A 56,856-nucleotide genomic window follows, 5' to 3' on the forward strand; every position below is an offset into this window, starting at 1 on the left:
CCGACTCAAGAGCATGCAGTACAGGCCCACCCTCGCCCTAGCCTTCCTCACCACCAGCGGGTTGAGACCACCCTGACCCTGATTCCAGAAGGTCAGTAAAGCCGGTCGGCAGTACAAGGACCGGGTCTGGGCGGTCGAGGGCTGCAACGGTATCGGCCGGCACGTTGCCCAGAGGCTCGTCGCTGACGGTGAGATCGTGCTTGACGTGCCGGCAAAGCTGTCGGCTCGGGCGCGGTTGTTCGACACCGGCCAGGGCCGCAAGACCGACCCGGCCGACGCGCACTGCGTGGCGGTCGCCGCGCTACGCGCCAGCGGCCTGCGGCAGGTGACCGTCGAGGACACAACGGTTGCCCTGAAACTGCTCGTCGACCGCCGCGACGCGCTGGGGCACGCCCGGACCGACGCGGTGAGCCGGCTGCATCACTTGCTGCTCGAGCTCGTTCCCGGCGGGGCGAAGACGTCCCTGTCCGCGCCGCAGGCCCGCGCGTTGCTCAATACCGTCCGGCCACGTGACATCGTCGGGCGCACCCGCCGCCAGCTGGCCTCGGAGCTGATCACCGAGATCGCCGTCATCGACAAGAAGATCAAAGCTGCGAACGTCCAGCTGACCGAGCTGGTCGCATCGACCGGCAGCACACTGCAGCAACTCAACGGGATCGGACCGTCCGGCGCTGCCCGACTGTTGGGCGACATCGGGGACATCGACCGGTTCGCCAGCCGCGACCACTTGGCGTCCTGGAACGGCACCGCACCCATCGACGCGTCCTCCGGCGACCAGCACCGCCACCGGCTCTCGCGGGCCGGGAACCGGCGCATCAACCGGGTCCTGCACATCATGGCCATCGTCCAGCTGCGCAACGACACCGAAGGCCGCGCCTACTACCGCCGCAAACTCGCCGCGGGCAAAACCTCCATGGAAGCCATGCGCAGCCTCAAACGCCGACTGTCCAATGTGGTTTATCAACAGATGGTCAAGGACGCACGACGCATGCGGACGGGCCCGGGAGGGCAAGCGGGAGCGACTCTGCAATCCGGCGCGGCCGGCTCAATCCCGACAGCCAGCACTTCGGAGAAGCCACATCCCGGACCCGCCGCAACCCACTCTAGAACACCCCTCCTCGCCGCCTCTTGACACAGAGGGGTGCCATGAGCGGTCACCAAGATCGCGACGCTGGGGCGGGTATTGACCCGGATGTTGCGCATCTGGTGCAGTTGAACGGGGGCGTTGAGTCGCCAGTCAGGGAAAGCGGCTTACCTTCTAGCTCGACGCTGATGCACCGCCCGACCAACCGGATTTGGACCAATGACATCTATCAACCCAGATAGGGTGCAGTTTGCGCTGAACGAGCTGGCCGATCGACTGGTGGTGCCAGCTGACTTAATCTCTGTTCATCGGGACGACCCCGCGCGAAGCCGTAGCCGCCGCTATCAAAGCATCCGGTACGGAGCTTTTCTTCTTACCTACGGGCCGTTCGAGCGCTTCTTCAATCGACTGATCGAACTGCACGGCGGGCCAAGTCAAGGTTTGTCGCTTACCACCGACAAACTGCGATCGACCTTTGAGCAGCGACTCGCGGTGCCTAACTTGACCAACTCTTGGAAGGCGCGGGTTCGAGTCGCTCCGGGCACGCATAGTCGCGACATGCGTTGGCGCTGGATCTACCTCAACGGCTCAGCTCTACGAGATTACCTGCTCGACGCCCGTCGGCTCCGCAACCTCCTCGCCCACGGCGCCGACCCGAGCGATGCGGAGAACTCATCGATGACGCTTTATGTGCGCCGCGCAGGCGGCGGCCACTCAGTGACGCTCATGTGGGCGGAAGGCTTCTTGCAAGCGGCACAGGATCTGGCATCAATAACGGCACGCCGGCTAGCTGGCGATGACATTGCTCTGCCGGACTGGCCACAGCCAGTTCGGTCCGGTGTTAGTGCCCGGCTACCGGAAGCCCCCTATCAGTAGGACCGAAAATTCGATGTGCCGCCAGTACTGGCTGCTGTGCAGTCGCACTCGATCAGTGCGTTGAAGCAACCTCCGAAACCGTTCAAGCGATCACTATTCTTCGGTGCAAATATCGGATCAGCCCTGCTGGCCGCACTGACGACTTATTGGTCACGTCGCTCAGCGCCGCGCCCTTGCGTTCATCGGATACATTGGCGGAGGGTGAAGCCGAGGAGCGCCTATGGACGTTACACCATTGATCGCCACCGCACTTGGTGGATTCTTTGTTCTCGTGGGCGATCTCACGTCACGCGTATCGTCCAGGCGACAGTCGGACCGGATGCGTGCGATCGCGCTCGAAGACGCCGAGCGTGCGCAGTTGCGCCAGATCGAACGTGACCGACAGCTAGAAATGCGACAGCGGGGTCAGCGAGCCGCAGATGCGATATTCCGACATCTGATCGAGCGAAATGTCGCATTGAGTGACGTTACTGATGAACAGGCGCGCCTATTCGCACTCGAATTCCAGCGGGTTCTCATGTTTGAGTCCGTCTACATCCTCGACGCCAATGTCCGTCGCTACCTCCAATTGAGCGGCGAAATTCTCGACATGGCTGTGGCAGGCGAATTGCATGCGAAGAGTGCGGTCTTTGCGGTCCGCTTCAATTGCTACAGATGGCTCGGAGTCGCAGTCAGGGGCGAGCATGAGATCCCTGAACCTACAGACGCATGGAAAGTGCAGATGGAGAGACTACCCGCTGCGGGTGAACGATTCCGGTCAAGGGTGCGAACAGGCGGCTTCGAACTGGAGGACACGCTCGGGCATTTCTCCGACATGCCGCCAAACTCGTGATCGCCGGTGCCGTGATCGTCACCGCGTACCTGTTCGGTGCTCGCTCATTGCCATGAGTGCGCGGCGGCCTGCTGATGACAACGACTACGCAACGTGTCTGAAGCGAGGCCTGTCCGGTCGCGCGGAGGCCCCGGCCTTGCGCCAAGCGCAGATCTCTGCCCCGGCGTTGAACGGCAGGCCACCTGGCGATCGGTCCGCGGCTGGACAGCAGGACGTACGTATCGCGCAAGCCGCCACGCTCCGACTACCGGCATACCCGGCAAAGCATTACCGGTCGCGCTGCCGCTCTTCACGTCTCCGATCGTCAGCGGGCAACGACAAGGCAAGCGCCTTGCAGGCTCGTGGGCGTTTGGTGCGGCGCCAAGGACCCGCGGACGCCGTCCTGCCGGCCCGCTCATGACGACGGCGGCCCGACCCTGTTCGGGTCGGGCCGCCGTTGGGCGTGCGGGATCAGCCGTTGAAGCGCTGCGGGCGGGTCGCGGTCGTGCCCGGGATGCGGCCCGGCTTGGTGGCGCCGGTGCCGCGCGGCTTCGCGTCGGCGGAGGCCGCGAGGGACTTCGGCTTCGTCGTCGGGACCGTGAAGGTCTCGGTGTACTGCTCGTACTTGTGCGTGCCCGGCAGCGACACCGCGTTGCCCACCGGGTTGATCAGGTTGTCCGACAGGGCCAGGTACCCGCCCAGCAGCACCCCGTACTTGATGGACGACGAGTTGTTCGACAGGTACGCGCGCGTCTGCGGGCTGAGCGAGCCGGGGGTCGACAGCAGCAGCGGGCCGCTGTTCGCGCCGATCATCGAGCCGCCGGTGAGGGCGTCGAACCAGGTGGTGGCGGTCGCGACCGCGGCGTAGCGGGGGCCGGCGAAGAAGAAGTCGGCCACGGCGATCGCCGTCTCGAACTCGGTGGCGCCGTACACCGGGTAGTAGTACCAGTCCTTGTCGTTCCAGGCCGGCAGCTGGTTGCGCTGGGCCGCGTTGATCAGCGCCCGCACGCCGGGGCCGCCGACGCCGATCATGTCGACGCTGAGCGGGTCGAGCTGGTTGAGGTAGTTCGCGGTCGCGGCCGGCATGTTGTCGCCGTTGGTGAGCACGATGACGGTGCCGGGGTTGGCGCCGGCGGCGGCGCCCGCGGCGAGGGCGTCGTAGTACTTCAGCGACGTGGCGAGGATGACCGCGGACGGGTTCGGGTCGATCGCGTTCGCCACGGCGATCGCGGTGTCGTACTCGGTCGCGCCCCACAGCCGCACCGTGGTGTAGCCGAGGGTCTTGAGCCGGTTCTCCACGTTCGCCGAGAGCGCGACGGTGCCGCCGAGCAGGTACACGGTGCCGGTGTTGCCCAGGACCCGCTTGATCTCGGCCTCGGCGGCGGCGTGCAGGCCGCTCGGCGGGGTGATGAGCAGCGGCCCCTCCTTGACGACGGCGAGCGCCGAGCCGCCGAGCGCGTCGAAGTACTGGTCGTCGCGGGACAGCACGACGGCCTTCGCGGGGGAGCGGACCCCGTCCACGACGCCCTTGTCGGCCCAGTTCCAGCGGGAGGTGGCGACCGCGGTCAGCAGCGCGTCCTGGCCCCAGACGCGGTGCACGTACTGGCCGTTGACCGGCTGGCAGGCCGGCTCGCTGCCGTTCTCGACGAGCGTCACGACCTCCTGGGTCTGCACGTCGATGCGCCGCACCGCCGAGGTCCACCCGGTGTACTGGGAGAACAGGACGGCGTCGCCCTCGGGCGTCCAGGCCGGGTCGTAGTTGTAGGTGCTGCCGCTGTTCTCGACGGTGGTCAGCTGCCACTCGTTGGCGCCGTCGCTGTCGGCGATCCAGATCTGGCTGGCGTCACCGGCGGTCCGCACGAACGCGATGCGGCCGCCGTCCGGCGAGTAGTCCGGCGCCCAGCCGTTCTCCACGATGGTGAACGGGTTGCCCTGCGAGTCCAGCCGGTTGATCTGGGCGTTCTCCCGCTGCCCGTTCGCCGAGTGCTGGTAGATGGTGTCGTTGCCCCAGGTGGTGACGTTCGTGTCGAACAGCCCGTCGTCGGGGGCGCTGAACAGCTCGGCGCCGCCGTCCCAGTTGCCGCCGGCGGCGGTGATCGCCAGCTTCGAGTACGAGGTGTAGACGACGTAGCGGCCGCCGTACGCGTACACCGGCAGCTGCACCCCGCTGTTCTGGGTGCTGAACAGCACGAGCTGGTCGGTGCCGTCGGGCCGGACCGAGATCGGGCTGGTGCCGTTGGAATACAGGTAGCGGCTGCCGTCCGGCGCCCAGTCACCCGGCCCGGGCGCGGCCGACGCGACGAGGCGGCGCTGGCCGGTGCCGTCGGCGTTGGCGACCCACACCTCGTTCCCGCGCCGGAACGAGATCAGCCCGGTCTGCCCCGGCTGGCTGGCGCGCGCCGCCTGCCCGGTGGCGAACACGGCGGTGGGCGCCGCGGCCACCGCGGTGGCGGCGACAGCACCCTTGATGGCGGCACGGCGCGAGAGCGCGAACGACACGATGGTCTTCCTCCCCGAAGAGATCACCCGAACGGTGATCACGGGCAGTGTAGGGGCGCGGCCAGGGCCGCCGCAGTCCCGGTCCGGTACGGCGCCCCGGGCGGCCCTGAATATGCGTGCTTATCGGGCGCGGTGCCGGTAGTGGTGCATGACGAGCACAACGGTGCAGGTCAGGGTGATCAGCCCGAATCCGACGCCGACCAGGGCGTTGCCGCCGGTGGTGTTCACCGTCGCGTTCGCCGCGGCGCTGACGACGAGCAGCGCCCACAGCACGGGGCGGAGCAGCCCGCCATGGTCGTCGCGGTCCGGCGTGCTGCTGCGGGTCTCGGACGGAGTGATGCGGTACCTGTCGGTCATGCCGGCAACGCTATGCATCCGCCCGGTCTCCGGCGATCCAGCCAGCGAGCCGACCCTGGTACAGCAGGCTGTACCTTTCCGCCCGCAACGGGCCGCGACCGGCTGGTTTCGCCTATCGTCACTGCCGGGGAGGTGGGCATGCCGGGCAGCGAGACAGTGGGGGACACCGGTCGGGGCCGGCGGTACCTGCGGCACCGCACCCGGCTGACCGTCGACGCCCTCGAGCACCTGGTCGGTGGCCTCGGCACCGCCGTCCTCGCCCTGGGCGCGGCGCTGCTGCTGGTCGTGGTCGCGGCCGCCTGCCTCGCCGGCATCGGGCTGCTGATGGTGCCGTCGGCGCTGCGGCTGGTGCGCGCGGCCGCCGACCGGGAGCGGGCCCGGCTGTCCCGGTGGGAGACCGCCCTGCCGCTGCCGCCGCCAATCCCCGCCGGCCTGCGCGACGCGCTGCGCGAGCCGTGGGTGCGCCGCGACACCGCGTTCGTCGCCGTGCACGGCACCGCCGGGTTCTGCGTCGGCCTGCTCGGCGTGTCGCTGCCGCTCAGCGCCGTGCAGTATCTGCTGTTCCCGCTGTACTGGTGGCTGCTGCCGCCGGACGCGGGCGGCCCCGGCCTCGTGTACTGGCGCATCGACGGGCTGCTCGGCGCGTTCGCGGTCTTCCTCATCGGCGTCGGCTGGCTCGCCGTGTCCGTCGCGCTCGTGCCCAGGCTGGCCCGCCTGCAGGCGGCGCCGGGCCGGCGGCTGCTGGCGCCGCCGCGGGACGTCGACGTGTCGCTGCGCATCGCCGAGCTCACCGCCACCCGCGCCGCCGCGCTGGACGCGCACGCCGTGGAGCTGCGCCGCATCGAACGGTCCCTGCACGACGGGGCGCAGAACCGGCTCGTCGCGGTCACCGTGCTGCTCGGCGCCGCCCGGCGCGCCCTGGCCCGGGACCCGGCCGTGGCGGGGGAGATCCTGGACCGGGCGCACGACGCCGCCGAGCTCGCCCTCGCCGAGCTGCGCACCGTCGTGCGTGGGATCCTGCCGCCGGTGCTGGACGACCGGGGTCTCGCGGGCGCCCTCGACGGTCTCGCCGCCGGCTGCGGCGTGCCGTGCACGGTCGAGGTCGACGTGCCGGGCCGGTGTGCGGCGTCGGTCGAGGCGACGGCGTACTTCGTCGTCGCGGAGGCGCTCACGAACGTGGCCCGGCACAGTGGCGCCGCCACCGCCGCCGTCACCGTGCGCCGCGACGGCGACCGGTTGCACGTGCGCGTCGCCGACGACGGCCGCGGCGGCGCCGACGAGGGCCAGGGTTCCGGCATCGGCGGCATCCGCCGGCGGGTCGAGGCCCACGACGGCCGGTTCACCCTGACCAGCCCACCCGGTGGGCCGACGACGATACTCGTGGAGCTGCCGTGCGGATCGTGATCGCCGAGGACGACGCCCTGCTGCGGGAGGGCCTTGCGCTGCTGCTGCGTGCCGAGTCGCTCGACGTGGTGGCCACCACCGACGCGCCGGCGCCGTTCCTGGCCGCCGTGGACGAGCACCGCCCGGACGTCGCGATCGTCGACGTGCGCATGCCGCCGACGCACACCGACGAGGGCATCGTCGCCGCCGTCGAGGCCCGCCGCCGCCACCCGGACCTCGCGGTGCTGGTGCTGTCGGCGTACGTGGAGCAGGCGTTCGCCACCGACCTGCTGGCCGGCGGCGCGCAGGGCCTCGGCTACCTGCTGAAGGAGCGGGTCGGGCGGGTCGAGGAGTTCCTGGCCGCGCTGCACCGCGTCGCGGACGGCGGCACGGCCGTCGACCCGGAGGTGGTCGGCCAGCTGCTGGCCCGCAGCCGCCCCGACAGCACGCTGAGCCGGCTCAGCCCCCGCGAGCGTGACGTGCTCGCCCTCATGGCCGAAGGGCTCGGCAACACGGCGGTCGCGGAGCGGCTGTTCGTCACCGAGGGCGCCGTGCACAAGCACATCCGCAGCATCTTCGCCAAGCTCGACCTGGCGCCGGACGACCGCGCCGACCGGCGGGTGACAGCGGTCCTGCGCTACCTGGAGGATACTCAGCGCCGCAGGTAGCGGTTTCGCCCCCGGAGCTCTGGAGCAGCGATGCGGTTCGTCGAAGGTGTGGTGTTCCTGTTGGTGCAGGCGGTCGGCGGTGCCCTGTTCGGCTACGCCGTGGCGGCGGTCGGGATGCGGCGCCGGCCGACGCCGCAACGGATCTGGGGCACGCTCGGCGCGCTGCCGAGGGCCCAGTTCGCGGCGTACTTCGGGGTGCTCGGCCTCGCCTGGCTCACCGCGGTGTGGCTGATCTGGTTCTTGCGGGGCGAGCGGTACACGGTGCCGGTCGCCGGCGCGCTCGGCGTGGTCGTGGTCGTGCTCGTCGCCGGCTGGATCGCCGCGGTGCTGCGCGACCGGAGCCGGCGCCGGGCGATCTGACCCAGGGCTGGTACAGCCTGCTGTACCACGGTCGGCCCGTACGCTGCATCGACCGTGCCCCGCCGCCGCCATAGCGTTCTCCGTGTCAGGGAAACCCTGCTCAGACACGGAAACGAGGTTCTTCCCATGCCCGTCCATGTTGGACAGTCCGCCGAGGCGGCGGTCCGCGTCGAACGGCTCACCCGCACGTACGGCACCGGGCCGCAGGCGGTGACCGCGCTCGCCGGCGTCGACGTGACGTTCCACGCCGGCACGTTCACGGCGGTGATGGGGCCGTCCGGCTCGGGCAAGAGCACGCTGCTGCAGACCGCCGCGGGCCTGGACCGTGCCACGTCCGGGCGGGTGTGGGTCGGCGGCACCGAGCTGACCGGGCTGTCGGAGACGAGGCTGACGAAGCTGCGCCGCGACAGGATCGGCTTCGTCTTCCAGGCGTTCAACCTCGTCGCCGCGCTCACCGTGGAGGACAACATCGTGCTGCCGTCGCGGCTGTCCGGCGGGCGGCCCGACCACGCGTGGCTGCACCACGTCATCGAACGGGTCGGGCTGCGGGAACGCCTGCACCACCGGCCGTCCGCGCTGTCCGGCGGGCAGCAGCAACGGGTCGCGATCGCCCGGGCCCTCGCCACCCGCCCGGACGTCATCTTCTGCGACGAGCCGACCGGCGCGCTGGACACCGAGACCGCGGCGGACGTGCTGACCCTGCTGCGTGCCGCGGTCGACGAGCACCGGCAGACGGTCGTCATGGTGACGCACGACCCGGTCGCCGCCTCGTACGCCGACCGGGTCCTGGTGCTCGCCGACGGGCGGATCGTGCGGGACCTGCCGCAGCCCGGCGCGGACCGCATCGCCGAGCAGCTCGCCTCGCTGGGCCGCCGCCGGGCGGAGGTGGCGGCATGACCGGCCCGCAGCGGAGCGAGGAGCTGGTCATCATGGGCGCAGTTTCGAGGTCAGGGCGGCGCCGGAGCGCAGCGGAGGTGACGGCATGACCGGCCCGCAGCGGAGCGAGGAGCTGGTCATCATGGGCGCAGTGGTTGGGTCAGGCCGGCGCCGGAGCGCAGCGGAGGTGACGGCATGACCGGCTTTGCGCTGCGGATGCTGCGGCACCGGCCCGGGTCGGCGCTCGCCACGTTCCTCGCCCTCGCCGCCGGTGTCATGATCCTCGTGGCGATGGGCGGACTCGTCGAGTCGGGGCTGCGGCACCGGCAGGCACCGGTCCGGTACGCCGCCGCCGACGTCGTGGTCGCGCACCGGGACATCACCGTCAGCGTCAAGGAGTTCGACGGTGAGGTCACCCGGTCGTCGGTACGGCTGCCCGAAGGCGGCACCGTCCCGGCCGGGCTGGCCGACCGGATCCGCGCGCTGCCCGGCGTCGCGACCGTCGCCGCCGACGACCCGGTGCCGGTCGTGCTGCCCGCCACGTCGGCGGCGGTCACCGGCCACGGCTGGTCCAGCGCCGCCCTGGCGCCGTACCGGACCGTCGCGGGTGCCGCGCCCGCCGGTGACCTGGAGGTCGCCGTGGACCGGCGGCTCGGGCTCACCCCAGGCCAGGACGTGCGGCTGCTCGTCGCCGGCACTGCCCGCACGTACCGGGTGAGCGGCGTCGTGGACGGGCCGGCGGCCGCGGTGTTCTTCACCGACGCGCACGCCGCGACCCTGTCGGCGCACCCGGGCCGGGTCGCCGCCGTCGGGGTCGTCGCGGCCCCCGGCACCGACGTCGCCGCCCTCGCCGCCACGGTCCGCGCCGCGGCCGGCGACGCCGACGTGTACACCGGCGCGGACCGTGGCCTGGTCGAGGAGTCCGACGAGCTGGGCGCGCGGGACCTGCTGGTCCAGGCCGGCGCCGCGTTCGGCGGCTACGTGGTGCTGCTGATCGGGTTCGTCGTCGCGGCCACCGTCGGGCTGTCCGTGCGGCACCGCCGCCGCGATTTGGCGCTGCTGCGCGCCGTCGCCGCGACCCCCGCCCAGGTCCGCCGCATGATCATGGCGGAGGCGCTGCTGGTGAGCCTCGCCGCGGCCGCCGCCGGCGTCCCCGCCGGGATCCTCGCCACCCGGTGGGTGCGCGACCAGCTCGTCGGCCGCGGGTTCGTGCCCGCCGGGTTCCCGATCTCGCCGGGCCTGGTCGCGCCGGTCGCGGCCGTCGCGGTCACCACGCTCGTGGCGGTGCTGTCGGCGCTCGTCGCCGCGCGGCGGGTCACCGCGATCCGTCCCGTCGAGGCGCTCGGCGAGGTCGCCGTCGAGCCGCCGCGCAGCGGTAGGGTCCGCCTCGTCAGCGGCCTCGTCGCCGCCGCCGGCGCCGTGTCGTCCGGCACGGTCACGGCCGGCGCCGGCGGGCAGGCCGCGCTGGCCGGGGCGGTCGGCATGCTGTACCTGTTCGTGACCGCGGTCGGCCTGCTCGCGCCGTGGATCAACCGGACCGCCGCGACCGTGCTCGCGCCGGTGCTGCGCACCGTGTGGGGTGTCAGCGGCTACCTGGCGACCGCGAACCTGCGGGCGAACGCCCGCGGCATGGCCGCCGTGCTCACCGCGCTGGTGCTGTCCGTCGGCCTCGGCGGATCCGTGTGGTTCCTGCAGGACAACCTGGAGCGGCAGACCGTGGCGCAGCACCGCGACGGCCTCCTCGCCCAGCACGCCCTGGTCTCCCCGGCCGGGCTGCCGCCCGGCGCGGTCGAGGACGCCCGCCGGACCCCGGGCGTGCGGACCGCCACCGCGGTGCGGCGAACCGCCGTCGTCGTGCGGTCCCTCGACGGCGCCGAGACCGTCGGCGCGCAGGCGGTCGACACCACCGACCTGGGGTCCACGATGGACCTGCGGGTCCGCGACGGCGACCTGGCGGACCTGGCGGCCGGCACCCTCGCCGCGTCGTCGGTGCGGGCGTCCACGCACGGCTGGCACGTCGGTGACCCGGTCGAGTGCTGGCTCGGCGACGGTACCCCGGTGCGCCTGACCCTCGTCGCGATCTACGACCGGGGCCTCGGCTTCGGCGACATCACCCTGACCCGGGACACGGTCGCCGGCCACACCGCCCGGGACCTCGACGACGAGATCCTCATCCGCGCGGACGCCACCGCGGACCTGCCGGCGCTCGCCGCCCGGCACCCCGGCAGCGCGGTCGTCGCCACCGGCGGCCTCACCCGCGGCCTCGCCGCCGACCTCGCCGTCAGCGCCTGGCTCAACCGGCTGCTCGTCGGCGTGATGGTGGGCTACGCCGCGCTCGCCGCCGCCAACACGATGGTCATCGCGGCCCTCGCCCGGCGCCGGGAGCTGGCCGTCCTGCGCCTCGCCGGTGTCACCCGCCGCCAGGCCAGGCGCATGGTCCACGCCGAACAGGCCGGCCTGCTCGGCGTCGCGGTCCTGCTGGGCGCCGCGGTCGCGCTGGTGACCCTGGCGATGGTGGTCAGGTCGGTGACCGGCGAGCCGGTGCCGTACGTGCCGCCGCTGGGCGGCGCCGCCGTCCTGGGCGGGGCGGCGCTGCTTGCCCTGCTCACCACGGTGCTGCCGATCGGCCGGCTGCTGCGCGTGCCGCCGGTCGAACACATCGGGGTCAAGGAGTAGGCCGCTGCCGACCCGGCACCGGCGCCACCGGGGTGCCCCGGACCTGGGTCCGGGGCACCCCGCTCATGCGTCGACGGCGAACATGCCCTCGGGGATGCCGGCGATGTGCATCTCGCGCCAGATGGAGCGCCACGCCGGCAGCTCGTGGTAGCGGCGCAGGGCGGCGGCGCCGCTGAGCCAGCCGGCCCAGCCCGGGTACGGCGGGTGCTCGGGGTCGAAGCCGCTGTGCATCACGGTGAGCCGGGTCTTGCCCTCGGTGCCTTCCAGCTCCCAGCGTTCGGTCATGCCGTCGGCGAACTCGATCGTCGCCGTGCGGCCCGGCTCGAACTCGACGAACTTGGCGCCGCCGGGGTTCAGGTCGAAGCCGCCCATCGCGAAGCGGCCGCCCGCGTACGGCTCGATGTCGATGTTGACGCCGGACCAGCGGCGGAAGTGCTCCGCGTGGGTCATCGAGTCGAACACCGCGTCGGGTGCCGCGTCGATGACGATCGACGCGCGCAGCTCCCGCGACGTGTAGTCGCACCGCGGGGTCAGCGGGCGGCCGGCGAGGAAGTCGGCGAGGTTGGCGATCGACAGCGTCCAGAACGTCTGCAGCTCGCCGCGGGCGCCGGCCCGGTCGGACAGGATCTCCTCGAAGGTCGGCAGGTCGGTCTGGCTCAGCGTGACGAGCGTGCCGTCCTCGTCCTCGTCCAGCTCGAACTGGGTCGTGGTGTCCACGCCGTCGACGGTCCAGGCGAGCCGGATGGTGCGCTCGTCGGCGTGCAGCACCCGCTGGTGCGGCTCGGCGCCGTCCGGCGTGTAGCGGCCCCAGAACTGGTACGTGCCGGGCAGGTCGACCTCGGCGTGCTCGGCCAGCCAGACGCGCAGCGCGGCGGGGTCGGTGAGCGCCTCGTACGTGACCTTCAACGGCGCCGGGACAACCGCGCGCAGGCGCAGGTCAAACTCGGTCATCGGGATCTCCCTTCGGGTAGCAGGCGACGGTCAGGCGGAAGGCGTCGCCTTCGGCGCCGCCGTACCGGGTGAACAGCTCCTGCAGCGTCTGCTGCAGCTCGTCGAGAAACGCCTTGCGCTGGTCCGGATGGACCCGGATGTCGCCGGACACACCGATCGACGGCAGGTCGGGCCGGGTGAGGTCGAGCGCGGCGATGTCCGCCTGCACGTCCTCCATCAGGTCGACCAGGTGGCCGAGGCTGAGCCGGTCGCGGGCCTGCCGCAGGCCGATCCGACCCACCAGGCTCGGCGAGAGCCAGTACGACCGGCCCTCCGCCTGGTAGATCCCCTCGTGGATGCCGCGCACCCGGCGCTCGGCGACCTGCCGCACCAGGCCGGCCTCCAGCATGCGTTTCACGTGGTAGTAGACCCGCTGCGGGGTCTGGTCGAGCTCGACCGCCACCTCGGTGCATGACCGGGGCTCGGCGAGCTGCCGCAGCACTTCGATGCGCTGCGGCTTGAGCAGGGCCTCAGCCTGCTCGATCTGGTCGAGGTAGACGACGTCTCTCATGGCGAAAACCAGTCTTTACGTAAAACAAATTTTTGTCAATCGCTCCACCGGGGCCGGTCCGGCGGGGCCCGCCCGCCTCGACCCGGGCCGGCAGGCGCTGCTCGCCCTGGCTCACCTCCGCAACGGCGACGGGCGAAACTCCGCTGTTGCCCACGCCGAGCCACCACGATCGCGCAGCGATCCTCGCGCCGCACCACGGGGAGACCGGGCCCTACCCACGATGAAATGGCTCGATGATCCGGATAGGGCGGACACCGCACAAACCGCCAGACGCGCGCCAGCCGCCGCCCACACGACCTCGTCGACGCAGCGGCCAGGGATTGCCCGACTCTGCGATGACCTTGTCCGCGGCCTCGCGCGTTGCGGCTACACACTTGAGTAATCGCCCTCCATCATCCAGCAACGCATTTTCGCCGATCAATCAATTGATTGAATAGATTAGATCCCTATTCGTCATTCACGGGGAGGCGAGATGGCGTTGCTCCGGGCTGCCCAGAAGGCGGCAACGGCAAGGAATCTCCTGACGGCCAGCATGGCAGTACTGACGCTACTCGGGGGTTCACTGGCGGCACCCGCTGCGGCGGCCGCGGCAGTCGGCAGGTCGCCGGCGCAGGCACCGAGCGCACCGGCGCCGGGTGAGGCGACCATGAAGCTGGTCGGCTTTGACGAAGCGGCCGCCAAGGCCAACGGCCTGGAGATCGTGACGCTGCCGGACGGGGCTCAGGCAGCGGTGCCGGCCGCGAAGGCCGCCGCGGCCCGGGCGGGCACCTACCGGCCCACGAAGGGCGTGTTGCCGGCGAAGTCGGCGAGCACCGACTACGCCGAGATCACCGGCGACTGCGGCACGTCGTGGGTCGATCTCACCCCGACCGGCTACGCCTGGGCGGTCCTGACGTCGGGTGTTCGACTGCATCCGGAGGCAGGCTCGCCGTGGGACGTCCATTGGACCATCGAGATCAAGGACAGGGGCGGTCGCTCGGCGCCCTACTTCGATGAGTACGACGGCTTCACCGGCTCGTTCTCGTGGACGATGTACGGCGTCGACGTGCACCTGACGGTCGGGCCCGCTACAGCGCAGGTCACGTACGGCAGCTTCATCATCACCTCCGATGCCTGGGTCTGCTATTCCTACGGACCCAAAACGTCAACGAACATCTATTGATGTGGAGCGCGATCCGGGCACCGCTGGACGTCGGTGCCCGGATCGCGCCGCGATGGCAGAATGAACCAGGCACGTAGGGAGGCGCGGGCGATGCGTTTTGACGAGTTCCGCAACGCGAGTGACCTGCACGCAGCCCAGACCGAACGGATCAGGCAGGCGCTCGAAGGCAGCGACCTGGGGGTCGTCGCGGTGTCCGAGGCGACCCGCCCCGCTGAGCCGCAGTTCGGTGGCCTGCATCGAGGCAATGGAGCGGTGCTGGGCGTGGAGATCGTCCACGACGCTGACAACGTCCGGGTCGTGGTGGACACCGCGCGGCAGTTCGGGAACCGGCCGCTGCGGTGGATGGTGGAGCATCAGTTGCGCCGGGCCGGTGAGCGGTTCTCCACCCAGGACTGGAGCGAGGGTGACGCCACGGTGATCGTCGACGGTGCGCCGGTCGCGGGCCGGATCGTTCGGGCCGGGCAGCGGTGGTGGGCCGCCCGTTGTCGACTGGGTGACCTGGAGATCAGTGTCGGCGCCCAGGACTGGCACCCCGACGTCATCGCCGTGGAGACCGTCGCCGACGTGGTGGCGATGCTGGCCCGACTCCAGCCACCGGCTCCCCGCGGCAGCGCGGGGGCGCCCAGGCCGGCGGGCGAACCCGGGACGGCCGGCGAGCCCGTCCCGGATCAGCTGCGCCGAGAACCGCACCGGGCGCTCGTGGACATGGTTCTCGCGGCCACGGCGGAGCACGCCGCGTGGCTCGCCGACGGTGGCGTGCTGCCCGACCTGCCGCGGCACTGGGGGACCCTGTGGCACGCCGCAGTGCGCCGCCACATCGAACTGACCGACGAGCCGGAGCCGGCCGCCGAGGAGTCGGTGCGTCGCATCGTGGACGAGCTGGCCAACCTGCACCGCAACGCGGTCTGGTTCCGGGAGAGCCCGGCACTGCGCGAGCGGGCGATCGACGAGACCCTGCTGCACGGCACGGGCCTGAGCCACGCCGTGCCCAGCCGACCCGCTCACCTCGCCTGGCGACAGCTGCGCAACAGCGCCGAGCAGGACCCGCAGGCCTACCACACCGTCCACGAAGGTTGGCTCGCTGCGTGGGCCGACTGGGCAGGAGGTCAGGAGGCGCGGCCGCACACCGGCCACTGATCGTTCCGCTTCACCAGCGGGAACGTGTGCCGCTCGGTGAAGGCCGCTGTCAACGTCAGCACGAGGACGCCATCGGCGATTGCCGACCCACGGCGTCAGGGCAGGGCCGGCGTCGCGGCATTCCCAGCGGATGCGGAGCCGTCTCATGCCGTGGTACCAGGCGATGGTCCGGCATTCCGCCTGGGTCGGCATCACCTCAGCCGAGTTCGGCTGGGCGTCCGCCGGCGACCACTGTTCCGGCTTGCAGAACCCGACCCGCAGCGGCGTCTCGGGGCAGCACCGGCGCGCCGACCAGCGGCGTACTGCCGGCGGTCTTTCCGGAAGCCCGCGCCGCCCGCCCAACGGCTGTGGGTCGCCGGGACGGCCGCGGCACTGTCCGCCGGCAGAGGGAAGCCGCCACGGCCAACGCCACCGCTGCACGCTGACAGAGGTGCCGGCTCGTTTCAAGGGCGTCGCGGTTCCGCTCGGCGATTGCCGCATGACTGAGCCGCGATCGTGGGTTCACATCGCCGGTATGTCCACCCACCCGGGTCACGTAACCACCGCGAGGCGGGCTGAGACCGTTCCGGAACGTTGGCGGCCGCTGAACCGCGAGGCGGCACGGACATCCGCACTGTGGCCGATCTACCCGGTCCAGGTCCGACTGGTTGGCCGCACCTGACTTCATGCGGTCCGCCAAGAGGGCAGTGGCCCCGGCGGGGCGGGTGGAGACGTCGCCGTTACGGAGGTGCGCGAGAGCGAGCAGCGCCTGCCGGGCCGGGTCGAGGTGCCGCCATCGGATCAATGCCCGGTCGACCGCTGTCCTACCTGCAGCCTCGCCCTCATCGATCCCCGCGCCTGGCACACCCGCCCCGAGCTGCCAGACCAGCTTGAACATGGCTCATTCTTTCGAAACCCGGAATGTGTTATCCCGAGCCGTTCGATTTGGTCGTGGAAATACGGAAGCGAAACATTTCCGAAAAGTCTTGCTCGGGTCGGACATGCGGGAGAGTATCGGCGCTCACAAATGGGTTCATCGATGATCGGAAGGGGGAGACGAAGGTGCCCGCAGAACCTTCGACCCGCCGCGGCGGGACCCGGCGGAGCAGATCGTCCCTCGTCACAGCGTTGACCGCGGGTGTGGTCGGGGTGGTGGCGGTCGCGGTGGCGGCGGTGATGATGCCGTCGGCGGACGCGGCGAGCACCCTGGCCGACAACCCGTACCAGCGAGGACCGGACCCCACCGTGGCCAGCGTCGCCGCCGCGTACGGCACGTTCGCCACCGCGCAGCTGACCGTCCCGCCCGGCAACGGCTTCAACGGCGGTTCCATCTACTACCCGACCGACACCAGCCAGACCTACGGCGCGGTCGCGATCGTGCCCGGGTACACGGCGCGGTTCGCCGACGAGGAGGCGTGGATGGGGCCGCGGCTGGCCTCGTTCGGGTTCGTCGTGATCGGCGTGGAGACCAACAGCCGCAACGACTTCGACACCGCCCGCGGCACCCAGCTGCTCGCCGCGCTGGACTACCTCACCAACTCCAGCGCGGTGCGTGACCGGGTCGACCGCAACCGCCTCGCGGTCATCGGCCACTCGATGGGCGGCGGTGGCGCGCTCGTCGCGGCCGACCAGCGCCCGTCGCTGAAGGCCGCGATCGGGCTCGCGCCGTACAAGCCGTCGGGCAACCTCGCCAACAACCGGGTGCCGACGCTGATCCTGAGCGGGCAGAACGACACCGTGGTCACCCCGTCCTACCTCGACGGGCTGTACCCGACGCTGCCGGCGGCGACGCCGGGCGCCTACATCCTGCTGTCCGGCGCCGACCACCTGTTCTTCACCCGGCCGAACGACATCGAGATGCGCAGCCAGATCCCGTGGCTGAAGACGTTCGTGGACAACGACACCCGTTACAGCCAGTTCCTGTGCCCGACGCTGAAGGACACCACCAGCGTCGCCCGGTCCACGGCGAAATGCTCGCTCATCCCGTCCGGCGGCAACCCGTCCACCCCGCCCTCGTCGTCATCGCCGTCGCCGTCGTCGCCTGCCTCCTCCTCGCCCCCGCCGTCCGGCGCGAAGCACATCGTCGGCGCGCAGTCGGGTCGGTGCGTCGACGTGCCGAACTCCTCGCGCACCAACGGCACCCGCGTGCAGCTGTACGACTGTCACAGCGGGACGAACCAGCAGTGGACGTACACGTCGAGCCGGCAGCTGACCGTGTACGGCAGCATGTGCCTGGACGCCGCCGGCTCCGGCAACGGCGCGGCGGTGCAGATCTACAGCTGCAACGGCCAGCCAGCGCCGCCTGGTCGTCGCCGGCCCACGCGACGTGCCCGTCGGGCCGCAGCAGCACCGCCGGCGCGGCGACCTGCGCACCCGCGCGGGTGCTGTCGACCCGGCCGGCCCAGCCGCCCACCGACAGCCGCCCGGTCCCGTCCAGCAGCAACCCCCGGCCGGTGCGCAGCAGCTCGTACAGCCGACCCTGCGGCAGCGGCAGGTCACGCAGCCGCCGCCCGACCAGCGGATGGCCGTCGCCGAGGTCGTACCGGACGCCGATCGCGGTGATCTTCTCCACGAGGTACCGGTTGACGTCGTCGAACGCGATCAGCTGCGCCAGCAACCGCCGCACCGCCTGCGGCCCGGGGTCGGTGCTCGTCAGCTGCATCTGCGCCCGCGTGTTGCTCAGCACGTCGGCGGCGACCGGATGCCGCTCCGTCTCGTAGCTGTCCAGCAGGCCGTCCGGTGCCCACCCGCCGACCGCCGCCGCCAGCTTCCAGCCCAGGTTGAACGCGTCCTGCAGGCCGAGGTTCAGCCCCTGCCCGCCCATCGGCGGATGGACGTGCGCGGCGTCCCCGGCCAGCAGCACCCGGCCGACCCGGTAGCGCTCAGCCTGGCGGGTCGCGTCGCCGAACCGGGACAGCCAGCGCGGCGAGTGCGCGCCGAAGTCCGTGCCGGCGAACCTGCGCAGCTGCCGCCGGAACTCCTCGAACGTGGGCGGCGCCGACCGGTCCTCGGCCACGCCGTCGGCGGGGACGACCGCCCGGAACACGCCAGGCTTGTCCGACGGCCCGATCCCGAACCGCTTCTCGGTCTCGCGCACCCGCGCCGTCACCGCGGCGACGACCTCGGGGGCCGCGGTCACCTCCAGCTCGGCCAGCAGCGTGTCCACTGTCGACGGTTCCCCCGGGAACCCGACGCCGAGCAGCTTGCGCACCGTGCTGCGGCCGCCGTCGCAGCCGACGACGTAGCGGGCCCGTACCGTGTCATCTGCGATGTGGACGGTCACGCCGTCGCCGTCCTGCGCCAGCCCCACCACCGCACACCCGCGCCGGACCTCGGCACCGGCGCCGGCCGCGTGCTCGGCGAGCAGCCGGTCGGTGAGCGTCTGCGGGATGCCGAGCACGTACCCGTGCGCCGTGTCCAGCCCGGCCGGCGCCGGCGCGTCGATACCGGCGAAGAACCCCCGGATCGGATGCTGCCGGCCGTGCTGCAGGAACCGCTCCAGCAGCCCCCGCTGGTCGAGGATCTCGATGCTGCGCACGTGCAGCCCGAGCGACCGCACGAACGGCGGCGGCGCGGCGTCCTTCTCCACCACCAGCACGCCGACACCGCGCAGCCGCAGCTCCGCGGCGAGCATCATGCCGGTCGGCCCACCACCGACGATGATCACGTCGAACATGCGTCCCCCTTTTCGCGTCCGGCCGACGATTGTGCGCCACGACCGGTGTCTTGCCGCAAGAGCGGGGGTGCGGTATACGTTAAGAGTGGCAAGGAGTGCTTCTCCTTGCCGTTCGTGTTTTCGGGGCCGGAGCTACTCCTCGCCACTCCGGCTGGCCGGGCCGGTGTGCAGCGCCCGGATCCGCGCGGCACGGTCGGCGTCCGCTCGGGCCTCGCGGTGGTTGCCGAGCCTGTCGAGCAGCCCGGCCCGCACGTCGAGCGCCAGCGCGAGCGGCGACGAGGGCACCCCGTCGTTGACGGCCCGCTCCTGCCACCCGTCGACCACCTCGTCGACGAGCCGCAGCGCGCGGGCCGGCTGCCGGGCCCGTTGCCACCCGCGGGCCTCGGCGAGCACGGTGTCGAGCAGGGCCGGCGTCGGCGCGGCCGCCGAGTTCTTGACCGAGCGTGAGGTCGAGGGCGGCGGAGTTCGAGCGGGCGCACGCGGGGTAGCAAGGAAAGCGCGGCTCCTCGCCGGCCAGTAACGGTCGAGACAGCGGGCGCCCTCCGCGTTCCAAGTGTGCAGAGTGTTTCCGTAGGGGCCAGAAAAGTTGCTGGGCGCCACCCGGAAGGCGGCCAGCCCGATCGACCGCCACGCCGGGACAACCTGGTCCCGGTCGTCAGCGGCGGGAGCGGCCCGCCCCTCGGTTTCAGGCGGGGGTGACCGCCACCGGGAGCTTCGTCGGGGCCAGCATCACCCACGGGTTGCGGAACACCGCCGCACCGGTGTCGACGGTGATCGTGCGGTACCGGCGCAGCAGCAGCTCCATCGCGATCCGCGCCTCCAGGCGGGCCAGCGGCGCGCCGATGCAGAAGTGGATGCCGTGCCCGAACGTCAGGTGCGGGTTCGGGCTGCGCCCGATGTCGAAGCGGGCCGGGTCGGCGAAGACCCGGGGGTCGCGGTTGGCGGCGGCGAGCCAGGCGACGACGACGTCACCGGCCGGCACGGTCATCCCGCCGACGGTGGTGTCGGTGGTGGCCCGCCGCGCCAGGCGCGGGAACGGGGTGCGCAGGCGCAGCACCTCCTCGATCGCGTCCGGCAGCAGGCCCGGGTCGGCCCGCAGCCGCGCGGCGGCGTCGGGGTGCCGGTCGAGGGTGGCGACCGTGTTGCCCAGGGTCGCCGTCGTGGTGATGTGCCCGGCGAGCAGCAGCAGCCCGACGAAGCCGATGATCTCCTCGTCGTCGAGGCGTTCGCCGTCGGCCTCCGCGTGGACCAGGCCGCTGGTGAGGTCGTCGCCGGGGGCCGCGCGCCGCGCCCGGACGTGCCGCAGCAGGTACTCGTTCATCTCCCGCAGCACCGGTGCGATCGTGCGGACCGCGTCGTCGTCCATCATCCGCGCGAGGGGCTCGTCCGGGCCCGCCTGCGGCCGCTCGAACAGCGCGTCGGCCCAGCGGCGGAACACCGTCCGGTCCGCGGCCGGGATGCCGAGCAGCTCGGCGATGACGATCACGGGCAGCGGGTAGGCCAGGTCGTCGATCAGGTCGAACCGCCCCGCGTCGGCGACCTCGTCGAGCAGCTCCCCGGTGACCGTGGTGATCCGCGGGGCCAGGCCGGCCACGACCCGCGGGGTGAACGCCCGGCTCACCAGCCTGCGCAGCGTGTCGTGCCGGGGCGGGTCCAGCTGGACGAAGTTGCCGCGCCGGAACAGCTCCAGATCGTCCTGGCGGGGCAGCAGGTCACCCAGGTCGGAGGAGAACCGTTGCGGGTCGCCGAGGACCGCGGTGACCTCGGGGTGGCCGAGCACCAGCCAGGCGCGTTGCCGCTCGTCGTAGTGCACGACGCCGGTGCGGCGCGCGTCCTCCAGCCAGGTGAACAGGTCCGGCAGGGTGCGGGTCGTCATCGCCGATCACTCCCTCAGGGGTCGCCGGCGGCGGGCTACCCGCCGGGCGGGTTCCCAAACGATCGCCGTGTCACCGCGCCGGCATCGGGTAGTCGCTGCCGGGCCGACGACTGACAGGACGGTGTGACGATGGTGCTGCACAAGGTTCTCCCACCTCGGCGGCGGCAGGGCGCGGACGGCAACCCGTTCGCGACGGTCGCCAACCCGGCGCTGGACCAGCGGGTGACCGCGCCCCGCGACGCCCTGGCCGAGGACCCTGTACCGGCGGACGCCGCCTACCAGCTCGTGCACGACGAGCTGATGCTCGACGGCAACGCCCGGCTGAACCTCGCCACGTTCGTGACGACCTGGATGGAGCCGCAGGCGACCCGCCTCATGGCCGAATGCGTCGACAAGAACATGATCGACAAGGACGAGTACCCGCAGACCGCCGAGTTCGAGCGGCGCTGCGTCAGCATCCTCGCCGACCTGTGGCACGCCCCGGACCCGGCCGACGTCATCGGCTGCTCGACCACCGGCTCCAGCGAGGCGTGCATGCTCGCCGGGCTGGCCCTGAAGCGGCGCTGGTCGGCCCGGCGGCCCGGCGCCGGCCGGCCGAACCTGGTGATGGGCATCAACGTGCAGGTCTGCTGGGACAAGTTCTGCAACTACTGGGAGGTCGAGCCGCGCCTGGTGCCGATGGACGGCGACCGGCTGCACCTCACCGCGCAGGAGGCGGTCGCCCACTGCGACGAGAACACCATCGGCGTCGTCGCGGTCCTCGGCTCCACGTTCGACGGCAGCTACGAACCGGTCGCCGAGATCGCCGCCGCGCTCGACGACCTGCAGCGGCGCACCGGCTGGGACATCCCGGTGCACGTCGACGGCGCCTCCGGGGCGATGATCGCGCCGTTCCTGGACCCGGACCTGCAGTGGGACTTCCGCCTGGACCGGGTCGCGTCGATCAACACCTCCGGCCACAAGTACGGCCTGGTGTACCCGGGCGTCGGCTGGGTGCTGTGGCGGCACCGCGACGCCCTGCCGGAGGACCTCGTCTTCAACGTCAACTATCTCGGCGGGAGCATGCCGACGTTCGCGCTGAACTTCTCCCGCCCCGGCGCCGAGGTCGTCGCCCAGTACTACACGTTCTTCCGCCTCGGCCGCGCCGGCTTCCGCGCCGTGCAGCAGGCGTCCCGCGACGTGGCGCTGCACCTGTCGGCGGGCATCGCGGCCACCGGCCTGTTCCGGCTGCTGAGCCGCGGCGACCAGCTGCCGGTGTTCGCGTTCACCACGGCCCCCGACGTCGAGGCGTTCAACGTGTTCGACGTGTCCCGGCGGCTGCGCGAGCGCGGCTGGCTGGTGCCCGCGTACACCTTCCCGGCCAACCGCACCGACCTGGCCGTGCTGCGCGTCGTGGTCCGCAACGGCTTCACCCGCGACCTGGCCGACCTGCTCCTGGCCGACCTGCACCGGCTGCTGCCGGAGCTGCAGGCCCAGCCCGGCCCGCTGCACACCGCCTGCGACGCCACCGGTTTCCACCACTGAGCGGGACGGGGACCGTCGGCCCGGCCGGGCATGACATCGCGCTGGCGATCCTGCTGGTCGAGCTCGTCTGGTCGAGGTCGTCGCGTTCGGGGTGCCCGTGTCCACGGTGCTGTGGCGTACGCCGGCGGGTGGCGCACCCCGACGGTGCTGCCCGCCGGGATGCGGCTCAGCGGCGCCGGCCGGTCGATGCGGGAGGCGGTCTTGACCGGCGCTCGGGGCGCCCAACCGCGCTGCACCCAGTAGGCGTCGAACGCCTCGAACGTGGTGACCTCGAGCATGGTGAGCCATTTTGCGAGCGCCGGCATAGCCGTAGACGCCAGGGGTGAGCATCCGCACCGGGAAGCCATGTTCGGGTTGATTGCGGCGTGCTCGTTGCCGGCCTCGTCCTGCCGGGCTGGGCGATGCGGGCGGCCGTCACGCGCCGGCTGGGGGACTGGCCGCATACTCTCGTCCCGCCGGCGCTGCTGGTGATGCTGCCGGTCGGAATCGCCGCCGGTGGGCACTGGCAGAATCCATGGGAGACGTCATCGTGCCGGGCTCTGGTGGCCGTCGTCGCGCACCTGACTGTCGCGCTGCTGATCCGCCCAGGCCGAGCAGGGCCGATGGCTGACGAAATCGCTCGAGGAGAGCAGGATCCCGCTCGTCGCACCGGTGACGGCGGGCTACATCCCGTCGGCGGTCGGGCTCGGCGACTACACGCTTGTGATACGGATGACGGGCGTGTCCGGCGGTTCCGCCGCGGGTAGGACCTTCACCGTCGCCATCCACGCGGCGTGGTCCACGGCCGGCTGCACCAGCACGAGACTGTGCTGGCCCGGCGCCTCCGGCCCGTATCGAACACGGTGCGGACCCCGGCGACACCGTGCTGCACCCGATCGGAGCACGGGAGTTGGCCCGGCTTCCCCGCATCAGCATCCACGGCGTCGAGCCCGACTGAGTGAAGCCGCGTCCCCTGCCCGGGTGAGACGCGGAGTGGTCCGCGATGCCACAGCCCGTCCGGCACGATCCCCGACGACGCGATGACCGCGCTCAAGCCCGCCTGAGCGGCCCTCCCGGCACAGGCGTTGCGGTGGAGTCGTCGGCCCCGGCCCGCATGTCGGCCCGCATGCCGGCCCGCATGTCGGCCCGCATGCCGGCCCGCATGTCGGCCCGCATGCCGGCCCGCACGTCGGCCCGTGCGCCGGTCCGTGCGTCGGTCCAGGACGCGAGCAGGTCGAGAGCGTGCGCGGTCGCTGAGGCAGGTTCCGCGGCGTACAAGGTGAGGGAGAGACCGGGTTCGGAGACCAGGTCGACGCTTTCGTAGGCGAGTTCGAGGTCGCCGACGTCGCGGTGATGGAAGCGTTTCGTGCCGGCACCGTGGGCGCGGACGTTGTGCGCGCTCCAGCGGCGCCGGAACGCGTCGCTGCGCGTGCTGAGCTCACCGACGAGGTCGTGCAGGTCCTTGTCGTGCGGGTCGCGGCCCGCCTCGGTGTGCAGGATCGCCACGCAGGTGTCGGCGGCGGTGTCCCAGTCAGGGTAGAAATCGCGAGCGTCGTCGAGGTACAGGAACGTGAACCGGGCGAAGTTCGGGCAGCCGTCGGGCGCGGTGGCGGAGACGGCCGCGTGCATGGCACGGCCGAGGTGGTTCGCCGCGAGCAGGTCCATCCGGCCGTTGCGGATGATGGCCGGCGCGGTGAACCGGTCCAGGACCCACTGCAGGCTCGGCCGCGGCGTCCACCGCTTGGAGGGCCTGCGGCGAGGGCGCATGCCGGCGCTGGTGCCGTCGGCGGCATGCGCGAGGTGGAAGAGGTGCGCACGTTCCGCGTCGTCGAGCTGCAGCGCCCGGGCGATCGCGTCAAGCACCGACGCGGACACGCCCGCGATCGCGCCGCGCTCCAGCTTCGAGTAGTACTCGACGCTCACCCCGGCCAGGGTCGCCACCTCGCCGCGGCGCAGCCCCGGGACCCGGCGGTTGCCGGCGTCGGGCAGCCCCGCCTGCCTGGGGGTGATGTTCGCCCGGCGGGAGATGAGGAAGTCGCGGACCTCGGCGTGGTTGGCCATGCCTTCGACGGTACGACCTGGCACGGTCCTGCTGGGGTGCCCTGTCAGTACACGTTTCACTGGTGACTCCCCGCGGCGCGCCGGACGCGGTTAGCTCGTGACGAGGTCATCCATGGCAGGTCCGCGAGTCCGGGAGGCGTCACGATCGACCCCACCGACGACTTCACCGGCAGGTCGCGTTGGCCACCGGTGCGAGTCGCGGCACCGTCGAGTCCGGTCTGGACCAGCTTGACCGTCTCGCCCCGGCGCCACCGTCGAGAAGCTCTGAGCACCGCCAGCGAAAGGAACCTTCATGCAAGGCACCATGTTGTACGCGCCCGGCGACGTCCGCGTCGAGCAGCGCGAGGAGCCGCGGATCGTCGAGTCGACCGACGCGATCATCCGCCTCTCCGCCTCCTGCGTCTGCGGCTCCGACCTGTGGCCGTACCGCGGCATCGAACAGCTCAACGGCCCGTCCCCGATGGGCCACGAGTACGTCGGCATCGTCGAGGAGGTCGGCGCCGACGTCCGCACCGTCAAGCCTGGGCAGTTTGTCGTCGGCTCGTTCTTCGCCTCCGACAACACCTGCGAGATCTGCCGCGCCGGCTACCAGTCCTCCTGTGTGCGCCGCCAGCCGATCGGTGCCAACGGTGCGCAGGCGCAGTATCTGCGGGTGCCGCTCGCCGACGGCACCCTCGTCGCCACCCCCGAGCTGCCCTCCGCCGACCTGATCCCGGGCCTGCTCGCCGCCTCCGACGTGCTCGGCACCGGCTGGTTCGCCGCCGTCGCCGCCGAGGTCGGCCCGGGCAAGACCGTCGCCGTCGTCGGTGACGGCGCCGTCGGCCTGCTCGGCGTCCTGGCGGCCCGGCAGCTCGGCGCGGAGCGGGTCATTGTCATGAGCCGGCACGCCGACCGGCGGAAACTCGCCATCGAGTACGGCGCGACCGACATCGTCACCGAACGCGGCGACGAAGGCGTCGCCCGGATCATGGACCTCACCGACGGGCTCGGCGCGCATTCGACCATTGAGGCGGTCGGCACCCAGGAGTCGATGCTGCAGGCCATCCACTCGACGCGGCCCGGCGGCCACCTCGGCTACGTCGGCGTCACCCACGACGTGGCCCTGCCCGGCCTGGACCTGTTCTTCTCCCATGTCCACCTGCACGGCGGCCCCGCACCGGTACGCCGCTTCCTGCCCGAACTCATCGACCTGATCCTCACCCGCCAGATCGACCCGGGCAAGGTGTTCGACCTGACCCTGCCGTTGGAGCAGGCCGCCGACGGGTACCAGGCGATGGACGAACGCCGCGCGATCAAGGTACTGCTGCAGCCGTAAGGAGCCGAACGATGATTACTCGAAGTGGAACGCTACCGTCGAGTCGGGGCCCCGCTGAATCATTCACTGGCGAGGTACACATCCAGCCGCTCTTCGACGCCGAGGATGCCGCGCCGTACACCGGGGCGGCCGTCACCTTCACCGCCGGCGCCCGCACCGCGTGGCACACGCACCCGGGCGGGCAGCGGCTCGTGGTCACCGAAGGGGTCGGCCGCACCCAGCAGGCCGGCGGACCGGTCGAGGAGTTCGGCCCCGGCGACGTGATCTGGTGCCCGCCCGGCGTGAAGCACTGGCACGGCGCGGGCCCGGACGGGCCCATGACCCACCTCGCGCTGACCAACGTCCGCGACGGACAGGTCGTGCAATGGCTCGAACACGTCACCGACGCGGAGTACCACGCCCGCTGAGCCCCGGTCACGAGCGACCACGGGCGTCGGCAAGTGGAGGTGATCGTCGGCGGGGTGACGGGCACGTTGTCGCGGCCGGAGGTGTTGCTGGGCCGCGACGACGGGCACGTGTTCACCACCAATAGTTGTCCTGTGGCCGGTACGACGTCTCCAGGGCGCTGATTTCGTCGTCGGTGAGGTCGAGCTCGAGGGCGGCGACGGCGTCCTGCAGGTGGTTCGCCTTGGTGGCTCCCACGATCGGGCAGGAAACCACCGCCTTGGAGAGCAGCCAGGCCAGCGCAACCTGGGCCATCGCGACGCCGCGGTCCTCGGCGACCCGCTGGATGGCGTTCACCACCGGCTCGTCGACGTCGCGGTCGAACGCCTTGGCGACGTTGTCCGACGACGACCGGGCCGTCTGCTGACCCCATGGTCGCGCGGCCCGGCCTTTGGCCAGCGGCGAGTATGGAGTCAGCCCGACACCCTGATCGAGACACATCGGGATCATGTCGCGTTCTTCTTCGCGCTTGAGCACGTTGTACTGGTCCTGCATCGCCGTGAACGTCGTCCACCCGTTCAGCACGGCGGCATGTTGCGCCTTGGCGAACTGCCACGCCCACATCGACGACGCACCGAGATACCGGACCTTGCCGACCCGGACCAGATCGTCGAGGGCCTGCATGGTCTCCTCGACCGGCGTCTCCGGGTCGAACCGGTGGATGTAGTAGACGTCGATGTAGTCGGTGCCCAGCCGCCGCAGCGACGCGTCCGCCTGCTCAAGGATGGCCTTGCGGGACAAGCCGCTGCCGCCTGGCCCGTCGTGCATCTTTCCGCTGACCTTGGTGGCCAGCACGATGTCCTCGCGGCGGGAAAATCGGCTGATCGCCCGGCCGACGAACTCCTCCGAGGTGCCGCCCTGGTAAACGTTCGCGGTGTCCCAGAAGGTCACACCCAGCTCGACGGCCTGCCGGAAGAACAGCGCCGCGGCCTCCTCGTCCAGCGTCCACTGATGCATGCCGGCCTGGGGTTGGCCGTAGCTCATGCACCCCAGCCCGATACGGCTCACCCTCAGCCCGCTGCGACCCAGCCGTGTGAACTCCACCGCAGTATCTCCCAACCCCGGCCAGCGCAGGCCCTGCGGCTCGGCCGCAAGTGCGCCTGCACTGCCGTACCGTCCAGCCTCGCCCGCGAACCCAGACAGTACCCGGCATGGTCAGCGCCGCACGCCTCCGACACCTGAGCGGTTCAGACAAGCCCGGTCTTGTGCGCGTAGATGACGGCGTGGATGCGGTCGCGAAGTTCGAGCTTGGCGAGGATGCGGCTGACGTGTGTCTTGACGGTGCCCTCGGTGACGAGCAGCCGGTGCGCGATCTCCTGGTTGGACATGCCTGGCCTTGTTCGTGAGTTCCGGCACCAGATGTCGCTGAGCTTTGCCCCCACCGAGATCTCAATTGTCTCGATGTTCGCGAGTTTGGACGCCACTCTTCAGCGGGGACGGCTCATGTGTCGTCGGCGTATGCGCACCGCTCACGCGCGGTGATGGATGAGGAGGCAGGGCGCGCACTTGTCCGCGGCAGATCCGGGCGTCTGATCTTGCTGTATGCATGGTGATCCACTTGCGGGATTTGCTGTACCGCTCGCCGGTGCGAGGCCGGATCAAGCCATGGGGATGAGATATCTTGCGAACAAGTTGCTATAGGCCGTAGCTTTAGCTACATGGCGGTAGGGAGTCGGCGAGAGCTTCGGCGCAACCAGACGATCGACGAGATCCTGACGATCGCGGTCGACGTCATGGCCGAGGTGGGCGTGGCCGGACTCTCGCTGTCCGAGGTGGCTCGGCGGCTGGGCATCCGGCCGCCGTCGCTGTACAAGTACTTCCCGTCCCGGCTGGCACTCTTCGACCGGTTGTTCCAGCTCGGTCACCAGCAGCACCTCAACGACTTCCGGGCCGGCGCCGAGGCGGCCGAGCCGGGGCTGCCCGCGCTGCTCAGTGCCTTGCAGGCCAGCGGGCGCTGGGCGATGGCCAACCAGCCGTTGGCCCAGCTGCTCTTCTGGCGTCCGGTGCCCGGGTTCGAGCCGTCAGCAGAGGCGTTCGCGCCGAGCCAGGCGATGGTCGAGGACGTGCGACGCATGCTCGGTGACGCGGTGGAACGCGGCCAGCTCGCGCCGGGCGCGGCCACCGAGGAAGGCGTGGCTGTCCTGTCGGTGCTCGTCACCGGGATGTTGTCACAGCAGCTGGCCAACGCTCCGCGGGAGTCGTTCGACCAGGGGCGGTTCACCCGCCTCGGACCGCAGATCTTCGCCATGTTCCGGGATCGCTACCCACCGACGGAGGACCCCCATGGAGACAGTTGAGCGCATTGCACCGCTCAGCCGGCGGCGCGCCGCCGTGGTCGCTGACGCCGAGCTGACCGCGTTCCAGGACGTGGTGTCCGCCTTGGACGGACCGGACTGGGACCGGGCGACCGACAGCGCCGGGTGGTCGGTGCGGGACATCGTCGCCCACGTCGCCGGGCAATACGAGGAGTTGGCCCGACTAGGCACGTTCCTGCGCCGGCTCCGGATCGCCAAGCGGCGGTACCCGGACCGGATCGCCCTCGACGGGCACAACCAGGTACAGATCGACGAGCTGGCCGGTCGGTCACCCGCGGAGCTGACCGCCCACCTGGCCCGCTTCGGCCCCAAAGGGCTGGCCGCGATTCGCCGCACGCCGGGGTTCGTGCGGCGACTACCCAGCACCATGTTCTTCCCCGAACCGGCACTGCCCGACCGACGGATGAGCTACCTGTTCGATGTGCTGACCCCCCGCGACACCTGGATGCACCGCTTGGAGCTGGTCCGGGCCACCGAGCGGGAGTGGCGTCCGCACCCCCACGACGCCGACATCGTGGCGCAGGTGGTGCGTGACCTCGACCAGGGTTGGCGAGGCAAGCCGATGGAGTTGACGCTGACCGGTCCGGCCGGCGGCACCTGGACGGTCGGAGCCGGACCGGCAGCCGACCGAGTAAACGCCGACGTGATCGCCGCCATGCTGCATCTGTCCGGACGTGGCGGCCTCGATCTGCCACCGGGCAGCCCACTGGCCGACGCCTACGTCGTGTTTTAGCCCGCCGATTCGGCTTCATGATCGCTTACACGCAGCGTTGACGGGCTCGGGAGGGGCCGCCGACACCACCGCGTGGTCAAGATCCGCGAGCGGTGCCAGCGCTCACGGACATTGCGGCGCGCGGTGCCGACTGTCAACGGCGGATTAGAACTGGATCTGGATCTGACCCACTTTTCGTGATGGGAGACTGACCCGGATCACTGTCGGTCCACTGTGTATGGTCGGCCGCCGTGCGAGTTTCCGATCTTGCGCGGAACTGCCGCACGGCGAACGCTGTCGACACCGGGCCACCGGCCGGCATCGGGGTGGACACCGCCGTACGGGCGAGCGACACCCCGACGGCCCTGACGTTATCGACGCGCTGGAGGGGCGCCGCCCGCAAACGTCACTGCACGTTGCTCACCAGGACATTGATGATCGGCATGATCTGATCGGGCTGGATCGGCAGCTCGGGCTGGGGCAGTGGATCCGAGGACGGACCGGTCTGGTTGGTGACGAAGATCGACACAGCCCGGCCGCCGCCCGGCTTCGTGCAGCGCACCTCCCAGCCGGGGTGGGTCAGCCCGAGCGCCGGCCGGACCGCGCCGTCGGCCCGGCCACACACCGGGTCGGCCTTGGCCATCCCTTCGCACATCTGCTGCAACCGCCCCTCGTACCGCGCGCAGGCGGCCGGATCCGACCTGGGCAGCTCCGTGCAGTGCTCGAGGCCCTGGCAGATGGACGCGTCGTGCCGGCCGCGGGGCCAGACGGTGACCACCACCGTGCCGTTGCGGCCGCCGGTCTGGATGCCGGCCCGGGTCTGGGTGACGTCGCCGCCGTCCGGTGGCACCACGATGTGCGGCGGCGCGCCGATCCACTGCGCCTGCTGCGGCAGCCAGTTGCGCATCGAGTCGTCGATGAAGTGGTCCAGGTCGTCCGACACGGGTTCGCGGAGCGACGGCTCGACGCTCGCGGCGGCGCTGGGCGGGGAAACGGAGACGGAGGGTGCCCGGTCACCGCGCGGCAGCAAGAGCAGCGGCGAGAAGGCGGCGAGGACGAGCACCACCACGGCGCCGGGCACGGCCACCCGCAGCAGCCGCCGCCGGCCCGTCGTGCGGCGCATGATCGCGTCGACGTCCACCGCGGACGGCGGCGGCGTGCCGATCATGTCGTCGAACAGCTGGTGTGTCATCGCTGATCCCCCGATGCGGCGAGTTGGCGCAGCGCCTCCAGGGCCCGCGCGGATTGGCTCTTGACCGTGCCGACGGAGATGCCGAGCAGGTCGGCGGTCTCCTCGACGGAGTGGTTCAGGTAGAACCGCAACACCAGCACGGCGCGCTGGCGCGGCCCGAGCGAGCCGAGCAGCTCGTCGAGCTGGGCCCGGTCGTCGACGCGGGCCTGCGGGCTGTGCGAAGATCCCAAAGAAGCCCAGGAACCCGAGGGTTCCGGCAGGCGGGCGCTGGCCCGCTCCCGCGACCAGGGCCGGCGGCGCTCGTCGAGCCAGGTGCGGGTGAGCACCCGCTGCGCGAACGCCTCCGGGTTGCCGGCCCGGCTGACCTTGGCCCAGTGCCAGTACAGCTTGCCGACCATGATCGATACCAGGTCGTCGGCGGCGTGCCAGTCCCTGCTGAGCAGGAACGCGGTGCGCCGCCACCGGTCCATCCGCACCGTTACGAATTCGCGGAACTCATCGTCCTGCGACATCGGCATCCCCCATTCTTCGCGCTACGACGGCACGAACGCGGGAAAGGTTGCATGGCGCCAGGAGAGATCTGATCTCGTAGGCCGGTCACAGTACGTCGCGCGCTGCCGGTCGTCGTCCCGCCCGTGCCAGCAGCTCCGCGGTGGCCTCCCACAGGCGCCGCTCCCGGTCGGGGTCGACGGCGACCGGCCGCACCGCCGTCGGTCTCGACTTCACCACGAACGCGCCGTCGCGCAGGTGCGCCCACCGCTCGTCGGCGGCGACCGCGGCGAGCAGCGGTCCCGAGCGTCGCGGGGTGGACACTCCCGGGACGCGGCCCAGCGCGCGGCCGATCGCCTGGACCGCCGGGGGAGCGCCGCGGCCCAGGGCGGTGCCCGGCATCCAGCCCGGCTCGAACACCGACACGTTGACGCGGGCGCCGGCGTGGCGTTGCAGCTCGTGTGCGTAGTACAGGAGGGCCAGCTTCGCGGTGGAGTAGGCGATCCCGGCCTCGGTCATGCCGGGGTGCGTGTCGCCGGCGGCGGGACGGGCGAGCTCGACCGGGTCGGCCCAGCGGGCCTCCGGCACGTGCAGCATCCGGCGCCACACGTTGGCGTGGTAGGTGTTCGAGCCGACCAGCACCACCCGGGCCGCGGCGGCGAAGGAGTCGAGCAGGTCGCCGATGAGCTGCGCGTGCGCCAGGTAGTTGACGGCAAAGGTCAGCTCGTAGCCGTCGGCCGAGGCCAGCCGGGTGTCGGCCGACACGACGCCGGCGTTGGCGACCAGCGCGCGCAGCGGGTGTACGGCGCCGCCGGCGAGCAGGCGGCGCACGGTGGCCGCGGCGGCGCGGACGTCGGCCAGGCGCGACAGGTCGCAGCCGATCTCGTGGACGCGGGCGCCGCGGGCGCGGGCCTCGGCGGCGACCGCGGTCAGGTCGGGTCCGGGGCGCCCGACCAGCAGCAGGTCGGCGCCGCGCTCGGCGAGGGCGAGTGTCGTGTGGCGGCCGAGGTTGCGGGTCGGGCCGGTGATCAGGACGGTACCCGGTTCGGTGGAAGTCATGGCTGTACCGTGCGCGCCCGGGGCGGCGTCAGGCAGTCGTGCGGTTTTCGTAGCGAGCTGGACGCTGGTGCTGGCCAACGCCCCCTACGAGGCGCTGATGGGCGACACGTCGGCCTGGCACGGCCTGGCACGCAACGCCGTCTGGCGCAACGTCGCCCGCCTGCCGACCCGGGTCGTGCACACCCCGGTCGAGCAGGCCGACCACGAGGCGCGGCTCGTCGCCGACCTGCGCCTGACCGCCTCGCGCTACCCCGGCGACCACGCGCTGCGCCGGCTCATCGCCGAACTGGCCGCCAACAGTCCCCGCTTCACCGAACTGTGGGACGCCCAGGCGCCGCCGCCGGCCGACCCGTCGAAACACAAGGTCGTCGACCACCCGGCGGTCGGACGCATCACCCTGGACTGCGACACGCTCGTCGTCGCCCTCGACGACCTTCGCATCACCGTCTACACCGCCGAGCCGGGCACCGAGGACGCCGACCGCCTCGCCCTCGCCGTCGTCCTGGGCACCCAGACGCTCGTCGGCCAGGATCACCGCCACCAGGCGGGGTGAAGCGGCACACTCACCGCTCGGCGTCGATGTGGAACACCAGGAGTGCGACGTCGTCGATCGGTTCGGCGCCGCCGAGGGCGGCGTCGATGAGGGCGTCGGGGGCGCCGGGGTGCCGCGGGTCCATCCGGCTGACGGCGTCGGCGAGCCGCTGGACGCCGAAGTCGAGTCCTTCGCCGGCGACCTCGACGAGCCCGTCGGTGTACAGCACGAGCGTCGAGCCCGGCGCGGTGACCTCGAGCTCGGCGTGGTTGTGCAGGCCGATGCCGATGATCGGTCCGGGCTTGTCGGCGAGGCGCTGCACCGACCCGTCCGCATGGCGCAGCAGGGGTGGCGGGTGGCCGGCCGAGGCGTAGCGGATGACCGCGGTCCGGGTGTCGACGACGGCGCAGAACACGGACACCAGCACCGTGTCCGGGTCGCCGGCGTAGTGCCGGCTGAGCAGTCGCAGCAGGTCGGCGGGGCCGGCCGCCCGTTCGGCCAGCACCTCCACCGCGGTGCGCACGCGCCCCATGTGCAGGGCCGCGTTGACGTCGTGGCCCGCGACGTCGCCGATGACCAGCAGCGTCTCGTGCGGGCTCAGGGCGCGGGCGTCGTACCAGTCGCCACCCATCGCGATGGGGCGCGACGCCGGCAGGTACCGTGCCTGCGCGCCGGGGGCGAGGGTGCGGGGCAGCAGCGACTGTTGGACCTTCAACGCCAGGTCGTGATCGGCGTCGGTCCGTTGCCGCCGTACAGCGTCCGCACGGTCCAGGTGGTGGCCGAGCCAGCTGCTGCCGAGCAGGACCGCCAGCAGCAGGCCGGCGGCCTCGATGAGTTGCCGGCGGGTGCTCGAGGTCGTCGCCCGGAACGTCACGTCGGCCGGCCGTTGCAGGATCACCACCTCGTTGAACGGCTCGAACCGGGCGAACGCGACGACCTGCCGGCGGTGGCCGTCGATGCCGGTCGGCGCGACGTAGGCGTACTGGCCGAACCGTTCGCCGTGCGCGGTGACGGCCTTGTCGACGGCTGGCGGCACCACCGTGGTCGTGGTGATGCCGGGCCCCGCGACCAGGCGGCCGTCGCGGTCGAGCAGATACAGCTTCGTCTGGGAGCCGTACAGGTCGTCGCCCAGGCCGGCGTTGCGGGCGGCGGTCACCGCGCGGACGAAGTCGAGGGACCAGCCCGCGGCAAGGACGCCGTTCACCACGCCGTACGCGTCGACGGTGGGCACCGCGAAGATCATCACCTCGCCGGCGAACGACGCCGACCGCGTCGCGCCGGTGACCGTCCACCCCACGCCGTCGCCGGCGGGCCGCTGCCATTGGCTCTCCGCGGCCTGGCCGGTCGGGCCGTTCGTCGCCACCCGCACGGTCCCGGTCGCGTCCGCCCAGGCGAAGCCGCCGGTCAGGCCGGTGGTGTCGGCGTCGATGCCGCCGAGCCTGGCGCGGATCGCCTCGACGGAACCGGACCGGAACGCGGTGTCGGTCGCGAGTGCCTGCAAGGTGCGCACGATCCCGAGCCGGTAGCCGAACACCTCGATCGCCGCCACGCGCGCCCGGTCCGCCGTGTCGTCGAGCGCCGCGGCGCGGCCGTCTTCGGCCTGCCGGTAGATGGCCAGGCCGAACACCGTCGCCACCACCAGTGACAGCGCGACCGCCGAGAGCAGCAGGCGGTGTCCGGGGCGCATGGCCTCGCGCGGCGGGTCACCCCCGGCCGCGCGGCGGCCGTCCGGGCGGCGCGGTCGACGAGCGGGCCGCCCCCGGTGACGCTCGAGCACCGTCCCCCCTGTCTCATCAGGCAAATCGACGCATGCATCGACGCATCTATTCGAACGTAGCACGGCCGCCGTACCGCTGCATGTCGGACATTCATCCGTCGAGGTTGGGCATCATCGACAGTCGCGGCGGCCCGCCGCATCCACGGTGCGGACCACCGCGGAATACTTCGTATGAGACGTCGCGAGCAACGATCACCTTCCGGGTATGACAGCGGGAGGTGGCTGCTCCTGGGCACCGCGCTGCTGCAGGCGTCCGCACCGGCGCTCGTCGGCTTCGGCGGCGACGGCGCCGACCCGCCGATCGTGCCACCAGCGTCGTTCTTCGCGGTCTGGGGCGTGGTGGTCCTCGGCTGCGTGCTCGCCGCCCTGTGGGGCCTGCCCCGGCGGCGCGCCGGCACCGCCCCGTACCGCAGCATCCAGCTGCCGCTCTCGGCGGTGCAGCTCGGGTTCGTCGCCTGGCTGGTCGCCGCCCGATCCCCGACGGCCTGGCTCACCCTGCCGATCTTCGCCGCCATGCTGGCCGGCCTGGTGCTGAGCCTGCGCCGGGTCCTGGCGAACCGCAGCGCCAGCGAGGCCGACCGCATCAGCCGGGCGCTGCTGGGCGGCGTGCTCGGCGTCTACGCCGGCTGGTCCACCGCGGCGGTGTGGATCAACGCCGCGACGCTGCTGCCGGACAGCGCGCTGAACGGCGACGCGGGCCTCATCCTGCAGTGCGCCTTCGCCCTCGCCGCGGCCGCCGCGGCCACCACCGGCACCTACGTGCTGCGCGGGCAGGCCGCCTACACCCTCACCGCCGGGTGGGCACTCACCGGTGTCACCGTCAGCGCCCTCACGGCCGGCGCCACCCCGCTCGCCGTGACCGCGGTCGCGGGGCTGCTGGTCGTCGGCGGGGTCGCGCTGCTCCGCCGGCGTCGGGCGGGACCGGACCGAAAACCAGTCCGCGGCCCATGCCGAGGGTGATGACGCATCGGGCCGACCCGCGGGTATCTCGGTGCGTCCAAATCGGGGTGCCGCCGCGAATACGTAGACGAGACATCGTCGTGAGCCGTCGTGTCGCTCAACGTGGACCGTCCACCTATGGGGGTAAGTGATGGCGCGAAGCGCCGCCGCGTGGATCACCGGCCGGGCCGGTGTGGTCGTCGTGCTGCTGGTCACGGCTGTGCTGGCCGTGCTCACCTTCGCCTTCTCACCCGACCAGCCGGCCGCCGAGGCGACCGATGGCCTGCCGGCCGGCGCGCAGTCCACCCGGGTCACCGCGATCGCCGACAGGTTCGCCAGCGGCCGGGCGCAGACGGCGATCGTCGTGTTCGAACGGCAGGACGCACCGCTCACCGACGCCGACCGGGCAGCCATCGCGGCGGCCGAACCTCGTCTGGCCGCGGTCCCTGGCGTCACCCAGGGCCCACCGCCGGCGGTATCCGACGACCGGCAGGCCGCGTTGCTCGTCGTGCCGCTGCGCGACGGCCTCGACGACCAGGCCGTCTACGCCGCCGTCGACGCACTCCGCGGCGTGCTGCGCGACGCCGGGCTCCCGAACGGGCTGACCGGACAGGTCACCGGTGGCGCGGCGTTCGGCCGCGACATCGACGCCGCCTTCGACGGCGCCGACGTGACGCTGCTGCTGGCCACCGTCATCGTCGTCGCGGTGCTGCTGCTGGTGACGTACCGCAGCCCGATCCTGTGGATCGTCCCGCTCGTCGTCATCGGCCTGGCCGATCAGGTCGTCGCGCAGCTCCTGCCGTGGGTGGCCCGGCTGGTCGGTGAGCGTACCGACGCGGCGGTGTCCGGCATCGTCTCGGTGCTCGTCTTCGGTGCCGGGACCGACTATGCCCTGCTGTTCATCGCCCGCTACCGCGAGCAGTTGCGGCACGACGCGTCACGGCGCGAGGCGATGACCGCGGCGCTGCGCGGTGCCGGACCCGCGATCGTGGCCAGTGCCGGCACGGTCGTGCTCGCGCTGCTCACCCTGCTCGCGGCCACCCTGACCGGCAACCGGACCCTCGGCGTGTCCGCCGCCCTCGGCGTCCTCGTCGCGCTCGGGTTCAGTCTGGTCGTCCTGCCCGCCGCGCTCGTCGGGCTGCCCCGCGCCGTGTTCTGGCCCCGGGTCCCGCGACCCGGCACCCCGGACCCGACCGACACCGGACTGTGGTCACGCATCGCCGCGGCCGTCGGCCGGCGACCCGGCGTCGTCCTTGCCGTGGCCGTCGTGCTGCTCGCCGGGCTCGCCACCGGTCTGGCCAGGCTGGACATCGGGCTGGCACAGACCGAGCAGTTCCGCACGCAAGCGCAGAGCGTCACCGCGCAGCAGGCCCTCGCCCGGCATTTCCCGGCGGGTGCGTCGCAACCCGCGGTCGTCGTCGCCAAGGCCACGGCCGAGCAGCAGACCATGGCGGTCGCCCGCAACGCGCCCGGGGTCGCCGGCACCGGCGCGCCGGAGCGCTCCGACGACGGGACGCTGGTGCAGTTCACGGTCGAACTGACCAGCACCTCAGGGTCACCGGAGGCGGACTGGACCGTGCAGCGGCTCCGCACGGCGCTGGCCGGGGTGCCCGACGCGGCGGCGTTGGTCGGCGGGCAGCCCGCCACCGACCTGGACCGGCGCGAGGCGAACCTGCGCGACGACCGGGTGGTCGTGCCGCTCATCCTCGCCGTCGTCCTGCTGGTGCTGATCGCGCTGCTCCGCTCGCTGCTGGCACCGGTGCTGCTGCTGGGCACGGTGGTGGCCAGTTTCGCGGCCAGCCTCGGCGCCGCCACGGTCGTGCTGCGCACCGTGTTCGACCAGTCCGGTCTCGACGCGGGCGTGCCGCTGCTCAGCTTCCTGTTCCTCGTCGCCCTCGGCGTCGACTACAACATCTTCCTGGTCACCCGGGCCCGCGAGGAGACCGCCGCCCGCGGCGACACCCGAGCCGGCACCCTGCGGGCGCTGGCCGCGACCGGCGGCGTCATCACCTCGGCCGGCATCCTGCTCGCCGCCGTCTTCACCGTCCTCGGCGTCCTGCCCGTCATCGTGCTCACCCAGATCGGCGTGATCGTCGGCATCGGCGTGCTGCTGGACACGCTGCTCGTCCGCACCGTCGTCGTCCCCGCGATCGCGCTGCTGCTCAAGGAACGGTTCTGGTGGCCCGCCCAACCCGCGGCCGTCGCCCACCCGGCCGAACCGCAGGACACCGCACAACCGATGACGCACCAGGCAGCCCTACGCCACGTGCATCGCGGCTGACCAGGTTCCTCGCGGTGTGCCGGGCGGTTCCTCGCGGTGTGCCGGGCCGTTCCTCGCGGTGTGCCGGGCCGGGGGAGCTGTTCGGACACCACGTTGCGCGGGTTTGACCGCCCCGCAATCGGTCATCCGGCAGGCATGGTGACAAGCCGCCGCGAGGCGTATCCGGTCGCACGGACCACGATGACGGTGATCGGCCTGGTACTGCTCACCGGTCTGGGTCTGCTGCTCGTCTACGTGACCCGGCGGGTGCTGGTCTGGATGGTGATCGCGGCGTTCTTCGCCACGGCGCTCTACCCGGCCGTGAACTGGGTCGAGCGTCGCGCCGCGTGGCACCGGCGTTGGCTGGCGACCCTACTGGTGTTCCTGGCCTTCCTCGCCGTGCTGGCCGGCATCATCGCCGTGTTCGTGGTGCCGCTCGCGCACGAGGCCGTCCGCCTCGCCGATGAGCTGCCACGGGTGGCCGACGACGTGCAACGCGGCCGCGGCCCGGTCGGCTCGCTCGTCGAGCGCTACCACATCCGGCGGTACATCGCCGAGCACCGCGACCAACTCCAGGGCTACGCCCGCGGCCTGGGCGCGCCGACCCTCGCGTTCCTGCGCGGCGCCGCCACCACGGTCGCCGGCGTCGTCACCATCATCGTGCTGGCCTACCTGATGGTGCTGGAAGCACCGAAACTCGTCGACAACGTCCTGGCCCTGTTCCCCGACCGGCGCGCCGCACGCATCCGCCGGGTCGGCGCCGACTGCGCCCGCAGCGTCACCGGCTACATCACCGGCAACCTGCTCATCAGCGTCATCTGCGGCCTGGCCACCTACGCCGTGCTGTTCCTCACCGGCATTCCCTACGCCGGCCTCATCGCCGCGTTCGTGGCGATCGCCGACCTGATCCCACTCGTCGGCGCCACCCTCGGCGCCGTGGTCGCCGTCGGCGCGGCGTTCCTGCACTCCATCACCGCCGGCATCGTCGTGCTGGTGTTCTTCATCGTGTACCAGCAGCTGGAGAACCACCTCCTCCAGCCGATCATCCTGTCCCGTACGGTCGCCCTCAACCCGCTGACGGTCCTCGTGGCCATCCTCATCGCCGTCGAGCTCGCCGGCATCCTCGGCGCGTTGCTCGCCATCCCGGTGGCCGGCATGATCCAGACCGTCGCCCGCGACGTGTGGAACGAGCGGCAAGGCCGCTGCCAACCGCGACCGACCGTCGGTACCGACGAAACACCCGTCGACGAGGCCGAACCCCCCGAGGCCGAGTCCGGCGGCGACCAGCCTCCACCATGCCCTTCATGACGTTGCCCATGACCCCACGGGCGATGGCACTCAACCTTCCGGGGCCCTGTACCCGTCGGATGGGTGTGAGTACCGAGAGCGCCTACGTCGACTACGTCTCGGCGCGGTTGCCGGCGTTGCAGCGAGCCGCGTACCTGTTGTGCGCGGGCGACGCGCACCGGGCCGACGACGTCGTGCAGGCCACCATCACCCGGCTGTACCAGCATTGGAAGCGGGTCTCACGGGCGGACAATCTCGACGCGTACGTGCACCGGATGCTCGTGCACGCCGCCGTTGACGAGCAGCGCTCCGCCTGGTCGCGGGTCGCGCTGTTCGCATCACCGGACGACGTGTCGGCCGCCGCGCCGCACGTCCAGGTCGACGAGCGCGACCGGCTCGTCGACGCGCTGCGCCGGCTACCGCCCCGCCAGCGGGCCGTGCTCGTGATGCGGTTCCTGCTCGACCGGCCCATCGACGAGGTGGCCGAGACGCTCAACTGCTCGGTCGGCACCGTCAAGAGCCAGTCGTCCCGCGGCCTCGAGGCGCTGCGCGGCCTGCTGACCAACAACCACTGACCGAAGGGAGTGCACCGTGAGCCATCTCGGCTTCGAGGACGACGATACCGCTGGCGGCGAACTGCGCGCGCTCATGCTCGCCGTCGACGTGCCGGCCAGCGGCGCGGACCTGCACCGGGCCATCACAGCCGGTCGCCGGGCCCGCCGGCGCTCGGCCCTGACAGGCGCCACCGCCGGGGTCGCGGTGCTCGCCGCGGTCGGCACGTTCGTCGCGTTCGGCCCGATGCGGGCCGGCCCGTCCCGCGTGGAGGGGCCACCGGCGAGCGCGGCACCGGTCCCGTCGCCCAGCGGCGGGGCGTCGGCATCCGCGGGCCCGCTTCCGGCGCTGTCGTCCCGGCCCCTCACTGATGCCAAGGGCGCGGTCGTGACCTGTCGCAGCACCGCGCTCGCGCTGCCGGCCGGCGCCGTCGACGGCTTCACGACGTCGATCGATCCGACCGGGCGGCTCGTCGGCGGCCACGCCGGCAACGGGTCGCGGACGCCGGTCATCTGGCGCGACGGCCGACCCGAGGTCGTCCCGGGCGTCACCGGTCAGGTGCAGGACGTGGCGAGCGACGGCACCGCGGTCGGTTTCAGCGGCGACGAGGATGCCAAGGGCTGGCTCGTGCGCGGCGGTAAGGTGACCGTCCTCGCGCTACCGCCCGGCTACCGAACCGCCACCCCTGCGGCGGTCAACGCGTCCGGCGTCGCCGTCGGCCTGGTCGGCACGGGCCAGGGCGCGTTCGACGGCGTGCCGGCCCGATGGTCGGCCGACGGCACGGTGCACCTGCTCACGATCCCCGCCGGGATCGGCCGGCCGGAGCTCGGCTCGGACGCGCAGGACATCGCCGACGACGGTACCGTCGTCGGAACGGCGAACGGCGTGGCGATGCGGTGGTCCCCCGACGGCACCCCGCACCCGCTGGCGGTCGCCGTCAGCGGTAACTCGAACAGCCGCGCGCAGAGCATCGCCGGCCGCTACGCCTTCGGTGTCGAGAACGGCGCCGCGGTGCGCTGGGACCTGCAAACGGGCCAGGCCGTCGTACTTCGCCAGTCCGGCGCGTTCAGCTCCCGGGGCGGCACGCCGGGCGGGCGCGCCATCGTCAGCAGCGACGGCAGCGTCCCGTCGGTCCTGGTCGCCGAGGGCGGTGCGGCGGTCGCGCTCGAGGGCCCGAACCGCGAGACCGGCAGCCTCACCGGAATGTCCCTCGACGGCCGGATCATCGCGGGCAACCTCACCAGCGGCGCCACCAACCAGGCCGTCACCTGGACCTGCGGCGCTTGACGCAGCTACCGCCTCGCTGCGCCCCGGCCGAAGACCCGGGGCGCAGCGGCCGGCGGAGAGGTTCCGGGCTGTCAGGGCTGACCGCTGTGTTCAGGCGCGTGAGCGGACCGGCGTGGCTTACGCGGCGGCCGGCTCGTGCGGCGGGTAGCAGAGCATGACGGGGATGTCCGGCAGCCCCAGATCGCGCCGCACGACCTCGATGAACTGTTCGGCAGCGTGTTCGGCCGGCGAACGTGCGACTCGCCACTCTTCCCAGGCGTACCGCCTCAGCTGCGCGACGGCCACCAGCTTGTTGATCTCCACGTCGACCCCGTGAACCGCGGCCGCGACCGCGGGCGAGCCGTGGAACCAGACGGACACCACTGCCTGGTTGAAGTCGACGCCCAGGTCGAGCGCGCGCGCCAACGCCTCCTCCGAGCCGGCTGTACCGGGCTCCTGCAGCGCCAAGGAACGGTAGGCTTCACGTGACGCGTAGTACGCCGCGATGAAGCGCTCATAGACGCGCATCCGGTGATCTCGCCGCCACCGACGTGCCTCGACCCGGCTGTCCCAGAGCCGTCCGACGACCAGACCCAGCAAGGCGGCGACGGCGGCGATGACCGCAGATTGCATTGCAAGCCTCCCTTGTCCGGCTTCACAGTGTCGCAGTGACCGGCAACGACGCTCGCGCGTGGACGGCGCCGAGCATCGCGGCAGGCAGCGCGCCACCCCTGGTGCCAAGATCTGCTGGTGGGCGGGGTGGAGCCGGGACCGACCGGGGCGTCGTCACCGGTGGCCATCCCAGTACGACTGCGTACGGGTCTCTCAGGACGTTGGCCGGACCAGCCCGGGAGCACTCCGCATCCGCCGGCCGAGCGAGCACCGTGGAGGTGGGCCGATGACGGCGGCCGAGACGCTTCATGTGCGTCGTTCGGGTTGCCCGTCTGCTAGGCGCATCAACAGGCGTAACCTCCACCACCACACCGGGTCCCACCGTCACGGCTTTCACCAGCGCGGCGTCTGCTGGTGCGGCTTCCACCGCGGTGCGCGATCCGACCTCGATGACCGGCTCGGCCTTTTTGCGAGTCAGCCCGTTCCACGCCGATGACGCGGTTGACCCGACAGCCGAGCCGGCCGACGCCACCGCGGCGCCAGCCGATACCGCGGCCGAACCCACGGCAGGGCATTGCCGCCTCGATGACATTCGGGCATCGACAGCGGACCCTGCCGCCAGCGGGGCAAGACGCAGCCTCGGTCCGAGTACCCCCTTCAAGCAGACGCCGTGCGCACGCGGAGTTGCCAGCAAGTTCGCGTGGCGCTGAGTGACACCCCTCGACCCGTGACGATTCGTCCCACGGCGGCCATGGTGGAGGGTCGCCGTGGATCTGTCCCTGCTGGGCGCGATCGGCCACCAGCTCCCGGCCGGGCCGACGCTGGGCCCGGGACGGTTGACGGCTCGGGTTCAGGCGGCGGGTGCGGCGCCGGCGGTCAGGCGGGCGATGCGCTCGGGGGCCGGCCAGCGCACGTCGTACGCCCAGCCGAGCTTCTCGAAGATCCAGATGAGCCGGGCCGAGATGTCGATCTGGCCGGGTTTGACGCCGTGCCGGGCGGAGGTCGGGTCGGCGTGGTGCAGGTTGTGCCACGACTCGCCCATGCTGAGGACGGCGAGCGGCCAGAAGTTCGCGGACCGGTCCCGGGCGGCGAACGGCCGATCGCCGATCATGTGGCAGACCGAGTTGACCGACCAGGTGACGTGGTGCAGCAGCGCGACCCGGGCCAGCCCGGCCCAGACGAACGCGGTCACCGCGCCCCACCACGACCAGGTGATCAGCCCGCCCATCACGGCCGGCGCGGCGAGGGTGACGGCCGTCCACAGCCCGAACTGGCGGTGGACGCGGCACAGGGCCGGGTCGGCGAGCAGGTCCTTGGCGAAACGCCGCTGGTTGGTCAGGTCCCGGTCGAGGACCCAGCCGACGTGGGCGTGCCAGAAGCCGCGGGCGACGGCGACCGGCGACGTGCCGTACCGCCAGGGCGAGTGAGGGTCGCCCTCGGCGTCGGAGAACGCGTGGTGGCGGCGGTGGTCGGCGACCCAGTGCAGGATCGGGCCCTGCACGGCCATGCTGCCCGCGACGGCGAGCGCGATCCGCAGCGGTCGTTTCGCCTTGAACGAACGGTGCGTGAAGTACCGGTGGTAGCCGACCGTCGCGCCGAGGCAGGTGACCGTGTACCAGAAGGCGGCGAGGCCCACGTCCACCCAGCTCAGACCCCAGCCCCACGCGTACGGCACGGCGAGCACCAGGGCCAGCAACGGCACGATGACGAAGGCGAGGACGCCGATCTGCGCGGCGAGAGGTCGCCTGCCGCCGAGGAGCGCGAGGTGCGCACCCCCGCCCGGCGGGTCGGCGTCGCGTGCGGGGGCGTCAGCGGTGGTCATGGTCAGCTCCGTCTCGGCCGCAGGGCGCCGGTGTGCGTTTCGCCAGACGCTAGCCGGCCCGTGCGGATGACGGTTCGCATCCGGACGAACGACGCATCACCAGTCGATGAACCGCGCTGCGATGCATCGACGGTCACGCGATCTGCCGCACCACGGCGCGCATGGACGACAGCCACCTCGCCCTCCGCTGATGGCCGTCCTCAGGTGCCCGCCCTCACCCGCTGGGCGCTCGCCCGGCGGCCCATCGAAGGCCTGACCGCGCCGGCATCACAGGGGTGACGGGCGACTACCTGCTGGCCGGAAGTGCGGCCCCCGGTTGGCGGGCCCGGATGACGGATGGTGGCGGCGATGAGCACGGCCGCTCGCGACCGAAGACTTGGGGCGCACGGTCCTGATCCCCGGCTTGTTGTGGAGGCCTTTTCATCGTGGGTGCGCAGACTGCGGCGTTGGAAGTGTCGGGCTCGACGGCGTCCGCCTGGGCGCCGCTGCGGTCCGGTGCGTTCCGCGCGGTGTGGCTGATGACCCTTGCCGTCAACATCGGCAACTGGATGCAGGCGGTCGGCGCGCAATGGCTCATCGTCGGCGCGCCGCAGGCCGATGTCCTGATCGCCCTGCAGCAGGCCGCCGGCATGCTGCCGATGCTGCTGGTGGCCGTGCCGGCCGGCGTGATGGCGGACATCCTGGACCGCCGGCGGCTCATCATCGGCGTGCAGCTGTGCACGGTGGCGATCTGCCTGGGGCTGACGATGATGACCGTCGACGGCACCGTGCAGCCCGGGTGGCTGCTGATGATGCAGTTCGCCCTCGGCGTCAGCGTGGCGTTGAGCGTGCCCGCGCTCGGCGCGCTCACCCCGGACCTGGTCCCGGGATCGCAGCTGACGCAGGCGTCGGCGCTCGGCTCCATCAGCATGAACGTGTCACGAGCGGTCGGCCCGGCCATCGCCGGGCTGCTCATCCCGCGGATGGGACCGGCCTCGGTCTTCGCGGCCGACGGCCTGGCCGTCGCGATGTTCGTCGCGGTCATGCTCCGGCTCCGTTTGGCCCACCGGCCCGCCACCCGCCGCCCCGAGCGCTTCTCCACCGGTCTGCGCGCCGGCGCCCGGTACGTGCGACACGCACCCGTCGTGCAGCGGATCATGCTGCATGCGCTGCTCTTCCTGCTGCCGGCGTCGGCCCTGTGGGCGCTGCTGCCGGTGTTCGCGAGCCGGCACCTGCACCTGAGCGTGGTGGGGTACGGCATCCTGCTCGGTGCGCTGGGCGCCGGGGCGGTCCTCGGCGCGCTGCTGCAGCCGCGGCTGCGTGCCGCGCTGTGCGGCAGGCGCATCGCGCTGGCGGCCGGCGCCACGTACGTGTGCGCGATGCTGGTCCTCGCGTGCGTGCGGCAGCCGGTCGTGGTCGCGGCCGCGCTGATCCCGGCCGGCGTCGCGTGGGTGGTCGCGCTCGCCCACGTCAACGCCGAGGTCCAGAACGTGCTGCCGGCCTGGGTGCGGGCCCGGGGACTCGCCGTGTACCAGGTCGTCATCTTCGGTGGCCAGGGCGTCGGCGCGCTCGCCTGGGGCTTCTGCAGCAGCCAGGTCGGGACCCGGTGGACGTTCGTGGCGGCCGCCGGCTGCCTGGCGGCCGGGGTCCGGGCGGCGTGGCGCCGGCCGCTGCACGACACGACGCAGATGAGCCACCACCCGGCGACGATGTGGCCGGAGCACCCCGCGGTGGAGGTCGAGCCCCACCCGGACGCCGGTCCGGTCCTCGTGGTGTGCAAGTACCAGGTGGCGAAGACGGACGAGGAGGCGTTCGTCGCCGCGATGCGCGACGTGGGCCGCTCCAGGCAGCGCACCGGAGCGAACGACTGGCGCCTGTCGCGGCCGCTGGGCACGGCGGGGGAGTTCGTGGAGACCTACGCGCTGCTGTCCTGGGACGAGCACCAGCGCCACATCCACGACCGCAACACCGCCTGGGAGAAGTCGTTGCAGGACCGTGCGGCGTCCCTCGCGGCCGGCCCGCCCCGCGTCGAGCGGTTCGTCGCCCCGGCCGCCGACCTCCACCGCTGCGGCGCGGGCGCCGCCGGGCACGCACCCGACCTGGTCACCGCCGCCGGCTGACCCCGGCGGCGGTGACCCGGTGCGGCCCCGGGGCCGCGCGTCAGCCGGCGGACGCGCCGTCGATGTCGGTCGGCAGCGTGGCGACCAGTGTCGTCCCGGCACCTGCCGGACTCGAGATCCGCAGGTGTCCGCCGAGTGCCTCGACCCGGTCGACGAGGCCGACGAGTCCCGAGCCGAGGGCCGGGTCGGCGTCACCGACACCGTCGTCGCGGACGGTGAGCACGAGGACCTCACGCGCCGTGTCGTCCTCGACGGTGCTGTCGACGTCCACGTCGATCGAGGAGGCGTGGGCGTGCTTGGCCGCGTTCGTCAGCGCCTCGGACACGACGTAGTACGCGGCGGCCTCGACGCTGCTGGGCAGCTGGCGGCGCGGACCTGCGTGGACCGTGGTCGGGACGGGGCTGCGGCGGGCGAGTGCCTTCAGGGCGGGTGTCAGGCCGCCCTGGGAGAGGATGGCCGGGTGGAGGCCCCGGGAGATCTCCTGCAGCTCCTTGAACGCGTCGGCCAGGCCCTCCGCCGTGCGGCCGAGCCGCGTCTTGACCTCGTCCGGTTCGCCCGGCAGCAGCGCCTCGGCCGCGCGCAGCTCCAGGCTGAGTGCCACCAGGCGCTGCTGGACGCCGTCGTGCAGGTCGCGTTCGACCCGGCGGCGGGCCTCGTCGGCGGCCAGGACGATCCGGGCCCGCGAGGCGTCGAGCTGCGCCCGGCTCTCGGCATTCGCGACCGCGGTACCGACGAGCTCGGCGAACTCCGCCAGCCGCGCCTCGGTGTCCGGTGGCGCCGGTTCGCGCCGGCTCCACAGGACGACGAGCGCGCCCCACACCCGGCGCTCGACCATGATCGGTGTGGCGACCGACGTGTGGAACCCTTCTTTGCGTGCCAGGTCGGCGAGCGGGCCGCTGCGATCGTCGTAGCTGTCGACGCGGGCCGGGCGGGCGGTGCGCAGCACCACCTCCGTGATGCCGCCGGCGGTGGAGAACTGCCGGCCCCGCAGCGGCTCGATGCCGGGTTTGCTGTACTCGGCGATCATGCTGACGATGTCGGCGCCCTCGTGGCGGATCAGCCTTGTGGCGTCCGCCTCCAGCAGCGCCGCGGTCTCGGCGGCGACCGCGGCGACGACGTCGGCCGGCGGCGCGCCGTGGGCGACGAGCACCGCGACCCGCCGCAGGCTCGCCTGTTCCGTCGCGAGCTCGTGCAGCGAGTTGGCCATCGCCTCCCGCTTGGTCGCGGCCTGCAGCAGGATCTCCAGCTGCGGCACCACCCGTTCGCGCAGCCGCCGCAGGACGGGCTCCGGCAGGTCGGCGGGGATGAGCAGGGTGCCGGTCTGCGAGCCGTACCGCAGCGGGAGCGCCACTCCGCGCTCCTGCGCCGGGACGGTGTCGCGTTCGATCGCCGCGAACGGCAGCCGCAGCGTCGCCGCGAGCCGGTGGGAAGCCTCCGCCAGGACCGCGCGCAGATCGTGCACGACCAGCGTCAGGCGGGCCAGCCCGCCGAAGAGGTCGGCCTCCTCGCGGCGTTCGACCGACTCGACCGCTCGAACGCGGGCCAGTTCCGCCAGGACGCTGGCCGTCACCGCCGCGACGAGGAACGCCACGAGCTCCGCCCACTCCTGCGTCTGTGTGATGTCGAGGTGCCGTACGGGCGGCACGTAGCTGATGTTGTAGGCCGCGACGCTCACGACCGCCATCGCCACCGCCATCCGCACGCCCCAGATCGTGGAGATCGCCAGCACGCCGAGCAGGAAGAACACCATGAGCGCGTCCCGGGACGCGATGTGCCCGAGCAGATGGACCAGGAGCATCTCGGCCATGACGAGCAGCGCGCCGACCGCGATCCCCATCGGCAGCGGCGGTGGCGTCGGCCGCAGCAGCCGGGCCGCCAGGCGTACCAGCATCACCGAACCCTCTCCCAGCCCCGGGATGAGGCCGTCGTACCCACCCCGATCGCCACCATGTCGGCCACCGCAGGTCACGCTATGCCGCTCACCCGGGGCGATCGGGCGAGGCGAAGGGTGACAACCAACCGGTCGACGAGCCGGCGGTGGCTACGGGTGGATCGTGGTGCTGTCCCGGTCCCGCCCGGGCTGGTGCGGTAGCCCGGCGAGGTGCAGCGCGGCGGCGACGGCGTCGGCCGCGTCGGGGCTGTGGTGGAGCTCCAGGTCGCTGTGCAGGGTGCCGCCGGCGTCGAATCCCTGGTCGGCGTGGGCGGTCCAGAAGACGTACGAGCCGAGGCCGTCCGGGCACTGCCGGCGCGCGAGCGCCGAGATGGCCAGGCGCGCCCGGTCGGCGTCCTCACCCCAGGCCGGCACCACGATGATCCCGTAGTGGCGGAGGTTGGCGACGGCCAGGTCGAGCCGGCGCCGGTGGGTCGCGGCGAGCAGCCAGCAGGGTGGCGGGGCGCCTTGTCCGGGTGCCGGTTGGAAATGGCACACGGCCGGCGGTGTCGCTGTCTGCGCCCCGCCGGGCGTCCGGGTGATCACTGGCCCTGTCCCAGCGAGTACCCGGGGCGGCCGTCGAAGCTGTACAGCCCTTCGGTCTTGACGAAGTCCAGGCCGGCCCGGTCGAGGCGGTGCAGCAGGTCGATGACGTGGCTGCGGCTGGCGCCGCCGGGCCATGCCGCGGTGAACCGGGCCCGCCAGTGGTCGGTGCAGAAGGTCTCCGGCAGGCCAGCGGGCCAGACCTTCACCCCACGGTTGGTGATCATCTGCAGCTTGAGCCAGGTCGCGTCGGTGGCGCGCTGCAGCAGCTCGGCCAGGTCGTCGGCGGTGACGTCGCGGTGGTGCAGGAACACGTCGACGCCGTCCATGGCCTTCGTCGCGGCGGCGGCGACGGGCCGGGCGGCGGGTGCCGCCTGCGGCGCCGACGAGCGCTGGTAGCTGACCGGGGTCAGCGTGGTGGGTTCCTGGCCGAGCCGCTGGATGACGGCGTCGGCGAACGCCGTCGTGCCCAGTGACGGGCCGCCCTCGGCGGCGATGTCGTAGGTGGCGGCGCCGGATTCGATCGCGGCGAGCCAGGCGTTGTGCACCCGGGCCGCGATGTCGCCCTGACCGATGTGGGCCAGCATCATCACCGCCGCGAGGAGCAGCCCCGAGGGGTTGGCCAGGTCCTGGCCGGCGCGGCGGGGTGCCGAGCCGTGGATCGCCTCGAACATGGCGACCTCGTCGCCGATGTTGGCCGAGCCGGCCAGCCCGACGGAGCCGGCGATCTGGGCGGCGACGTCGGAGAGGATGTCGCCGTACAGGTTCAGGGTGACGATGACGTCGAACGTCTCGGGGGTGTCGGCGAGCTTCGCCGCGCCGATGTCGACGATCCAGTGCTCGGCGGTCAGGTCCGGGTAGTCGGCGGCGACCTCGTCGAAGACCTGGTGGAACAGCCCGTCGGTGAGCTTCATGATGTTGTCCTTGGTGAAGCAGGTGACCTTGCGACGGCCGTTGCGGCGGGCGTACTCGAACGCGTAGCGGATCAGCCGCTCGCAGCCGGGCCGGCTGATCAGTTTCAGGCACTGCACCACGTCGTCGGTCTGCCGGTGCTCGATGCCGCCGTACAGGTCCTCCTCGTTCTCCCGGATGATCACCACGTCCATGCCGGGGTGCCGGGTCGGCACGAACGGCGCGTAGGCCACGCAGGGGCGAACGTTGGCGTACAGGCCGAGCGTCTTGCGGACCGTGACGTTGAGCGACTTGAACCCGCCGCCCTGCGGGGTGGTGATCGGCGCCTTGAGGAACACCTTGGTGCGCCGCAGCGACTCCCACGCCGACGGCTCGATGCCTGCGGAGTGGCCGCGCTGGTACACCGCCTCGCCGATGTCGATGAACTCGGGGTCGATCCGGGCGCCGGCCGCCCGCAGCACCCGCAGGGTGGCGTCCATGATCTCGGGGCCGATGCCGTCGCCGCGGGCCACCGTGATGGGCACCGCCTGCTCCGCGCCGCTGGTCGGGGCGTCGTCCTGCCGCCGCTGGAGCACGGTGCGGCCCGCGGTGGAGGTGTCCGTCATCGCTGTCTCCTTCGCTGGTGTCGCCGTCCGGATCGGGCGGCGCGCTCAGCATGGCACGAAGCAGGAAACGTGTAAAGTGATACGCGATTTGTAATTCGTGTATTGTGCTGGGGGAGTCAGGTCGGGGAGGTTCGATGGGCGGTGAGGACGGCGCCGGCACGCCGTACCGGGGTGCGGACATCACGTTCGGCACCAGGCACGGCAAGCAGCACCAGGCACGCGAGCCGTTCAGGCGCGTCCTCGGTGCCCGGGTGCACGCGCCCGCAGACCTGGACACCGACCAGTTCGGCACGTTCGCCGGAGAGGTGCCGCGCCGGCTCACCCCGCTGGACGCGGCGCTGGCCAAGGCCCGCCTGGGGATGGCCGCGACCGGCCACCCGTTCGGGCTGGCCAGCGAGGGCAGCTACGGCCCCCTGCCGGGCGTCGGCCTCGACGGACACGAGGAGATCCTGGTGTTCGTCGACGGCGTGCACGGCTGGCACATCATCGAGGGGCAACGCAGCCTGGTCACGCCGTCCCCGCGGCGCCTCGTCGCCGGCCTCGCCGACCTGGCCGCCGAGCTGCCCGGCATGCGGTGGCCCGAGCAGGCCCTGATCGTGCGCCCGCACAACGACGCACCGGCCGTGCTGCCGCCGCTCGCCAAGGGGATCACCGACCTCGACCGTCTTCGCGCGGCGATCGCGACCGCCGTGCGCCGGTCACCGGTCGGGCTCGCCGCCGTCGAGCCGGACCTGCGCGCGCAGCACAACCCGACCAGGCGGACGGTCCTGGCGGCGCTCGCCCAGCGGATGGCGCGCCGGCTCGCCACCGCCTGCCCCGCCTGTGCCAGCCCCGGCTACGGCCGCACCGCCGTCGAGCCGGGGCTGCCGTGCGCCGCGTGCCGCCTGCCCACGGACCTGCCGCGGGCCGACATCCACGGCTGCGCCGCCTGCGGGCGCCGCGACGTCGTCACCCGGCCCCACGTCACCGCGGATCCGGGAGCGTGCCTGCACTGCAACCCGTGACGCCGACCCGGGACGCTGCCGGCCCGCGCCGCGGCCGGTCGGTCAGCGTTCGGGGGCGAAGATGTCGATCAGCTCGCCGATGACGTGGTCCCGTTCGGCGGGATGGCGGAACGGGATGTCCCGGTTCAGGGAGTACCGGTTGCGCCGCCCCACCCGGGTGCGCGTCAGGTAGCCCGCCGACTCCAGGTCGGCCACGATGCTCTGCGCCGCCCGCTCGGTGATCCCGATCATGTCGGCCACGTCACGCAGTCGCGCCTCCGGGTCGCGGGCCAGCGCCAACAGCACGTGGCCGTGGTTGCTCAGGAAGGTCCACGCGGGCCTGGCATCCACAGCAACGTCCATGCACGAAGCATACGATGCCCGATTCGTGAAACACGGGGCATCCCTGCGTGACGACGCCGTGGCGGCGGCTCACGCGGTGTCGGCCGGCAGCGTCGCGACGGCGACCCCCTGCGCGAATGCCCAGGCGAGGGCGTCGCGCAGGGCGGGGACCGGCAGCGGGCGCCGACGGGTCACGGTGACCGCGCAGACCGCCCGGACGTTCGCCAGCGGGAACTCGTGCCGCAGCGCGGCGATCTCGGCGGCGACCCGATGCGCGAGCTCGATGACCTCGGCCTCGGTGCGCGACGGCATCACCAGCAGGTACTCGTCGCCGTCCAGGCGCACGCTGCGGTCACTGGGCCGCCTGGCCTGCTGCAGGATGCGCAGCACACCGACCGTCTCGGGTCCGACACCCCGACGGCCGGCGCGCTGCAGCCCGCCGGTGGGCGACACGACCCGCACGGCGAGCAGCGCCACCGGCAGCGTCCCGGAGGCCGTGGTGCCGGTCGTGCCGAGCCAGCGCTGCACGGCCGGGGCGCCGAGGTCGTCGGTGTGCCCGTCACCGGCCGCGCGGGCCTCGTCCAGCCGGCGCCGGACGGTCGAAGCGTCGGCCTGCTCCCGGTGCAGGCTGTCGATCAGGAACTGCACCGAGGCGTCGAGGCGGGACTCCCCGGGCGCGGCCGGCAGTTCACGGACCCGGTCGGTGACCGCGTCGAGGGCGGCGATCGCGGCCTCCGGCAGCGCGCCCGCGAGCGCCTTCTGCAGCCGTAGGGCCTCGTGCAGCGCGTCGTCGCGCCGGAAGCTCACCCGGCCGTCGAACAGCCGCCCGCCCTCAAGGCTCTGCGCGGCGTCGTCGACCCGCTCCAGGTCGCGGGCGATCAGCACCGCACCGGTGCGCGGGGTGAGCACCACCACCGACCACTCACTGGCCAGGTCGTCGTGCTCGTCGAGCCTGGCGATCACGGGACCGCCGGGCGCGCCGCGGGGCCGCTCGCCGGTGCCGGCCGCTCCCTCGACCGGCCCGTCGACCAGCCCGACGACCGCGACGGCGCCGCGGGCGGCGATCCGCTCGTAGACGGCCCGTTCCCGCTCGTAGTACGGCCTGCGCTGGAACAGGGCGATGACCAGGGCGGGACCGTCCTCGGCCGGGGCCAGCGCCATGTGTTCGATGGCGTGCGACAGCACGATCAGGGTTCGTTTCGCCAGGCGGGTCCGCGGCTGGAGGAGATCCGGCACCTGCCGAGCGTAGAGCGTCGCGCGGGCCGCGGGGGACGTTGCGTCGATTGGGTTCGTCCCGGGCACGGCCGGCGGCCTCCACCCCCGCGAGGCGCCGGCCGTGGCGCATGTGTGGCACGCCGGCGGTTGCTCTACGGTGGCAGCAGCACACGGCAGAGAAGGGGGCGGCCGCGATGGCGCAGGCGGACACGGTCGGGCAGGTGGCGACCGGCGACCACGCATGTCTGACGTTCTCCGACCCCGACGAACGGCTCGACCTGCTCGCCGCGTTCGTGGCCGAAGGACTCGACGCCGGGCACAAGGTCATGTGCTACACCGACGCGGTCGCGCCGGCCGACCTGACCGGCGCCTTCGTCCAGCGGTCCGTGGACTGCCCGCCCGCGCTGCACCGCCAGCAGCTGCAGATCGCCGGCACCGAAAGCTCCTGGCTGGCCGGCGGGGCGCTGTCCGCGGCGAAGATGATCGACCTGCTCGCCCGGGAGGTCGACCGTGCCGCCCGGGACGGCTATGCCGGCCTACGGGTCACCGCGGACATGTCGTGGGCCGCCCGGCCCCTCGCCGCGGCCGAGGAGCTGATCGCGTTCGAGACCGGCGTGGCGACGCTGTTCGCCGATGGCCGGCTGACCGCGATCTGCCAGTACGACCGGGACGTGTTCGACCCGGTCACCCTGGCCTTCGCGGCCAAGACGCACGACCGGGCGGTCGCCGCGCAGGTCTACCACGAGGACGCGCTGCTGCGCATCTGCCGGCAGTACCGCCCGCCCGGTGTGCGCGCCGCCGGGGAGCTGGACTTCCGTCACCTGGAGCCACTGCAGCAGGCGGTGAGCGAAGCGGTCCGCCTCGACCAGCACCCCGAGATCAACCTGCGCCGGCTGCGGTACATCGACGCGGCCGCCGCGTCCGTGATCGTCCGGGCCGCGCTGAGCCTGCCGGACGGCCGCGTCATGACCGTGCTCGCCTCGCCGCTGGTGGCCAAGGTCCTCGCACTTTCGGGCACGGTTGACGCGACGACGCTGCGGGTAGTTGTGGCGCCATGACGGCTGCCGACGCCACCCCGGACCAGGCCGGGCCGTCCAACCCTGCCCCGACGGGTCCGGGCACGCGCGCCGTCACGGTGCGGCAGGGTCCGCCGTCTCGCGGCGAGCCGCAGCCCGCCCCGCGGCAGGCCGCCGGCGCCGAGCCGGTCTTCGACCTGGAGCAGGACTTCGACGAGCACAGCCTGTACCCGTTGCGCGCCGCGGTCACCGCCCACGCCGCCGCGTTCGGCGCCACCGAGGACGTCATCGACACCCTGCTCATCGTCACCGGCGAACTGGCCAGCAACGCCATCCTGCACGGCGGCGGCACCGGCCGGCTGTACCTGTGGCACACCCCGACCACCATCCTGTGCCGGATCAGCGACGACGGACCGGGCATCGCCGACCCGCACACCGTCGGCACCACCGAGGTGCCGCTCGCCGCCCCCAACGGCCGCGGCATGTGGATCGCCCGCCAGCTCTGCCGGCACGTCGACATCGTCAGCGACCCGACCGGCACCTCGATCACCGTCGCCATCGACCTGCGGCCGAGCTGAACGGGCCGGTGGCCGTGGCGGGCGGCCGGCCCGGTGGTCCGCGACGGGCCGGTCACAGGTAGGGCCGGCTGGCCGCCTCCACCGCGGCGAGGCGCTGTCCGGCGGCGGGGCCGAGCCGGTCGATGAGACCCGCGACGAGGGCCTCGAGCAGGGCCAGGGACGGCACGAAGCTGTCGTACAGCGACGGCGAGTCGACCCGGCTGGGCAGCACGACGTCGGCGAGGCCGGAGATGGGGGAGAGCCACCGGTCGGTGCACAGGATGACGCGGGCGCCCTGCTGGGTCACGGTGCGGGCCAGGTCCAGCGTCGGCTGCTCGTAGCGGCGGTAGTCGAACAGCACGAACAGGTCGCGGCGTCCCACGTCGACGAGGGCGTCGACGCGCTGGACCGGGCCGGTGGGCAGCATGCGGCTGTTGCCGCGGATCTGCATGAGATGCAGCACGAGGTACTCGGCGAGCAGGGTGGAGAACCGGCCGCCGTGCGCGGTGACCCGCAGCTGCTGGTCGGCGAGCAGGCGCACGGCGTGGTCGAGCTCGGCGTCGGGCAGCTCGGTGAGGGTCTCGGCGACCGCCGTCGGCAGCACGGTGGCCGCCCGGGCGAGCGGTCCGTCGGCGGGTGCGTCGCTGCTGTACGCCGACAGCGGCGAGGTCTCGCGCTCGGCGAGCTCGTCGCGCAGGGCCCGCTGGAAGTCCGGGTAGCTGCCGAAGCCGAGGCGGGTCAGGAAGCGCAGCACCGTCGGGGCGCTCACCTCGGCGCGTTCGGCGAGGGCGGCGACGGTCTCGAGCCCGGCGGCGGGGTAGCCGGCGAGCAGGATCCTGCCGACCTTGCGCTCGGCTGGGCTGCATTCGCCCAGCCGAGCTCGGATGATGCCCGCGACACCGACGGTCTGCGTCATGGGATCAGCGTAGACAACGCTCAGGTCGTGGTGAGACCGCACGTGTAGTCGGCGGTGCCGGTGCCGCTGTACGCCTCGACGTCCAGGTACACGGTGGTGCTGGCGCCGCTGTTGGTGTACGTGACGGCTTCGTCGGCGCCGGCACCGTCGTTCACGGAGCGGGTCAACGTGCTGCCGCCGCTGCTGAGCAGGTAGATGTCGGCGTCGTAAGCGGTCGGGACGGCGCAGGTAACGGTGAGGGTGGCCCCGGCCGGGAGCGTGAGCCGGTAGTAGTCGCGGTCGCCGCTGGTGGCCAGGTCGCCGGTGACGGTCGCGGGGACGGTCACGGCGTTGGCGGCGCTGCGGCTGTTGTTCGGCTCGGTCTCGGTGAACGACGACGGTGTGCCGCCGCCGCCGCCGTCGCAGCCGGTCGTCGGGGTGCCGTTGTACAGGTTGGCGCCCGGCGTGCCGTTGGTGACGCTCCTGAGGTAGTAGCCGCAGGTGGGGCGGTTCTTGAAGTCGAAGGTGCCGCCCGGGACGATCCGCCAGATCTTGTAGTCGCTGTAGGTGAGGGGTTGGCCGGGGACGGCGCGTTCGGGGGTGTGGTCGCCGAGCACGACGTAGGCGTTCTGCCCGGCCAGGGTGGCCAGGCCGTTGCGGTCGATGACGAACGAGCCGCCCTCCTCGATGCCGACGCCCCAGGCCTTGCCGGCGCTGGTCCGGCCGTCGGCGATGGCGCGGGCGACGAAGGCCATGGTGCGGCCCATCCGGTCGCGGGTGACGAAGTGCGAGTCGTTGATGGTGTTGAGGTAGTTCGGCCAGCCGAACATGCCGGTGGTGAAGGTCATGGCCGCGTTGTACGGGTCGGCGAGGGCGGTGGCGGAGGTGGCGCTGCCGCCGCAGGCGTCGTAGACGATGTCGCTGTTGACGTGCAGGCCGGCGCTGCCGCCGCCGCTGCCGCCGCCCTTGGCGACCACCGACTCGACCGACGCCTCCAGCGCGGTGCCCTTCCAGGCGACGTAGCGGCACTGGTCGCCGCCGGCGAAGTAGACGAATTCGGCGTTGCGGATGTCGGTGTTGACCTGGGTGTTGTTGCCGTCCGCGGCGGCGGTGAGGGTCAGCGTGGTGCACGAGTTGACGCCGGCGAGGCCGATGATGACGTCGCACTCGGGGGTGGTGGAGCCGGAGCCGGCGATGACGACGACGTCGAGGGTGCCGGTGCCGCCGCGCACGGCGTTGAGGGCGCTGCTCATGGTGGCCGGCACGACGGCGCCGGAGCCGTTCATGACGAACGCCGGGCCGGACCAGGCGCTGCGGGCGACGTCGGTGGCGCTGCCCTGCCGGACGCGGCTCACCGAGGCGTGCGCGGCGGTGGCCTGCAGGGGAACGAGGGCGGCGGTGGTCAGGACGATCGCGGTGGAGAGCCGGGCAAGGTGCATGACGCCTCCGGTGGGAGTGGGTGGCAACCTGAAACGCACGTTACATATATTCCTCACAATGTTAAAGATGTGCTTGCTGTTACATCGGTGGGGATCGTAGGGTGACGGCACGCGGTCCGCCCTCTCCGGTTCGTCGGAGGAGCCACCATGCCCAGAACACGTCTGCCGGCCGCACTGGCCGGCAGCTGCGTCGCCATCGCGCTGACCCTGACCCCCATGCCGGCCGCCGCGGCGCACCGCCCGCAGGACGACGGCGGCAGCCTGGTCCTCGTCGGCGGCGGACTGTCCGACGACAACGCCGCGGTCTACGACGACATCGTCCGCCTCGCCGGCGGACCCGGCCGGGCCCGGATCGGCATCGTCACCGCGGCGTCGTCCACCCCCGCCGAGGACCCCGACGCCGGTACACCGGACTGCAACAACAGCGTCTGCAACGGCGACTACTACGCGGCGCTGTTCCGCAGCCACGGCGCCCACGCCGAATGGATCCCGATCGACGTGGACCACGTCAGCGCGGCCGACGACCCGGCGGTCGTCGCGCAGGTGCGGGGACTGACCGGCTTCTTCTTCGGCGGCGGTGACCAGTACCGGTACGTGACCACCATGCGCCGCCCGGGCGGCACGGACTCCGCGGTCCTCGCCGCGATCAGGGGCCGGCTGAACGCCGGCGCGGTCGTCGCCGGGACCAGCGCCGGCGCGCAGATCCAGGCCGGCGCCGACATGCTCACCGGCGGCGAGTCCTACGAAGGGCTGCGCGACGGCAGCGCACCCGGCTACTTCGACGACGCGAGCGTCCTGGGCTACCTGCCCGAGGGCGGCTTCGGGTTCTTCCGCGCCGGGCTGCTCGACACCCACTTCTCCGCCCGCGGGCGGCAGGGCCGTTCCGTCAGGCTGGCCGCGGACACCGGCCACGAGCGGGTGTTCGGACTCGACGAGGACACCGCGCTGGAGGTCACCGGCGTCGGTACCCGCCGGGAGGCGATGCGGGTGATCGGCGCCGGCGGCGTGCACGTGCTCGACCTGCGCCAGGCGCGGGTCGAGCGGCCCGGTCCCGGATGGGGCATCCGCGACGTGCGGTGGACCCGGCTCACCGCCGGCGACACCTACGACGCGGCCCACTGGCGGCCGTCCACCACCAAGCCGCGGGTGCGTGACGCCGGCGGGTGCCAGCCGGCCTCCTCCGACGACGTGTTCGGCGAGGACGTGCTGTCCGGCCTCGCGCTGCGGCTGGTCGACGGGTGCCGGCTCGTCTCGGGTCGAAC

Annotated in this window: 47 protein-coding genes and 5 pseudogenes (1 of these 52 only partly in view); 27 read left to right on the forward strand and 25 right to left on the reverse strand. The window is 72.3% G+C overall.

Annotation, left to right across the window (positions count from 1 at the left end; genetic code table 11):
* Positions 1-115 precede the first annotated feature (115 nt).
* From OP18_RS41410 to OP18_RS58100, 3 genes and pseudogenes are all read left to right on the forward strand, one after another.
* A pseudogene (locus OP18_RS41410) lies at positions 116-1,132 on the forward strand (IS110 family RNA-guided transposase); the annotation flags it as partial.
* A gap of 195 nt (positions 1,133-1,327) precedes the next feature.
* Entirely contained in the window at positions 1,328-1,960 is a 633-nt protein-coding gene (locus tag OP18_RS58095) for a hypothetical protein (protein WP_156090148.1), read from the forward strand.
* Positions 1,961-2,180: 220 nt separating this feature from the next.
* The gene (locus OP18_RS58100) at positions 2,181-2,792 is read left to right on the forward strand and encodes a hypothetical protein (RefSeq protein ID WP_156090149.1); all 612 of its coding nucleotides are present in this window, start codon (positions 2,181-2,183) and stop codon (positions 2,790-2,792) included.
* 450 nt (positions 2,793-3,242) lie between these two features.
* Here the strand turns inward: OP18_RS58100 and OP18_RS41415 are convergent, their stop codons facing one another.
* Positions 3,243-5,270: a cell wall-binding repeat-containing protein gene (locus OP18_RS41415; protein WP_033364696.1), complete on the reverse strand. Its 2,028-nt coding sequence runs from the start codon at positions 5,268-5,270 to the stop codon at positions 3,243-3,245.
* 120 nt (positions 5,271-5,390) lie between these two features.
* Positions 5,391-5,627: a hypothetical protein gene (locus tag OP18_RS41420; protein ID WP_033364697.1), complete on the reverse strand. Its 237-nt coding sequence runs from the start codon at positions 5,625-5,627 to the stop codon at positions 5,391-5,393.
* 138 nt (positions 5,628-5,765) lie between these two features.
* Here OP18_RS41420 and OP18_RS41425 point away from each other — a divergent pair, with 138 nt between their 5' ends.
* From OP18_RS41425 to OP18_RS41445, 5 genes are all read left to right on the forward strand, one after another.
* Positions 5,766-7,031 carry a sensor histidine kinase gene (locus tag OP18_RS41425; protein ID WP_052388134.1) on the forward strand — a complete coding sequence of 422 codons (1,266 nt, stop codon included), beginning with the start codon at positions 5,766-5,768 and terminating at the stop codon, positions 7,029-7,031.
* Positions 7,019-7,678, forward strand: a complete 660-nt coding sequence (locus tag OP18_RS41430; protein ID WP_033364700.1) for a response regulator transcription factor — start codon at positions 7,019-7,021, stop codon at positions 7,676-7,678. Before OP18_RS41425 ends, OP18_RS41430 begins: the two co-directional genes overlap by 13 nt.
* A 30-nt stretch (positions 7,679-7,708) precedes the next feature.
* A complete protein-coding gene (locus OP18_RS41435) occupies positions 7,709-8,038 on the forward strand; it encodes a hypothetical protein (protein WP_033364701.1) in 330 nt (109 codons plus the stop codon).
* Positions 8,039-8,164: 126 nt separating this feature from the next.
* Complete coding sequence (locus OP18_RS41440) at positions 8,165-8,935, forward strand: ABC transporter ATP-binding protein (RefSeq protein WP_033364702.1); 771 nt, start codon at positions 8,165-8,167, stop codon at positions 8,933-8,935.
* 174 nt (positions 8,936-9,109) lie between these two features.
* On the forward strand, positions 9,110-11,590 hold the full coding sequence (locus OP18_RS41445; RefSeq protein ID WP_033364703.1) for an FtsX-like permease family protein: 2,481 nt from the start codon (positions 9,110-9,112) through the stop codon (positions 11,588-11,590).
* Positions 11,591-11,653: 63 nt separating this feature from the next.
* Here OP18_RS41445 and OP18_RS41450 read toward each other — a convergent pair whose 3' ends face one another.
* Both OP18_RS41450 and OP18_RS41455 read right to left on the reverse strand, forming a co-directional pair.
* Positions 11,654-12,541 carry an SRPBCC family protein gene (locus OP18_RS41450; RefSeq protein WP_033364705.1) on the reverse strand — a complete coding sequence of 296 codons (888 nt, stop codon included), beginning with the start codon at positions 12,539-12,541 and terminating at the stop codon, positions 11,654-11,656.
* Positions 12,528-13,091: an ArsR/SmtB family transcription factor gene (locus tag OP18_RS41455; protein WP_033364706.1), complete on the reverse strand. Its 564-nt coding sequence runs from the start codon at positions 13,089-13,091 to the stop codon at positions 12,528-12,530. The genes OP18_RS41450 and OP18_RS41455 overlap by 14 nt, the downstream gene beginning before the upstream one ends.
* A gap of 646 nt (positions 13,092-13,737) precedes the next feature.
* Between OP18_RS41455 and OP18_RS41460 the strand changes: the two genes are divergently transcribed.
* Together OP18_RS41460 and OP18_RS41465 are read left to right on the forward strand one after the other, a co-directional pair.
* On the forward strand, positions 13,738-14,253 hold the full coding sequence (locus OP18_RS41460; protein ID WP_033364707.1) for a hypothetical protein: 516 nt from the start codon (positions 13,738-13,740) through the stop codon (positions 14,251-14,253).
* A gap of 90 nt (positions 14,254-14,343) precedes the next feature.
* On the forward strand, positions 14,344-15,390 hold the full coding sequence (locus OP18_RS41465; protein ID WP_033364708.1) for a collagen-like protein: 1,047 nt from the start codon (positions 14,344-14,346) through the stop codon (positions 15,388-15,390).
* 691 nt (positions 15,391-16,081) lie between these two features.
* On the opposite strand, the pseudogene OP18_RS58105 reads toward OP18_RS41465, so the two are convergent.
* Both OP18_RS58105 and OP18_RS62125 read right to left on the reverse strand, forming a co-directional pair.
* Positions 16,082-16,168: pseudogene (locus tag OP18_RS58105) on the reverse strand (IS5/IS1182 family transposase); the annotation flags it as partial.
* Between the two features lie 127 nt (positions 16,169-16,295).
* The gene (locus OP18_RS62125; protein ID WP_281179574.1) at positions 16,296-16,688 is read right to left on the reverse strand and encodes a hypothetical protein; all 393 of its coding nucleotides are present in this window, start codon (positions 16,686-16,688) and stop codon (positions 16,296-16,298) included.
* Here OP18_RS62125 and OP18_RS62895 point away from each other — a divergent pair.
* Positions 16,615-17,601: pseudogene (locus OP18_RS62895) on the forward strand (poly(ethylene terephthalate) hydrolase family protein); the annotation flags it as partial. The gene OP18_RS62125 and the pseudogene OP18_RS62895 overlap by 74 nt on opposite strands.
* 61 nt (positions 17,602-17,662) lie before the next feature.
* Here OP18_RS62895 and rox read toward each other — a convergent pair.
* The 3 genes and pseudogenes from rox to OP18_RS41490 form a co-directional block, all read right to left on the reverse strand.
* A pseudogene (gene rox / locus OP18_RS41480) lies at positions 17,663-19,045 on the reverse strand (rifampin monooxygenase); the annotation flags it as partial.
* Positions 19,046-19,177: 132 nt separating this feature from the next.
* Positions 19,178-19,438 carry a hypothetical protein gene (locus OP18_RS41485; RefSeq protein ID WP_033364711.1) on the reverse strand — a complete coding sequence of 87 codons (261 nt, stop codon included), beginning with the start codon at positions 19,436-19,438 and terminating at the stop codon, positions 19,178-19,180.
* Positions 19,439-19,730: 292 nt separating this feature from the next.
* Positions 19,731-20,921: a cytochrome P450 gene (locus OP18_RS41490; RefSeq protein WP_052388117.1), complete on the reverse strand. Its 1,191-nt coding sequence runs from the start codon at positions 20,919-20,921 to the stop codon at positions 19,731-19,733.
* Between the two features lie 129 nt (positions 20,922-21,050).
* On the opposite strand from OP18_RS41490, the gene gad reads away from it, so the two are divergent.
* Positions 21,051-22,445 (forward strand): glutamate decarboxylase, encoded by a 1,395-nt coding sequence (gad, locus tag OP18_RS41495; protein WP_033364742.1) that lies wholly within the window; start codon positions 21,051-21,053, stop codon positions 22,443-22,445.
* A 1,029-nt stretch (positions 22,446-23,474) separates the two neighbouring features.
* Here the strand turns inward: gad and OP18_RS41500 are convergent.
* Positions 23,475-24,485, reverse strand: coding sequence for a helix-turn-helix transcriptional regulator (locus tag OP18_RS41500; protein WP_081971560.1), 1,011 nt, complete (start codon positions 24,483-24,485; stop codon positions 23,475-23,477).
* 292 nt (positions 24,486-24,777) lie between these two features.
* Here OP18_RS41500 and OP18_RS41505 point away from each other — a divergent pair, with 292 nt between their 5' ends.
* Together OP18_RS41505 and OP18_RS41510 are read left to right on the forward strand one after the other, a co-directional pair.
* On the forward strand, positions 24,778-25,800 hold the full coding sequence (locus tag OP18_RS41505; RefSeq protein ID WP_033364712.1) for a zinc-dependent alcohol dehydrogenase family protein: 1,023 nt from the start codon (positions 24,778-24,780) through the stop codon (positions 25,798-25,800).
* A gap of 11 nt (positions 25,801-25,811) precedes the next feature.
* Positions 25,812-26,207: a (R)-mandelonitrile lyase gene (locus OP18_RS41510; RefSeq protein WP_033364713.1), complete on the forward strand. Its 396-nt coding sequence runs from the start codon at positions 25,812-25,814 to the stop codon at positions 26,205-26,207.
* 112 nt (positions 26,208-26,319) lie between these two features.
* Here the strand turns inward: OP18_RS41510 and OP18_RS41515 are convergent, their stop codons facing one another.
* Positions 26,320-27,288 carry an aldo/keto reductase gene (locus OP18_RS41515; RefSeq protein WP_033364714.1) on the reverse strand — a complete coding sequence of 323 codons (969 nt, stop codon included), beginning with the start codon at positions 27,286-27,288 and terminating at the stop codon, positions 26,320-26,322.
* Between the two features lie 143 nt (positions 27,289-27,431).
* Positions 27,432-27,575 (reverse strand): annotated as a pseudogene (locus OP18_RS56095) (response regulator transcription factor); the annotation flags it as partial.
* A gap of 327 nt (positions 27,576-27,902) precedes the next feature.
* On the opposite strand from OP18_RS56095, the gene OP18_RS41520 reads away from it, so the two are divergent.
* Positions 27,903-28,541 (forward strand): TetR/AcrR family transcriptional regulator, encoded by a 639-nt coding sequence (locus OP18_RS41520; protein ID WP_033364716.1) that lies wholly within the window; start codon positions 27,903-27,905, stop codon positions 28,539-28,541.
* On the forward strand, positions 28,528-29,292 hold the full coding sequence (locus OP18_RS41525; protein WP_063745733.1) for a maleylpyruvate isomerase family mycothiol-dependent enzyme: 765 nt from the start codon (positions 28,528-28,530) through the stop codon (positions 29,290-29,292). The genes OP18_RS41520 and OP18_RS41525 overlap by 14 nt, the downstream gene beginning before the upstream one ends.
* Positions 29,293-29,677: 385 nt before the next feature.
* On the opposite strand, the gene OP18_RS41530 is transcribed toward OP18_RS41525, so the two are convergent.
* The 3 genes from OP18_RS41530 to OP18_RS41540 all read right to left on the reverse strand — a co-directional run bounded on the left by OP18_RS41530 (position 29,678) and on the right by OP18_RS41540 (position 32,011).
* Positions 29,678-30,463 carry a hypothetical protein gene (locus OP18_RS41530; protein ID WP_033364717.1) on the reverse strand — a complete coding sequence of 262 codons (786 nt, stop codon included), beginning with the start codon at positions 30,461-30,463 and terminating at the stop codon, positions 29,678-29,680.
* Positions 30,460-30,975, reverse strand: coding sequence for a SigE family RNA polymerase sigma factor (locus OP18_RS41535; RefSeq protein WP_052388136.1), 516 nt, complete (start codon positions 30,973-30,975; stop codon positions 30,460-30,462). The genes OP18_RS41530 and OP18_RS41535 overlap by 4 nt, the downstream gene beginning before the upstream one ends.
* 85 nt (positions 30,976-31,060) lie before the next feature.
* Positions 31,061-32,011 (reverse strand): SDR family NAD(P)-dependent oxidoreductase, encoded by a 951-nt coding sequence (locus tag OP18_RS41540; RefSeq protein ID WP_033364719.1) that lies wholly within the window; start codon positions 32,009-32,011, stop codon positions 31,061-31,063.
* Between OP18_RS41540 and OP18_RS41545 the strand changes: the two genes are divergently transcribed.
* Positions 32,010-32,564, forward strand: coding sequence for an MmyB family transcriptional regulator (locus OP18_RS41545; protein WP_211273839.1), 555 nt, complete (start codon positions 32,010-32,012; stop codon positions 32,562-32,564). The two genes, OP18_RS41540 and OP18_RS41545, sit on opposite strands and share 2 nt — an antisense overlap.
* 10 nt (positions 32,565-32,574) lie before the next feature.
* Here OP18_RS41545 and OP18_RS53810 read toward each other — a convergent pair whose 3' ends face one another.
* Positions 32,575-34,230: a PP2C family protein-serine/threonine phosphatase gene (locus tag OP18_RS53810; RefSeq protein ID WP_052388119.1), complete on the reverse strand. Its 1,656-nt coding sequence runs from the start codon at positions 34,228-34,230 to the stop codon at positions 32,575-32,577.
* A gap of 261 nt (positions 34,231-34,491) precedes the next feature.
* Here OP18_RS53810 and OP18_RS41555 point away from each other — a divergent pair, with 261 nt between their 5' ends.
* The 5 genes from OP18_RS41555 (at position 34,492) to OP18_RS41575 (ending at position 40,645) form a co-directional block, all read left to right on the forward strand.
* The gene (locus OP18_RS41555) at positions 34,492-35,280 is read left to right on the forward strand and encodes a hypothetical protein (RefSeq protein ID WP_052388120.1); all 789 of its coding nucleotides are present in this window, start codon (positions 34,492-34,494) and stop codon (positions 35,278-35,280) included.
* Between the two features lie 130 nt (positions 35,281-35,410).
* Positions 35,411-37,540 (forward strand): MMPL family transporter, encoded by a 2,130-nt coding sequence (locus OP18_RS41560; protein ID WP_052388121.1) that lies wholly within the window; start codon positions 35,411-35,413, stop codon positions 37,538-37,540.
* A gap of 180 nt (positions 37,541-37,720) precedes the next feature.
* The gene (locus tag OP18_RS41565) at positions 37,721-38,827 is read left to right on the forward strand and encodes an AI-2E family transporter (protein ID WP_245635707.1); all 1,107 of its coding nucleotides are present in this window, start codon (positions 37,721-37,723) and stop codon (positions 38,825-38,827) included.
* A gap of 59 nt (positions 38,828-38,886) precedes the next feature.
* Complete coding sequence (locus OP18_RS41570; protein WP_033364720.1) at positions 38,887-39,381, forward strand: SigE family RNA polymerase sigma factor; 495 nt, start codon at positions 38,887-38,889, stop codon at positions 39,379-39,381.
* A 16-nt stretch (positions 39,382-39,397) separates the two neighbouring features.
* Positions 39,398-40,645 (forward strand): hypothetical protein, encoded by a 1,248-nt coding sequence (locus tag OP18_RS41575; protein WP_033364722.1) that lies wholly within the window; start codon positions 39,398-39,400, stop codon positions 40,643-40,645.
* 117 nt (positions 40,646-40,762) lie between these two features.
* Here the strand turns inward: OP18_RS41575 and OP18_RS41580 are convergent, their stop codons facing one another.
* Positions 40,763-41,257: a hypothetical protein gene (locus OP18_RS41580; RefSeq protein WP_033364723.1), complete on the reverse strand. Its 495-nt coding sequence runs from the start codon at positions 41,255-41,257 to the stop codon at positions 40,763-40,765.
* Positions 41,258-42,086: 829 nt separating this feature from the next.
* Entirely contained in the window at positions 42,087-43,058 is a 972-nt protein-coding gene (locus OP18_RS41585) for an acyl-CoA desaturase (protein WP_033364724.1), read from the reverse strand.
* A 425-nt stretch (positions 43,059-43,483) separates the two neighbouring features.
* Between OP18_RS41585 and OP18_RS41590 the strand changes: the two genes are divergently transcribed.
* A complete protein-coding gene (locus OP18_RS41590) occupies positions 43,484-45,157 on the forward strand; it encodes an MFS transporter (RefSeq protein WP_245635708.1) in 1,674 nt (557 codons plus the stop codon).
* A 40-nt stretch (positions 45,158-45,197) separates the two neighbouring features.
* Here the strand turns inward: OP18_RS41590 and OP18_RS41595 are convergent, their stop codons facing one another.
* The 3 genes from OP18_RS41595 to OP18_RS41605 all read right to left on the reverse strand — a co-directional run bounded on the left by OP18_RS41595 (position 45,198) and on the right by OP18_RS41605 (position 49,147).
* Entirely contained in the window at positions 45,198-47,048 is a 1,851-nt protein-coding gene (locus OP18_RS41595) for a DUF4118 domain-containing protein (RefSeq protein ID WP_052388123.1), read from the reverse strand.
* Between the two features lie 150 nt (positions 47,049-47,198).
* Positions 47,199-47,585: a hypothetical protein gene (locus OP18_RS41600; RefSeq protein ID WP_156090150.1), complete on the reverse strand. Its 387-nt coding sequence runs from the start codon at positions 47,583-47,585 to the stop codon at positions 47,199-47,201.
* A gap of 44 nt (positions 47,586-47,629) precedes the next feature.
* Positions 47,630-49,147 (reverse strand): NADP-dependent isocitrate dehydrogenase, encoded by a 1,518-nt coding sequence (locus OP18_RS41605; RefSeq protein WP_081971562.1) that lies wholly within the window; start codon positions 49,145-49,147, stop codon positions 47,630-47,632.
* Between the two features lie 134 nt (positions 49,148-49,281).
* On the opposite strand from OP18_RS41605, the gene OP18_RS41610 reads away from it, so the two are divergent.
* The gene (locus OP18_RS41610; protein ID WP_052388124.1) at positions 49,282-50,151 is read left to right on the forward strand and encodes a DUF6671 family protein; all 870 of its coding nucleotides are present in this window, start codon (positions 49,282-49,284) and stop codon (positions 50,149-50,151) included.
* Between the two features lie 42 nt (positions 50,152-50,193).
* Here the strand turns inward: OP18_RS41610 and OP18_RS41615 are convergent, their stop codons facing one another.
* Together OP18_RS41615 and OP18_RS41620 are read right to left on the reverse strand one after the other, a co-directional pair.
* Entirely contained in the window at positions 50,194-50,493 is a 300-nt protein-coding gene (locus OP18_RS41615) for a helix-turn-helix transcriptional regulator (RefSeq protein WP_033364727.1), read from the reverse strand.
* A gap of 69 nt (positions 50,494-50,562) precedes the next feature.
* Complete coding sequence (locus OP18_RS41620; protein WP_162189898.1) at positions 50,563-51,708, reverse strand: DICT sensory domain-containing protein; 1,146 nt, start codon at positions 51,706-51,708, stop codon at positions 50,563-50,565.
* A gap of 173 nt (positions 51,709-51,881) precedes the next feature.
* On the opposite strand from OP18_RS41620, the gene OP18_RS58110 reads away from it, so the two are divergent.
* Complete coding sequence (locus OP18_RS58110) at positions 51,882-52,745, forward strand: MEDS domain-containing protein (protein ID WP_052388125.1); 864 nt, start codon at positions 51,882-51,884, stop codon at positions 52,743-52,745.
* Positions 52,742-53,281, forward strand: a complete 540-nt coding sequence (locus OP18_RS53820; protein ID WP_052388126.1) for an ATP-binding protein — start codon at positions 52,742-52,744, stop codon at positions 53,279-53,281. Before OP18_RS58110 ends, OP18_RS53820 begins: the two co-directional genes overlap by 4 nt.
* A 52-nt stretch (positions 53,282-53,333) precedes the next feature.
* On the opposite strand, the gene OP18_RS41635 is transcribed toward OP18_RS53820, so the two are convergent.
* Positions 53,334-54,176, reverse strand: coding sequence for a MurR/RpiR family transcriptional regulator (locus OP18_RS41635; RefSeq protein ID WP_033364728.1), 843 nt, complete (start codon positions 54,174-54,176; stop codon positions 53,334-53,336).
* 20 nt (positions 54,177-54,196) lie between these two features.
* On the reverse strand, positions 54,197-55,594 hold the full coding sequence (locus OP18_RS41640) for a pre-peptidase C-terminal domain-containing protein (RefSeq protein ID WP_211273840.1): 1,398 nt from the start codon (positions 55,592-55,594) through the stop codon (positions 54,197-54,199).
* A gap of 147 nt (positions 55,595-55,741) precedes the next feature.
* Here OP18_RS41640 and OP18_RS41645 point away from each other — a divergent pair, with 147 nt between their 5' ends.
* Positions 55,742-56,856, forward strand: partial view of a cyanophycinase gene (locus tag OP18_RS41645; protein ID WP_052388127.1) — the 5' portion only. The gene runs 112 nt beyond the window's last position; 1,115 of the gene's 1,227 nt are visible here — the first part of the coding sequence; its start codon is at positions 55,742-55,744; its stop codon lies off the right edge, out of view.

Source organism: Dactylosporangium aurantiacum (assembly GCF_000716715.1).
Classification (GTDB): Bacteria; Actinomycetota; Actinomycetes; order Mycobacteriales; family Micromonosporaceae; genus Dactylosporangium; species Dactylosporangium aurantiacum.

Excerpts from the sequence above, each read along its gene's own strand:
- OP18_RS58100 (WP_156090149.1), top strand. The coding sequence starts at position 2,181 with ATGGACGTTACACCATTGATCGCCACCGCACTTGGTGGATTCTTTGTT.
- OP18_RS41420 (WP_033364697.1), bottom strand. The coding sequence starts at position 5,627 with ATGACCGACAGGTACCGCATCACTCCGTCCGAGACCCGCAGCAGCACG.
- OP18_RS41425 (WP_052388134.1), top strand. The coding sequence starts at position 5,766 with ATGCCGGGCAGCGAGACAGTGGGGGACACCGGTCGGGGCCGGCGGTAC.
- OP18_RS41435 (WP_033364701.1), top strand. The coding sequence starts at position 7,709 with ATGCGGTTCGTCGAAGGTGTGGTGTTCCTGTTGGTGCAGGCGGTCGGC.
- OP18_RS41440 (WP_033364702.1), top strand. The coding sequence starts at position 8,165 with ATGCCCGTCCATGTTGGACAGTCCGCCGAGGCGGCGGTCCGCGTCGAA.
- OP18_RS41445 (WP_033364703.1), top strand. The coding sequence starts at position 9,110 with ATGACCGGCTTTGCGCTGCGGATGCTGCGGCACCGGCCCGGGTCGGCG.
- OP18_RS41450 (WP_033364705.1), bottom strand. The coding sequence starts at position 12,541 with ATGACCGAGTTTGACCTGCGCCTGCGCGCGGTTGTCCCGGCGCCGTTG.
- OP18_RS41455 (WP_033364706.1), bottom strand. The coding sequence starts at position 13,091 with ATGAGAGACGTCGTCTACCTCGACCAGATCGAGCAGGCTGAGGCCCTG.
- OP18_RS41460 (WP_033364707.1), top strand. The coding sequence starts at position 13,738 with ATGAAGCTGGTCGGCTTTGACGAAGCGGCCGCCAAGGCCAACGGCCTG.
- OP18_RS41465 (WP_033364708.1), top strand. The coding sequence starts at position 14,344 with ATGCGTTTTGACGAGTTCCGCAACGCGAGTGACCTGCACGCAGCCCAG.
- OP18_RS41490 (WP_052388117.1), bottom strand. The coding sequence starts at position 20,921 with ATGACGACCCGCACCCTGCCGGACCTGTTCACCTGGCTGGAGGACGCG.
- gad (WP_033364742.1), top strand. The coding sequence starts at position 21,051 with ATGGTGCTGCACAAGGTTCTCCCACCTCGGCGGCGGCAGGGCGCGGAC.
- OP18_RS41500 (WP_081971560.1), bottom strand. The coding sequence starts at position 24,485 with ATGGCCAACCACGCCGAGGTCCGCGACTTCCTCATCTCCCGCCGGGCG.
- OP18_RS41505 (WP_033364712.1), top strand. The coding sequence starts at position 24,778 with ATGCAAGGCACCATGTTGTACGCGCCCGGCGACGTCCGCGTCGAGCAG.
- OP18_RS41510 (WP_033364713.1), top strand. The coding sequence starts at position 25,812 with ATGATTACTCGAAGTGGAACGCTACCGTCGAGTCGGGGCCCCGCTGAA.
- OP18_RS41520 (WP_033364716.1), top strand. The coding sequence starts at position 27,903 with ATGGCGGTAGGGAGTCGGCGAGAGCTTCGGCGCAACCAGACGATCGAC.
- OP18_RS41525 (WP_063745733.1), top strand. The coding sequence starts at position 28,528 with ATGGAGACAGTTGAGCGCATTGCACCGCTCAGCCGGCGGCGCGCCGCC.
- OP18_RS41530 (WP_033364717.1), bottom strand. The coding sequence starts at position 30,463 with ATGACACACCAGCTGTTCGACGACATGATCGGCACGCCGCCGCCGTCC.
- OP18_RS41535 (WP_052388136.1), bottom strand. The coding sequence starts at position 30,975 with ATGTCGCAGGACGATGAGTTCCGCGAATTCGTAACGGTGCGGATGGAC.
- OP18_RS41545 (WP_211273839.1), top strand. The coding sequence starts at position 32,010 with ATGGCTGTACCGTGCGCGCCCGGGGCGGCGTCAGGCAGTCGTGCGGTT.
- OP18_RS41540 (WP_033364719.1), bottom strand. The coding sequence starts at position 32,011 with ATGACTTCCACCGAACCGGGTACCGTCCTGATCACCGGCCCGACCCGC.
- OP18_RS53810 (WP_052388119.1), bottom strand. The coding sequence starts at position 34,230 with ATGCGCCCCGGACACCGCCTGCTGCTCTCGGCGGTCGCGCTGTCACTG.
- OP18_RS41555 (WP_052388120.1), top strand. The coding sequence starts at position 34,492 with ATGAGACGTCGCGAGCAACGATCACCTTCCGGGTATGACAGCGGGAGG.
- OP18_RS41560 (WP_052388121.1), top strand. The coding sequence starts at position 35,411 with ATGGCGCGAAGCGCCGCCGCGTGGATCACCGGCCGGGCCGGTGTGGTC.
- OP18_RS41565 (WP_245635707.1), top strand. The coding sequence starts at position 37,721 with ATGACGGTGATCGGCCTGGTACTGCTCACCGGTCTGGGTCTGCTGCTC.
- OP18_RS41570 (WP_033364720.1), top strand. The coding sequence starts at position 38,887 with ATGGGTGTGAGTACCGAGAGCGCCTACGTCGACTACGTCTCGGCGCGG.
- OP18_RS41580 (WP_033364723.1), bottom strand. The coding sequence starts at position 41,257 with ATGCAATCTGCGGTCATCGCCGCCGTCGCCGCCTTGCTGGGTCTGGTC.
- OP18_RS41585 (WP_033364724.1), bottom strand. The coding sequence starts at position 43,058 with ATGACCACCGCTGACGCCCCCGCACGCGACGCCGACCCGCCGGGCGGG.
- OP18_RS41595 (WP_052388123.1), bottom strand. The coding sequence starts at position 47,048 with ATGCTGGTACGCCTGGCGGCCCGGCTGCTGCGGCCGACGCCACCGCCG.
- OP18_RS41605 (WP_081971562.1), bottom strand. The coding sequence starts at position 49,147 with ATGACGGACACCTCCACCGCGGGCCGCACCGTGCTCCAGCGGCGGCAG.
- OP18_RS41610 (WP_052388124.1), top strand. The coding sequence starts at position 49,282 with ATGGGCGGTGAGGACGGCGCCGGCACGCCGTACCGGGGTGCGGACATC.
- OP18_RS41615 (WP_033364727.1), bottom strand. The coding sequence starts at position 50,493 with ATGGACGTTGCTGTGGATGCCAGGCCCGCGTGGACCTTCCTGAGCAAC.
- OP18_RS58110 (WP_052388125.1), top strand. The coding sequence starts at position 51,882 with ATGGCGCAGGCGGACACGGTCGGGCAGGTGGCGACCGGCGACCACGCA.
- OP18_RS53820 (WP_052388126.1), top strand. The coding sequence starts at position 52,742 with ATGACGGCTGCCGACGCCACCCCGGACCAGGCCGGGCCGTCCAACCCT.
- OP18_RS41635 (WP_033364728.1), bottom strand. The coding sequence starts at position 54,176 with ATGACGCAGACCGTCGGTGTCGCGGGCATCATCCGAGCTCGGCTGGGC.
- OP18_RS41640 (WP_211273840.1), bottom strand. The coding sequence starts at position 55,594 with ATGCACCTTGCCCGGCTCTCCACCGCGATCGTCCTGACCACCGCCGCC.